This window comes from Heyndrickxia camelliae (assembly GCF_002844575.1).
GTDB classification, from domain to species: Bacteria; Bacillota; Bacilli; order Bacillales; family Bacillaceae_C; genus Margalitia; species Margalitia camelliae.
This window is the reverse complement of the sequence record NZ_PIQO01000009.1, coordinates 1-57,671: the sequence shown is the minus strand read 5'-3', so window position 1 is coordinate 57,671 and position 57,671 is coordinate 1. Positions and strand designations below refer to the sequence as shown.

55 protein-coding genes and 2 pseudogenes (1 of these 57 running past the window's edge) are annotated in these 57,671 nt (G+C 37.8%); 12 read left to right on the top strand and 45 right to left on the bottom strand.

Annotation, left to right across the window (positions count from 1 at the left end; genetic code table 11):
* Nucleotides 1–1,178, bottom strand: partial view of a S8 family peptidase gene (locus CWO92_RS12830; protein ID WP_101354613.1) — the beginning only. The gene continues 3,172 nt to the left of window position 1, outside the view; the window shows 1,178 of its 4,350 coding nt (coding positions 1–1,178); its start codon is at nucleotides 1,176–1,178; its stop codon lies off the left edge, out of view.
* 567 nt (nucleotides 1,179–1,745) lie between these two features.
* Between CWO92_RS12830 and CWO92_RS12825 the strand changes: the two genes are divergently transcribed.
* Nucleotides 1,746–3,236, top strand: a complete 1,491-nt coding sequence (locus CWO92_RS12825) for an MDR family MFS transporter (RefSeq protein WP_101354612.1) — start codon at nucleotides 1,746–1,748, stop codon at nucleotides 3,234–3,236.
* Nucleotides 3,237–3,444: 208 nt separating this feature from the next.
* Here the strand turns inward: CWO92_RS12825 and CWO92_RS12820 are convergent, their stop codons facing one another.
* From CWO92_RS12820 to CWO92_RS12715, 23 genes are all read right to left on the bottom strand, one after another.
* Nucleotides 3,445–3,681: a hypothetical protein gene (locus tag CWO92_RS12820; protein WP_101354611.1), complete on the bottom strand. Its 237-nt coding sequence runs from the start codon at nucleotides 3,679–3,681 to the stop codon at nucleotides 3,445–3,447.
* Between the two features lie 51 nt (nucleotides 3,682–3,732).
* Nucleotides 3,733–4,023, bottom strand: a complete 291-nt coding sequence (locus tag CWO92_RS25845; protein ID WP_207767798.1) for a hypothetical protein — start codon at nucleotides 4,021–4,023, stop codon at nucleotides 3,733–3,735.
* Between the two features lie 276 nt (nucleotides 4,024–4,299).
* Nucleotides 4,300–4,896 carry an ROK family protein gene (locus tag CWO92_RS12810; RefSeq protein ID WP_101354609.1) on the bottom strand — a complete coding sequence of 199 codons (597 nt, stop codon included), beginning with the start codon at nucleotides 4,894–4,896 and terminating at the stop codon, nucleotides 4,300–4,302.
* On the bottom strand, nucleotides 4,896–5,039 hold the full coding sequence (locus CWO92_RS25440) for a hypothetical protein (protein WP_158175568.1): 144 nt from the start codon (nucleotides 5,037–5,039) through the stop codon (nucleotides 4,896–4,898). Before CWO92_RS25440 ends, CWO92_RS12810 begins: the two co-directional genes overlap by 1 nt.
* A gap of 133 nt (nucleotides 5,040–5,172) precedes the next feature.
* Nucleotides 5,173–6,450 (bottom strand): Gfo/Idh/MocA family protein, encoded by a 1,278-nt coding sequence (locus tag CWO92_RS12805; protein WP_101354608.1) that lies wholly within the window; start codon nucleotides 6,448–6,450, stop codon nucleotides 5,173–5,175.
* Between the two features lie 780 nt (nucleotides 6,451–7,230).
* Nucleotides 7,231–8,208 (bottom strand): 2-hydroxyacid dehydrogenase, encoded by a 978-nt coding sequence (locus CWO92_RS12800; protein ID WP_101354607.1) that lies wholly within the window; start codon nucleotides 8,206–8,208, stop codon nucleotides 7,231–7,233.
* A 209-nt stretch (nucleotides 8,209–8,417) separates the two neighbouring features.
* Nucleotides 8,418–9,602 carry a methionine gamma-lyase gene (gene megL / locus CWO92_RS12795; protein ID WP_437177549.1) on the bottom strand — a complete coding sequence of 395 codons (1,185 nt, stop codon included), beginning with the start codon at nucleotides 9,600–9,602 and terminating at the stop codon, nucleotides 8,418–8,420.
* A 459-nt stretch (nucleotides 9,603–10,061) separates the two neighbouring features.
* Entirely contained in the window at nucleotides 10,062–11,045 is a 984-nt protein-coding gene (locus CWO92_RS12790) for an aldo/keto reductase (protein ID WP_101354605.1), read from the bottom strand.
* Nucleotides 11,046–11,111: 66 nt separating this feature from the next.
* A complete protein-coding gene (gene mmsB, locus CWO92_RS12785) occupies nucleotides 11,112–12,302 on the bottom strand; it encodes a multiple monosaccharide ABC transporter permease (RefSeq protein ID WP_101354604.1) in 1,191 nt (396 codons plus the stop codon).
* A gap of 4 nt (nucleotides 12,303–12,306) precedes the next feature.
* Nucleotides 12,307–13,836, bottom strand: coding sequence for a multiple monosaccharide ABC transporter ATP-binding protein (mmsA, locus tag CWO92_RS12780; RefSeq protein ID WP_101354603.1), 1,530 nt, complete (start codon nucleotides 13,834–13,836; stop codon nucleotides 12,307–12,309).
* Nucleotides 13,837–14,081: 245 nt separating this feature from the next.
* Complete coding sequence (chvE, locus tag CWO92_RS12775; RefSeq protein ID WP_101354602.1) at nucleotides 14,082–15,155, bottom strand: multiple monosaccharide ABC transporter substrate-binding protein; 1,074 nt, start codon at nucleotides 15,153–15,155, stop codon at nucleotides 14,082–14,084.
* A 211-nt stretch (nucleotides 15,156–15,366) separates the two neighbouring features.
* A complete protein-coding gene (gene araA, locus CWO92_RS12770; protein WP_101354601.1) occupies nucleotides 15,367–16,857 on the bottom strand; it encodes an L-arabinose isomerase in 1,491 nt (496 codons plus the stop codon).
* A complete protein-coding gene (locus CWO92_RS12765; protein ID WP_101354600.1) occupies nucleotides 16,854–18,560 on the bottom strand; it encodes a ribulokinase in 1,707 nt (568 codons plus the stop codon). Before CWO92_RS12765 ends, araA begins: the two co-directional genes overlap by 4 nt.
* 17 nt (nucleotides 18,561–18,577) lie before the next feature.
* A complete protein-coding gene (gene araD / locus CWO92_RS12760; protein ID WP_101354599.1) occupies nucleotides 18,578–19,270 on the bottom strand; it encodes an L-ribulose-5-phosphate 4-epimerase in 693 nt (230 codons plus the stop codon).
* A 242-nt stretch (nucleotides 19,271–19,512) separates the two neighbouring features.
* Nucleotides 19,513–20,592 (bottom strand): GntR family transcriptional regulator, encoded by a 1,080-nt coding sequence (locus CWO92_RS12755; RefSeq protein WP_101354598.1) that lies wholly within the window; start codon nucleotides 20,590–20,592, stop codon nucleotides 19,513–19,515.
* A 178-nt stretch (nucleotides 20,593–20,770) separates the two neighbouring features.
* Complete coding sequence (locus CWO92_RS12750) at nucleotides 20,771–21,565, bottom strand: carbohydrate ABC transporter permease (protein WP_101354727.1); 795 nt, start codon at nucleotides 21,563–21,565, stop codon at nucleotides 20,771–20,773.
* Between the two features lie 16 nt (nucleotides 21,566–21,581).
* Nucleotides 21,582–22,487 carry a carbohydrate ABC transporter permease gene (locus CWO92_RS12745; RefSeq protein ID WP_437177548.1) on the bottom strand — a complete coding sequence of 302 codons (906 nt, stop codon included), beginning with the start codon at nucleotides 22,485–22,487 and terminating at the stop codon, nucleotides 21,582–21,584.
* 438 nt (nucleotides 22,488–22,925) lie between these two features.
* Nucleotides 22,926–24,170 carry an ABC transporter substrate-binding protein gene (locus tag CWO92_RS12740; RefSeq protein WP_101354726.1) on the bottom strand — a complete coding sequence of 415 codons (1,245 nt, stop codon included), beginning with the start codon at nucleotides 24,168–24,170 and terminating at the stop codon, nucleotides 22,926–22,928.
* Between the two features lie 434 nt (nucleotides 24,171–24,604).
* Nucleotides 24,605–25,171, bottom strand: coding sequence for a DUF4097 family beta strand repeat-containing protein (locus tag CWO92_RS12735; protein WP_101354596.1), 567 nt, complete (start codon nucleotides 25,169–25,171; stop codon nucleotides 24,605–24,607).
* Nucleotides 25,153–25,461 carry a DUF4097 family beta strand repeat-containing protein gene (locus CWO92_RS12730; protein ID WP_101354595.1) on the bottom strand — a complete coding sequence of 103 codons (309 nt, stop codon included), beginning with the start codon at nucleotides 25,459–25,461 and terminating at the stop codon, nucleotides 25,153–25,155. Before CWO92_RS12730 ends, CWO92_RS12735 begins: the two co-directional genes overlap by 19 nt.
* A 139-nt stretch (nucleotides 25,462–25,600) precedes the next feature.
* Nucleotides 25,601–27,130, bottom strand: coding sequence for a response regulator (locus CWO92_RS12725; RefSeq protein ID WP_101354594.1), 1,530 nt, complete (start codon nucleotides 27,128–27,130; stop codon nucleotides 25,601–25,603).
* On the bottom strand, nucleotides 27,121–28,572 hold the full coding sequence (locus CWO92_RS12720) for a sensor histidine kinase (RefSeq protein WP_101354593.1): 1,452 nt from the start codon (nucleotides 28,570–28,572) through the stop codon (nucleotides 27,121–27,123). The genes CWO92_RS12725 and CWO92_RS12720 overlap by 10 nt, the downstream gene beginning before the upstream one ends.
* Nucleotides 28,569–29,573 carry a sugar-binding protein gene (locus tag CWO92_RS12715; RefSeq protein ID WP_233269748.1) on the bottom strand — a complete coding sequence of 335 codons (1,005 nt, stop codon included), beginning with the start codon at nucleotides 29,571–29,573 and terminating at the stop codon, nucleotides 28,569–28,571. The genes CWO92_RS12720 and CWO92_RS12715 overlap by 4 nt, the downstream gene beginning before the upstream one ends.
* Before the next feature lie 32 nt (nucleotides 29,574–29,605).
* On the opposite strand from CWO92_RS12715, the gene CWO92_RS12710 reads away from it, so the two are divergent.
* Both CWO92_RS12710 and CWO92_RS12705 read left to right on the top strand, forming a co-directional pair.
* On the top strand, nucleotides 29,606–30,010 hold the full coding sequence (locus CWO92_RS12710; RefSeq protein ID WP_199256860.1) for an ArsR/SmtB family transcription factor: 405 nt from the start codon (nucleotides 29,606–29,608) through the stop codon (nucleotides 30,008–30,010).
* Nucleotides 30,003–30,476 carry an SRPBCC family protein gene (locus CWO92_RS12705; protein ID WP_101354592.1) on the top strand — a complete coding sequence of 158 codons (474 nt, stop codon included), beginning with the start codon at nucleotides 30,003–30,005 and terminating at the stop codon, nucleotides 30,474–30,476. The genes CWO92_RS12710 and CWO92_RS12705 overlap by 8 nt, the downstream gene beginning before the upstream one ends.
* 282 nt (nucleotides 30,477–30,758) lie before the next feature.
* On the opposite strand, the gene manA is transcribed toward CWO92_RS12705, so the two are convergent.
* From manA to CWO92_RS12685, 4 genes are all read right to left on the bottom strand, one after another.
* Nucleotides 30,759–31,706 (bottom strand): mannose-6-phosphate isomerase, class I, encoded by a 948-nt coding sequence (gene manA, locus CWO92_RS12700; protein ID WP_101354591.1) that lies wholly within the window; start codon nucleotides 31,704–31,706, stop codon nucleotides 30,759–30,761.
* A gap of 25 nt (nucleotides 31,707–31,731) precedes the next feature.
* A complete protein-coding gene (locus CWO92_RS12695) occupies nucleotides 31,732–32,592 on the bottom strand; it encodes an ROK family protein (protein WP_101354590.1) in 861 nt (286 codons plus the stop codon).
* Nucleotides 32,593–32,622: 30 nt separating this feature from the next.
* Nucleotides 32,623–33,009, bottom strand: coding sequence for an SMU1112c/YaeR family gloxylase I-like metalloprotein (gene gloA2 / locus CWO92_RS12690; RefSeq protein WP_101354589.1), 387 nt, complete (start codon nucleotides 33,007–33,009; stop codon nucleotides 32,623–32,625).
* A gap of 204 nt (nucleotides 33,010–33,213) precedes the next feature.
* Nucleotides 33,214–34,068: a CvfB family protein gene (locus tag CWO92_RS12685; RefSeq protein WP_101354588.1), complete on the bottom strand. Its 855-nt coding sequence runs from the start codon at nucleotides 34,066–34,068 to the stop codon at nucleotides 33,214–33,216.
* A gap of 221 nt (nucleotides 34,069–34,289) precedes the next feature.
* Between CWO92_RS12685 and CWO92_RS12680 the strand changes: the two genes are divergently transcribed.
* Complete coding sequence (locus CWO92_RS12680; protein ID WP_101354587.1) at nucleotides 34,290–34,508, top strand: hypothetical protein; 219 nt, start codon at nucleotides 34,290–34,292, stop codon at nucleotides 34,506–34,508.
* A gap of 6 nt (nucleotides 34,509–34,514) precedes the next feature.
* Entirely contained in the window at nucleotides 34,515–34,649 is a 135-nt protein-coding gene (locus CWO92_RS26040; RefSeq protein ID WP_233269749.1) for a DUF6254 family protein, read from the top strand.
* 149 nt (nucleotides 34,650–34,798) lie between these two features.
* On the opposite strand, the gene CWO92_RS12675 is transcribed toward CWO92_RS26040, so the two are convergent.
* The 5 genes and pseudogenes from CWO92_RS12675 to CWO92_RS12655 form a co-directional block, all read right to left on the bottom strand.
* Nucleotides 34,799–37,462, bottom strand: coding sequence for a DUF5689 domain-containing protein (locus tag CWO92_RS12675; protein WP_101354586.1), 2,664 nt, complete (start codon nucleotides 37,460–37,462; stop codon nucleotides 34,799–34,801).
* Between the two features lie 466 nt (nucleotides 37,463–37,928).
* On the bottom strand, nucleotides 37,929–38,111 hold the full coding sequence (locus tag CWO92_RS12670) for a cold-shock protein (protein WP_055738261.1): 183 nt from the start codon (nucleotides 38,109–38,111) through the stop codon (nucleotides 37,929–37,931).
* Between the two features lie 222 nt (nucleotides 38,112–38,333).
* A pseudogene (locus CWO92_RS26695) lies at nucleotides 38,334–38,411 on the bottom strand (YjcZ family sporulation protein); the annotation flags it as partial.
* Between the two features lie 98 nt (nucleotides 38,412–38,509).
* Entirely contained in the window at nucleotides 38,510–38,599 is a 90-nt protein-coding gene (locus CWO92_RS12660; protein WP_101354584.1) for a YjcZ family sporulation protein, read from the bottom strand.
* 392 nt (nucleotides 38,600–38,991) lie between these two features.
* Nucleotides 38,992–40,128 carry an acyl-CoA dehydrogenase family protein gene (locus CWO92_RS12655; protein WP_101354583.1) on the bottom strand — a complete coding sequence of 379 codons (1,137 nt, stop codon included), beginning with the start codon at nucleotides 40,126–40,128 and terminating at the stop codon, nucleotides 38,992–38,994.
* Nucleotides 40,129–40,356: 228 nt separating this feature from the next.
* On the opposite strand from CWO92_RS12655, the gene CWO92_RS25435 reads away from it, so the two are divergent.
* On the top strand, nucleotides 40,357–40,563 hold the full coding sequence (locus CWO92_RS25435; protein ID WP_165786681.1) for a hypothetical protein: 207 nt from the start codon (nucleotides 40,357–40,359) through the stop codon (nucleotides 40,561–40,563).
* 292 nt (nucleotides 40,564–40,855) lie between these two features.
* Here CWO92_RS25435 and CWO92_RS12645 read toward each other — a convergent pair whose 3' ends face one another.
* Nucleotides 40,856–42,196, bottom strand: a complete 1,341-nt coding sequence (locus tag CWO92_RS12645; protein WP_101354581.1) for an amidohydrolase family protein — start codon at nucleotides 42,194–42,196, stop codon at nucleotides 40,856–40,858.
* Between the two features lie 121 nt (nucleotides 42,197–42,317).
* Here CWO92_RS12645 and CWO92_RS12640 point away from each other — a divergent pair, with 121 nt between their 5' ends.
* Nucleotides 42,318–43,217 (top strand): helix-turn-helix domain-containing protein, encoded by a 900-nt coding sequence (locus CWO92_RS12640; protein ID WP_101354580.1) that lies wholly within the window; start codon nucleotides 42,318–42,320, stop codon nucleotides 43,215–43,217.
* 1,516 nt (nucleotides 43,218–44,733) lie between these two features.
* Here CWO92_RS12640 and CWO92_RS12630 read toward each other — a convergent pair.
* From CWO92_RS12630 to CWO92_RS12620, 3 genes are all read right to left on the bottom strand, one after another.
* Nucleotides 44,734–45,579 (bottom strand): M55 family metallopeptidase, encoded by an 846-nt coding sequence (locus tag CWO92_RS12630; protein WP_101354578.1) that lies wholly within the window; start codon nucleotides 45,577–45,579, stop codon nucleotides 44,734–44,736.
* A 120-nt stretch (nucleotides 45,580–45,699) separates the two neighbouring features.
* A complete protein-coding gene (locus tag CWO92_RS12625) occupies nucleotides 45,700–46,761 on the bottom strand; it encodes a M42 family metallopeptidase (protein WP_101354577.1) in 1,062 nt (353 codons plus the stop codon).
* A 15-nt stretch (nucleotides 46,762–46,776) separates the two neighbouring features.
* Nucleotides 46,777–47,223: an Lrp/AsnC family transcriptional regulator gene (locus CWO92_RS12620; protein WP_101354576.1), complete on the bottom strand. Its 447-nt coding sequence runs from the start codon at nucleotides 47,221–47,223 to the stop codon at nucleotides 46,777–46,779.
* A gap of 177 nt (nucleotides 47,224–47,400) precedes the next feature.
* Here CWO92_RS12620 and CWO92_RS12615 point away from each other — a divergent pair, with 177 nt between their 5' ends.
* Nucleotides 47,401–48,546: an amidohydrolase gene (locus tag CWO92_RS12615; protein WP_101354575.1), complete on the top strand. Its 1,146-nt coding sequence runs from the start codon at nucleotides 47,401–47,403 to the stop codon at nucleotides 48,544–48,546.
* Nucleotides 48,547–48,629: 83 nt separating this feature from the next.
* Here CWO92_RS12615 and CWO92_RS12610 read toward each other — a convergent pair whose 3' ends face one another.
* A complete protein-coding gene (locus CWO92_RS12610) occupies nucleotides 48,630–48,842 on the bottom strand; it encodes a hypothetical protein (protein WP_101354574.1) in 213 nt (70 codons plus the stop codon).
* Nucleotides 48,843–49,081: 239 nt separating this feature from the next.
* On the opposite strand from CWO92_RS12610, the gene CWO92_RS12605 reads away from it, so the two are divergent.
* On the top strand, nucleotides 49,082–50,041 hold the full coding sequence (locus CWO92_RS12605) for a nucleoside hydrolase (protein WP_101354573.1): 960 nt from the start codon (nucleotides 49,082–49,084) through the stop codon (nucleotides 50,039–50,041).
* A gap of 140 nt (nucleotides 50,042–50,181) precedes the next feature.
* Here the strand turns inward: CWO92_RS12605 and CWO92_RS12600 are convergent, their stop codons facing one another.
* Both CWO92_RS12600 and CWO92_RS12595 read right to left on the bottom strand, forming a co-directional pair.
* On the bottom strand, nucleotides 50,182–50,817 hold the full coding sequence (locus CWO92_RS12600; RefSeq protein WP_101354572.1) for a VOC family protein: 636 nt from the start codon (nucleotides 50,815–50,817) through the stop codon (nucleotides 50,182–50,184).
* Nucleotides 50,818–50,834: 17 nt separating this feature from the next.
* Nucleotides 50,835–51,218, bottom strand: a complete 384-nt coding sequence (locus CWO92_RS12595) for a VOC family protein (RefSeq protein ID WP_101354571.1) — start codon at nucleotides 51,216–51,218, stop codon at nucleotides 50,835–50,837.
* A gap of 290 nt (nucleotides 51,219–51,508) precedes the next feature.
* Here CWO92_RS12595 and CWO92_RS12590 point away from each other — a divergent pair, with 290 nt between their 5' ends.
* Nucleotides 51,509–52,108 carry an NADPH-dependent FMN reductase gene (locus tag CWO92_RS12590; protein WP_101354570.1) on the top strand — a complete coding sequence of 200 codons (600 nt, stop codon included), beginning with the start codon at nucleotides 51,509–51,511 and terminating at the stop codon, nucleotides 52,106–52,108.
* A gap of 74 nt (nucleotides 52,109–52,182) precedes the next feature.
* Here CWO92_RS12590 and CWO92_RS12585 read toward each other — a convergent pair whose 3' ends face one another.
* From CWO92_RS12585 to CWO92_RS12570, 4 genes and pseudogenes are all read right to left on the bottom strand, one after another.
* Nucleotides 52,183–52,710 (bottom strand): hypothetical protein, encoded by a 528-nt coding sequence (locus CWO92_RS12585; protein ID WP_101354569.1) that lies wholly within the window; start codon nucleotides 52,708–52,710, stop codon nucleotides 52,183–52,185.
* 12 nt (nucleotides 52,711–52,722) lie between these two features.
* Complete coding sequence (locus tag CWO92_RS12580) at nucleotides 52,723–53,229, bottom strand: hypothetical protein (protein ID WP_101354723.1); 507 nt, start codon at nucleotides 53,227–53,229, stop codon at nucleotides 52,723–52,725.
* A 158-nt stretch (nucleotides 53,230–53,387) separates the two neighbouring features.
* Nucleotides 53,388–54,202 (bottom strand): annotated as a pseudogene (locus CWO92_RS12575) (P-loop NTPase family protein).
* A gap of 23 nt (nucleotides 54,203–54,225) precedes the next feature.
* Complete coding sequence (locus CWO92_RS12570) at nucleotides 54,226–54,798, bottom strand: HAD-IA family hydrolase (RefSeq protein WP_101354568.1); 573 nt, start codon at nucleotides 54,796–54,798, stop codon at nucleotides 54,226–54,228.
* A 216-nt stretch (nucleotides 54,799–55,014) separates the two neighbouring features.
* On the opposite strand from CWO92_RS12570, the gene CWO92_RS12565 reads away from it, so the two are divergent.
* Nucleotides 55,015–55,455, top strand: coding sequence for a YtoQ family protein (locus tag CWO92_RS12565; protein ID WP_101354567.1), 441 nt, complete (start codon nucleotides 55,015–55,017; stop codon nucleotides 55,453–55,455).
* Nucleotides 55,456–55,684: 229 nt separating this feature from the next.
* Nucleotides 55,685–56,308: a nuclease-related domain-containing protein gene (locus CWO92_RS12560; RefSeq protein WP_321207760.1), complete on the top strand. Its 624-nt coding sequence runs from the start codon at nucleotides 55,685–55,687 to the stop codon at nucleotides 56,306–56,308.
* A 607-nt stretch (nucleotides 56,309–56,915) separates the two neighbouring features.
* On the opposite strand, the gene CWO92_RS12555 is transcribed toward CWO92_RS12560, so the two are convergent.
* On the bottom strand, nucleotides 56,916–57,395 hold the full coding sequence (locus CWO92_RS12555; RefSeq protein WP_321207761.1) for an SDR family NAD(P)-dependent oxidoreductase: 480 nt from the start codon (nucleotides 57,393–57,395) through the stop codon (nucleotides 56,916–56,918).
* Nucleotides 57,396–57,671: the final 276 nt, after the last annotated feature.

The following is a 57,671-nucleotide window of genomic DNA, read 5'->3' as shown; positions in this document are numbered from 1 at the left end:
TTGAATAGATCGGTATTTCCTGCTGAAAACTCAGGGAAAATTTCTGCTGCACGCCAGTTTCGCACCATATCACGATACCATTCATCTAATCCAGCTCCGCCGCCCCATGAGTTATTTACTACATCTGGTGCTTTCTCAGGGTGCGGATTACCAGAAGCATCCTTTGGAGCAATAATCCATTCCCCTGCTCTAAGCAGATCTGCATCTGTTCCTCCAGTAGCTGTGAAAGCCTTTACAGCAATCCATTTTGCTCCAGGTGCTACACCAATTTGATTGGAACCATTTGGCTCAGAGCCAACCATTGTTCCCATTGTATGGGTACCATGCCCTTGGTCATCATACGGAGTAGCACGGCCTGCAGTTGCATCGAACCAGTTCATTTCATTATTAGGTGTATTGGGATGTGCTGGGTCATAACCGCGATATTTTTCCTTTAATGCAGGGTGATCCCATTGAACCCCTGTATCGATATTCGCTACAACTGTTCCCGTACCATCGATGCCCATATCCCAGACTTGAGGAGCACCTACTCTCTCTATATTCCATTCAATGCTGCTTGTTTTGGCCTTTGGCATATCGGCTGTTTTTCCAACTGTAGCAGACTTCGTTTTAGCCCCTGCTTTGGTTGCTGTTCCTGCATCAAAAAGCTGACGAGTTTCATTTGGAAGAATTTTTTCAACTCCTTCAAAATGAGTAAGCTTTTCCGCGACCTCCTTCGTCGCTGTAACAGCGATACCATTTACGATGTAAAAGGATTCAAAATCCTTTACGTTACCAGCCTTTTTCTCTTTTTCTAAATAGCTAAGTACTTCATGCTGCGTTTCCATCGCGGTAGATCTTAGTTCGGAAACAACTGCTGATCTTTTGGCAAGTTTAGCTTGCTGAGCAGTTAATTTTCCTTTTACCGCTTTCTCACTAGCCGTTTTTGCCGCTTTTTTTGCATCTGCTTGTTCCTTAAACTTGATTAGGAATGTTACCTTTTCATCTGCCTTTGTGAATTGCTTTAGCAGCCGATCACTAAGCTTGACACTGGTGACATTCTTTCCGTCGGAAACCGAGGTATACGGTTTTCCATTCACTGCTGCGGCACTAGAAAAACTTGGCGTGAGCAGTGAAGCGGATAATAAGACTGTTGCTAGGACACTAGTTGTCTTTTTGAGACTTTTCTTTCTCAACATCTTTTTTCCTCCCCTCTATTTTTGAAAAAAGTTCAAAAAAATGACAACCCCAACCCTCCTTTTCTCTTTCTCCATGATGAAGGTCATCGTTGTCTCTTTAAATGTATAAGTTTTGACAAAAAAAATGTGTCAATCGAAGTCGATTTATGTCAGACTTTTCATAAATGGTAAATATGATGTAGTCCCAAATAAATTTATTGGACTATAGAACTATTCCTCTAATATGCAAATCAACCACCCTTTTCCATTTTAGTGAGTGTTCATCCAAATTCCCTTCCAAACGTCATCTAGGGCTAAAACTCCATTTATCGTGAAAAATTATTACCGTTGACAAAAAATACTGTTTTGTACCTATATTCAAAATATTCAAATTACTGTATTGTGTCCCCTTTAGTGGAAAAGTCCCCCATTTTATATACCAACCTTCATGAATAAATAGAGCTATTTTCATCCTTCACTATGTATAAGCTAATACAATTGTCACAGCTTTCCAAAAAAGTATTTGACATGTAGGATAAAATAAAAAGATACTTATAATCATAAAGATTTGACTTAGGGAGGATTAGGATGCAAACAACAAATATACGTTCGGTAACGATTGCCCTATTCGTTGCTACTTTTTTAACTGCAATTGAAGGTACGATTGTTAGTACAGCGATGCCAACGATTGTCAGTGATTTAAAAGGGATCGAGCTCATGAACTGGGTATTCGCTATATACTTGCTTACTTCTGCGGTTACAGTCCCTATTTTTGGGAAGTTGTCCGACTTGTTTGGTAGGAAGTTAATATTTATTGCTGGTACGGTTGTGTTTTTAATTGGATCAGGTCTCTGTGGTTTGTCGCAATCGATGGAACAGCTTATTTTATTCCGTGCGATTCAAGGAATCGGCGCCGGTGCTGTAATGCCTGTTACGACCACAATTATTGGAGATATTTATCCTCATGAAAAACGGGCTAAGGTCCTGGGCTTCATGGGTGCAGCATGGGGAATTGCAGGAGTTATTGGTCCATTAATTGGAGGATTTTTCGTAGATCAACTATCTTGGCACTGGATTTTTTATATTAATGTGCCATTTGGCCTGTTGTCTATTTTGATGGTCAGTGTTTCTTTAAAAGAAAAACTAGAAAAAACAAAAAAAAGCGTAGATTTTGCAGGCTCCCTTACTTTTACCATTGGGATGCTTGCACTGTTATTTGCCTTACAGCGAGGCGGGGAAACGCATAACTGGACATCCCCAACCATTATCGGGATATTTGTCGTTGCCGTTTTATTTATTGGAATGTTTCTTTTTATCGAATCAAAAGTGAAAGAGCCACTTATTCCGCTGGAGCTTTTCCGAATTCGTTCTATTTCTGTTGCCAATGCCGTTGCATTACTAGCCAGTGCGGTTCTTATTGGTTTAACTGTATATATACCAATGTGGGTACAAGGAGTTCTTGGACACGGGGCAACCATTTCCGGTTTAATACTTGCGCCGCTATCGATAACATGGATGATAGGTTCTTTCTTAGGTGGCCGACTCCTCGTAAAATATGGGGAACGGGTGACAGTAGCTATCGGTACTCTCATTATTCTTTTATCGAGTATTTGGTTAGCAACGTTTACTATTCATACAGCCGAATTGATGTTTTATCTTATGTCCGCTCTTGCAGGACTCGGATTTGGGATGGTCATGACCATTACGACTGTTGCTGTGCAATCATCTGTTGATTGGTCATTGCGAGGAGCTGCCACCGCTTCCAATACTTTTTTCCGGACACTGGGACAATCCGTTGGTGTGGCCTTATTAGGAACGTATTTTAACTCCGTAATATCAAGAAAACTACAAATTGGTAACACCAATCCGGATGTCAATGTGGTCAATCTTAACAAATTGATAAACCCTAATACCGGTCAAGCAGTTCCTGAGGCTGCTCAAGCTCCATTGCGCGAAGTAATCGTATCAGGGCTTCACCACTTATACATTGTGATGGTAACAATTGCAATAATCGGTTTACTTGCATCAATGTTTTTGCCTAAAATAAAAGCAGTTTCAGCGAAGCATGCGGAAAAATAAATATAAGGTCAGTCCAATTGGGATTGGCCTTTTTATTTTATTCTGATGTGGATTATCTAAAGTTTGAAGAGGTTATCTATTTTTGCTGATAAATCTACTTTTGTGGGAGGTAATCCTCTAATTTTTGATGTTAATCTTTTATTTTGGAGATTGCTCTGTATAATTCGAAGATATTCCCCATAAATTCCTCTATTTAATTAAAAATAACTTACCCGGATAACCATCTACGTAAGCTTATATAAAAGCCGTTTCCCGCAAATGCTGCAAACAGCTTATCGGTTTCATCCCTACTATCAGTTTTTTTCCATCTGTATATGCGTCTAATTAGTTCCTTGATCAAACGCTCACGCCAAAGTACTAACCGAGGATAGTATTCCTGATTATTTGCTAGATTTACTCTTTCTGAAGGGTCATGTTCAAGATTAATTAGCTGCTTCACACCCATTTGTAAAAACCAGATATATTTTTCCCTTCCATTGTTACGTAATGGTGAGAATCATTCCCGTGGGAGTGGCTCTCCATGAATATACTTACGCCAGTCGACATTTGAAGATTCGGGACACAATGGTAATACGCTTTTTCCATTTACACTTTGAGGAATCTCAATATTTGCCGCACTCCACAATGTCGGCATGATGTCCCTAAGTTCTACTACCTCATCCACTAGGTGATTCTTTTTCAACCCAAGACAATTCCCGGATATCTTATCAGCACCTATACTTTTTGGAATTACGACTTTATTTGGAGCTCCTTCTGCTAATTTGGAGACGGAACAGTGGGATTTCAACATGCATTCTGCAAGAAAAACCTAAAATTCTTCTATCCTTATGATTATTCAGCCGAATCTTGCAATAATTCCGCCACTTTTATATATAATTCAGCCAAATCTGATAATAATTCAGCCAAACTAGAGAATAAGTATACTCATATTCATACTGTCCGCCACACAAGGACAATCTCCCCATTTGTCCATTTGTGGTGCCTGGCACCACCTGTAAGGCGCAGTGCAGTGCACCTTGCAGACCTGCGTCTCCTTGATAACGGCTAGGTTTTAATCGGTTGCTCATGCCTTTTTGAATAGGTTATCGGATATGCGTTCTAGTTCTTTTTGAATTAGTTTAAAAAATAGCGGCTGATTGTTGATGATGCCGCCGCCAAGAACCACGACATGCGGGTCTAATACGATAAAAAGCTGATGCAATCCGCGGGCAATACATTTTGCAGCTTGTTGAACTATAGCAGTTGCTCCAGGATCCAACCTCTCATTTAATTCCATTAGTCGCTTAGTTGTAACGGTTCGATCTTTAAAAACTCTCCTCGCTTCCGCTTCCATTGCAGGGCCAGATGCAATGGATTCTAAAGTCTTCACTTCATCTTCATCCTCCATCACGGAAAATCCAATTTCCCCTGCTAAACCAACACCACGAATAAAACTCCCTTCATGTAAAATACATACCGAAATACCTGTACTAACGGTGACATATGCAAAGGTCTCTTTTTCTAGCAGTTCTGCTTTCCATTCACCAAATGCTGCCATGTACACATCATTGTCCATGATAATCCTAGCGTTTGGAAAAATAGATAGAAGCCGGTTCGCCAGCGGAAATTTTTTCCATTGCAGGTTATTTTGAAAAACCGCTATCCCATTGACAGGATCCACTACCCCGGTACTCCGAGTGCAATTACAGCTACCTTCTCAATCGAACCTTTTCCTTTATGTATTACATCTAAAAAGGCGTTATACAAGCTTTCAAACATTGACTCCGCATCATGACATGCACTTTTGACTTCGGTACGGATCATTCCTTCCTCCTTTCATCAAATACTCCTGCAGCAATTTTTGTCCCCCCAATGTCTGCTATGAGCACATTTGACAAACCAACCACTTCTTTAACAAAAGACTCAAACAGCTTAAATTACAGTGTGAGGTAAAAAGTTAATTAGAACCAACCCTAGATTGAATAATCTCCTTATAGTAGTCTTCCAGTTCAATAGATTTACCCTTTTGCAGACGTGATTCTTCTGCAGCAAATGCCATTAAATGACTTTGCAATGATACAGTAGCAGATGAAAGACTTTCACCATCTTTATAATTTTTCACTTCATGTAAGAAATTTTTTACGATTGCAGTATCTCCTCCTCCATGGCCGCCAACCGTCTCATGGAATTTCATAATCGTTTCCTGTTTGGTCAGAAAGTCAAAGATAGAAATTTCATTATCCTCCATATTGCCAATAATTTCGCCTTTTGTTCCCATTAATTGTACCCTTCTGGTCTGGGTTCTAGTAAAACCGCACATGCTAAAATTTGCCGTAACTCCGCCTTCAAATTCCATATTGACCACTTGATGGTCGACCACATTATTATCGGAACGATATACACATTTTCCGTATGGAGTGGTTTTTAACGCCTGAATAATTCCTTCTTTAGTATAGTCCTCCGTAAATTTACGAGCCCAGCCTTTCCCTTCACCTAAATAATATCTGCCAGCATGGAACGGACACACATCTTCGGCCGGACAACCATCCAAACATCTTTCGGGAGCCCCTTCTGGTGCATTTTTTTCATTAAAATGCATTAAAGATCCATATGAGCTTACGCGCAAGCAAGGCTTATCAATGATATACGAAAGAATGTCCAAGTCATGACAGGACTTTTGCAGTATCATTGGACTTGATTTCTCTTTGTTATTCCAGTTACCCCTGACAAAGCTATGAGACATATGCATAATTTCTACATTTTCACTTAATTGTACCGAGGCGACCTCGCCGATTGTCCCATTTTTTATTACCTCTCTAATTTTTGACCAAAAATCGGTATAGCGAAGGACATGGCAAATAGTCAACAATCTCTTCTCCTCTATCGCAACCCTCTCCATTTCAATACATTCTAATGGATCCGGCGACATCGGTTTCTCTAGTAAAACATGATAGCCGGCTTTTAATGCAGTGATGGTAGGATGAAAATGATAACGGTCCAGTGTACAAATTACTGCTACATCTGCTCGTTTTGGGCCATTTAGTAGTTCCTCCCATGATTCAAAACAATTCTCCTTTGATAGTTGGTGCTTTGCAGCAAAATCATTGCGGCGCTCTTTATTTGGCTCAGCAACTGCAATGATTTCAAATTCATGTGGATTTTCTAATGCATATGGAGCATATCCTCGTGCACCTCTATCCCCTGCTCCAATTAATACCGCTGTAATTTTTGCCATTTATCCCACTCCTCATATCATCATGTCTTAAAAGTCTCGCCAACGAATGAAAAAATATAACTTTTCGTTTATACAGCTTCCTTTTTACTTACCTGTGAATCTATTTACAAAGTTTCTATTAATCTGTTTCCTTTTAGTGAAATACCGCTCTAGGTTAGAAGGTATTGGTTAAAGCGTTAAGCCTTCTTCTAACATCTCTAAAACTCGCTCTCTTCCATTCACCTATCTTTAGCTGCAATTCCCTTAAATCCCAGTAGTGCTTCTATAAAACTTCTATTCTAAAGGGCTCAATTTGACCTTGCTTTCCAGGATAAAAAGAAACGCATAAACAATCAATCAGCATTTTGAATACTAAAAATGCAAAAGCCCTTAATCTTCAACTTATATAGTTGGAAACTCAGCACATGATTTCTCCAGAAGACATGCTAAACACTGGTTGGAACCCCCGTATTAAAAAGCAGCAATACGATCTTCAAAGATAGGGAATAATCGAATAGTGCGTTAATGAGATTTATAGCAAAAGGTGTATGCGATTACATTTTTTTATATTTGTAAGTGTATGATCAATTCTTTGATCCACACCCTTTTCTAAACACGAGATACTATTTTCGTTTCCGTTAATAACTTAAACTTTTTCCTTTATAAGATAATTATTTTTAACTCTCAAAATTCGATTTCTTCAACAGATTCATGCTCATTTAAATTAGTTTAAAATATACATATACTTTACGTTTCGCTGTCAATGGATTTTTTTCCTAAGAAATGGCATTCTAAGTTCTTCTACTTTGCCCTTCCATTCACCGCGGTTATAGGGGCTCCCCCATTTAAAACATGAATGATATTTTCAGCAGCTAAGTCCGCCATTTTTAATCTTGTTTTTTCACTCGCACTTCCGATATGCGGCAGGGTCACAACATTTGGCAGGGTTAAAAGCGGTGAATCTAAGAGCATCGGTTCAACTTCAAATACGTCTAGACCTGCTGCCCATATCTCTCCCGTTTTTAAAGCATTAAAAAGGGCAGATTCATCCACAATTCCTCCACGTGCCGTGTTAATAAGGATTGCAGATTGTTTCATTAAAGATAATTCTTTTTTGCCAATGAGATGGTGCACTGCTGGACTATACGGGATTAGTAAACTTACATAGTCTGATTGTTGAAGAAGCTCTTCTAGCCCCATGTACCTTATGCCCATTTCTTCTTCAATTTCTGGTTTACGGGATCGATTATAATAAGCGACATTCATATCAAAACCTTTTGCCCTTTTTACTAGAGCCTGTCCAATTCTCCCCATTCCAATGATGCCTAATGTAGCACCATGGATATCCTGTCCCGTTAATTGCATCGGCGACCATGTTTTCCATTCTCCATTTCGCAAATAATCGGAAGCCTCTATAACCCTTCTTGCAGTTGCCATTAATAGTGCGAAAGTAAGATCCGCCGTTGTTTCTGTTAGAACACCTGGAGTGTTGGTGACTACAATGCCTTTCTCTGTTGCGGTATCAATGTCAATATTATTATAGCCGACGGCCATATTAGCAATTACTTTTAACCTTGGCGCATTCTCGATTACTTCCCGATCAATAGTCTCTGTTAGCAGACAAAACAATCCATCAATTTCTTTGACTTCTTCCATTAGGATCTCTCTTGGAACTGGCTGGTCCTCTTTATCCCACATTTTCACCTCAAATTCATCAGCCAGTTTTGTATAGATAGCTTGTGGCAGTTTTCTTGTTATGTATATTTTTTTCTTTTCCACAATTTCTCACCCCAAAAATCGGATAATTTAGTCTTTTCAGCAAGTATACCCCCAATTCCTGATTGTGGGAACTGGTAAAATCACGTCTTTACGAACATTTTTCGATTAGTTTTGTATGAACTTGCAAAGGGACCGAAACTAAAAGTGAACAGAACGATTAGGTCTTTGAAACTTTTACCCTAACAAAAAAGACAGGATTCCATCCTGCCTCAAAAGTCCAACGCCTGATTCAAATCCTCCCAAATGTCCTCCCATGCCTCGAGCCCGACAGATAAGCGAATTAATGTATCAGATATACCCATTTTCAAACGATCTTCTTCCGGGACCACTGCATGTGTCATCGTTGCCGGATGTTGAATCAGCGTCTCCGAGTCTCCTAAACTGACAGCGATTTTAATCAACTTGCAGCGGTTTAGAAAGTCTTGCGCATCCCGCTTTGTTCCCTCTACTTCAAAGCTTATCATTCCACCCGGATACCTCATCTGTTTTTTCGCCAATTCATATTGAGGAAAAGATTCATCTCCAGGATAAAGCAGCGTTTTTACCATTGGATGATCTTTTAGTTTATCTGCAATCTTCTTAGCATTATCACAGTGGCGATCGATTCGTACTGGCAGTGTTTTCAAACCGCGCAACAGCAACCATGCATCAAAAGGACTCATGACTCCTCCAATATCCTTAAGCGTAGTCATCGCCATTTTATCCATCTCTGATTTTTTGCCAATGACAAGACCAGCAATAACATCGCCGTGACCGCCAATATATTTTGTCGCACTGTGAATGACATAATCGCAACCTAAAGCAAGTGGTTGCTGAAGATACGGTGAACAAAATGTATTATCCACGACCACTGGAATGTTTTTTTCCTTAGCAATGCGAACTACCATTTCAAGGTCCACTAATTTCATAGTTGGATTAATGGGAGTTTCAATATAAATGCATGTTGTGTTGTCTCTTATATAACCTCTTACTTCCTCCTCATTTTCAAAAGCAACAAGATCATGATTGATTCCAAAATTCTTTTCCATTAACTGAAGAAGCCCAAATGTACACCCGTAAATTCCTTCCGAACAGAGAATATGGTCACCTGTCTTAGTCAAGTGAAAAAGGGTCGCAGAAACGGCTGCCATTCCAGAAGAAAATGCCAGCGCAGCTTCTCCTCCTTCAAGGATTGCAATTCTGTCTTGCAAGACGCGAACCGTTGGATTCCCTAATCTTGAATAGATATAACCTTCCGTTTCACCAGCAAACCTTTCCTCCCCAACCTCCGCGCTCGGAAATGTGAATGTAGACGTTTGAAAAAGCGGCGGAACAAGACTGCCTTGAAAATCTAATGACTCATACCCAGCGTGAATAACCTCAGTTTCAAATTGCTTTTTATCTTTCAAACTAATAACCTCCTAAAATAATTACTATAACTTCATGATATGGGAAATTCCTCAAAATTGAAAGCGTTTACATAATATTGATTAATTATGCCTAATGATAACAATTAAGCAGTTTTTTCAAGCTTATGGTTTTGTTTATTCCTTAACAACAGCATTTGCTTCTGATATGTTTTCTATTTGTATGAAGATATGCCGTTGCTTATCACCATTTTTCTATTTTAGAAAGTAAACAAACATTTTTATATTCCTTTCTTCAGCTTGATTCTAAATAAACACCAATCTCTTCTGAATGCCCTGGAAATATGTATTTTGTTTTTAATAAATAGATGCTTGTAGTAAAAACACTTCGATTTCCTCTTAATGAATCCATCATTCCTTCAATGCATTACCTCACTTTGCTACCAGCCGCTTCTTACATATAAAAATAGCCTCCATCACGTTTAGGTGGAGGCAGGTGTTCATTATTTAATATGCCCCCCTAACATGCGAATGCACCTCTTCTTGATAAAAGTTTGCTAACCATTCCATCTCTTTTGGACTAAATGAAGATACCCCTATCGCCTTTACATTTTCAATCACTTGGTTAACGGATTTAAAACCAGGTATTACTGTAGTAACAGCGTCATGATCGAGAATCCAACGCAATGCCGCCTGTGTCATACTACCTCTGTTATTTACAATCCATCCAATTTTGTTACTTAATTCCAGACCTTTGTTAAAATCTAATCCGCCAAAAGTTTCTCCCACATTAAACTGCTCACCATTTCTATTAAAGTTCCGATGGTCGTTCGTTTCAAATACAGTATTCGATTGAAATTTGCCTGTTAATAAACCGCTTGCTAAAGGAACACGAGCAAGGATACCCACGCCCTTGTCCTTCGCCATAGGTAACAAATGTTGAAGAGGCTTTTGGCGAAACAAATTAAATATGACTTGTAATGCTCTAACATTAGGCTCCTCTAAGCAATATAATCCCTCTTCTACTGTTTCTACACTAACGCCATAGTACCGAATCTTTCCTTCTTCTTGAAGTTTATCTAAAACATCAAATATATTTGTATTCATTAATATTTTTAAAGGTGGACAATGTATTTGATAAAGGTCTATCCTTTCTCTCCCGAGTCGCTTAAGGCTTGCTTCACAGTATGCCTTAATCTTTTGCTCAGAATATGTATGAGGATCATAAATATCCCCTGCCCTGCAAAACTTGGTTGCTATATATATTTCATCTGCCTTCCCTTTCGTTGCTTTAGCTAAAAGTTCTTCACTATGCCCGTTTCCATATACATCTGCAGTATCAAAGAAGTTCACGCCCAACTCCATAGCCTTATCCAACCCGAACAATGCCTCTTGATCATTGGTTTTTCCCCAATCTCCGCCAATCGCCCATGTACCAAAACTCAATTCGCTAATCTCTAAATCTGTTTTTCCTAGATTACGATATTTCATGCTTTTCACTCCTGATTAGCATAATAGAAAAAGGCCGCCAATTAATTAGGAAGCCTTTCAATATCTTTATGCAGATTTATTCTTATTATAAATATCAAACGCAACTGCCAATAGTAAAACTAAACCTTTTATCGCTTGCTGCCAATCAATACCCAGACCAAGTAATGACATACCATTATTCATTACACCCATTACAAGACCACCAATAATGGCACCTCCGACTGTACCAATACCCCCATAAGCTGATGCCCCACCTATAAAGCATGCTGCAATCGCATCTAATTCAAAGAGATTTCCTGCCTTCGGTGTCGCTGCATTTAAACGCGCTGCAAAGACAAGGCCAGATAGCGCGGAAAGTACACCCATATTAACAAAAACCCAAAAAGTTACTCGTTTTGTTTTAACACCCGAAAGGCTTGCTGCTTTTTCATTTCCTCCAATAGCGTAAATATGTCTCCCCATAGTCGTTTTCTTCATCACAAATGAATAAGCAAGGATTAGAAACAATAGAATAATCAATATATTTGGTATTCCATCATATTGGGCCAACACGTAGGTAAATACATTTATGATGACAACCATTACTATTAGTTTTGCAATAAACGTAGTTTTTGAAGATACTTCAAAATTATATTTATGTAAACTACTGCGATGTTTAACCTCATTAAATATATATAGGATGGAGAAAATTACCCCAATTACAATGGCAAAAATATTTAAGTTTGATCCACTAAATATGTCAGGAATAAACCCTGAACTCATTCCTTGATAAAATTTTGGAAATGGTGCTATTGATTGGCCTTTTAGCACTAACATTGTTAAGCCTCTGAACAGGAGCATACCTGCAAGAGTAACGATAAAGGCAGGTATTTTTACATATGCTACCCAAAACCCTTGCCAAGCACCTATAAGTGCTCCGAGCAAAAGAGAGAGAATGATTGCCAGAAATGATGGGATATGTAAGTTCACAATTAAAATAGCTGATATTGCACCTACAAAAGCAGCGATAGATCCTACAGATAAATCAATGTGTCCCGTGATGATAACTAGCACCATTCCAACAGCCAAAACAAGTATATAACTGTTTTGCAATATTAAATTCGTGATATTTAATGGCCGCAATAAAATGCCGTCCGTTAGTATTTGAAACAAGATGGCAATTAATACTAACGCAGTAAACATTCCATACTGTCTAATATTACTTTTCAATACAAAGGTCACTTTACTTACTTTATTTCCTTCCATTCCCGGTTGCATTATTCTACCTCCTGCTCTTTGTCATATACTTCATTATTTCTTCCTGTGTAGCATTTTCCTTCTCTATTTCACCCGTTATACTTCCTTCATTCATAATATAAATTCGATCACATATTCCTATAATTTCCGGCAACTCTGAGGATATTACTAATATGCCTTTTCCCTCTGATGCTAATTGGTTAATAATAGTATAGATTTCATATTTAGCTCCCACATCAATACCGCGAGTTGGTTCATCCAAAATTAATATTTCCGGATCGGAAAAAATCCACTTACTTAAAACTACTTTTTGCTGATTCCCGCCACTTAGATTATTAGTATTTTGTAAAATATCAGGTGCTTTGATATTCATCTTTTGACGGAATGATTCCGCTTCAATAATCTCTTGCCTATCGTTAATGACACTTCTTTTTGATATTTTTTTTAAGTTTGCTAATGTGATATTCCTTTTTATATCATCAATTAAAATGAGTCCATAATTTTTGCGATCCTCCGTTACATAAGCAATTCCTTCCGAAATAGCCTTTTCTACACTCTTTAACTTGATTTCTTTACCATCCTTTACCATTCTTCCAGTTATTTTTCTTCCATAAGATTTTCCAAATATACTCATAGCCAATTCGGTACGTCCTGCCCCCATTAGACCTGCAATGCCCACTATTTCCCCTTTTCGAATAGTAATATTGACGTCATGAATTACCTTTTTATCAGTTAAAGTTGGGTGGTAGACATTCCAATCCTTAATTTCAAAAATGGTATTACCGATATTTGGTTCCCGCGAAGGATAACGATTGGTTAAGTCCCTGCCAACCATTCCTTTAATAATACGATCCTCTGTTACATCTCCCGCTTTCATGTCTAAAGTTTCGATTGTTTTTCCATCTCTTAAAATAGTAATAGAATCGGCAACCCTCGATATTTCATTTAATTTATGAGAGATGATAATAGAGGTCATCCCTTGTAAACGAAATTCTTGTAATAAATTTAATAGATTTTCACTGTCATGCTCATTTAATGCAGCAGTGGGTTCATCCAAAATAAGGAGCTTTACTTCTTTTGCTAAAGCCTTTGCTATCTCTACCAGTTGCTGTTTCCCTACACCTAGATTTCGAATTAATGTATCAGGAGATTCATACAATCCTACTTTTTCTAATAGGCTTTTTGTTTTCACTTTCGTTTGATTCCAATCAATGATTCCTCTTTTCGCCTGCTCATTTCCTAAAAATATATTTTCAGCTATGGATAAATCAGGGATAAGTGCAAGCTCTTGATGAATTATAACTATACCTAAGCTCTCACTTTGCTTTATATCCTTAAAGGAGCATATTTTATCCTTAAATAAGATATCGCCTTGATAGGTTCCATAAGGATATACACCGCTTAATACTTTCATTAAGGTGGATTTTCCCGCGCCGTTTTCACCACAAAGTGCGTGGATTTCCCCTTCCTTCACCTTTAGGTTCACATTTTCTAACGCCTTTACACCAGGGAATTCCTTCGTGATTTTCCTCATTTCTAGAATATTTTTTGACATGTAATCACCACGCCTTTTTAAAATGTAAAAGTAGTGAAACTTCAAACAGTGGAGATTTCCCACTATTAAAAAATGAATCTTAAACTCAACTTGTATTCGATACTTTTTGCCTTTTTTACAAAAAACCCCCACCTATCCTTATTTTTTCCCTATTAGTTTTGAAGTGGGGATCTTACTTACGTTCATTCGGTTAAGACTTGGCAGAGATTAATCTCCAACACCAAATCGTTATTACTTTGGCTTATCTATTTATTTAATTCAGCTTCTTTGTAATAACCACTATCAACTAAAACATCTTTATAATTCTCTTTATCTACAGATACCGGTTGTAATAAATATGCAGGAACTACCTTTTCACCATTATCATAAGTTTTGGTATCATTTACGTCCGCCTTTTTCCCTTTTAGCACTGAATTTGCCATCTTAACTGCCTGTTTCGCTAATTCTCGTGTATCTTTAAATACGGTTTGTGTTTGTTCACCAGCAATAATGGATTTAACAGATGCTAGTTCGGCATCTTGACCAGTTACAATTGGCATTGGTTTTGAAGCAGTACCATATCCAACTCCTTTAAGTGATGAAAGCACTCCAATACTGATGCCATCATATGGAGATAATACTGCATCTACCTTTTCTGTCGTATAGTTGGCACTTAATAGATTATCCATTCTAGCTTGTGCGGTAGCGCCGTCCCATCTTAAAGTTGCAGCTTGTTCAAACTTTGTTTGTTTACTGCGAACAACTAATTTACCAGAGTCAATATATGGTTTAAGCACAGACATAGCACCATCAAAGAAAAAGTACGCGTTGTTATCATCAGGAGAACCAGCAAATATCTCAATATTAAACGGTCCTTTTCCATCTTTTAAACCAAGCTTATCTTCAATATATGAACCTTGAATAACACCAACCTTAAAGTTATCGAAAGTAGCATAATAATCTACATATTTACTCTTTTTAATTAAGCGATCATATGCAATTACTTTTATGTTTTGCTTATGCGCTTCTTCTAGTACGTTTGTTAAAGCTTCACCATCTATTGGTGCGATAACTAAAACATCTACCCCTTTAGTAATCATATTTTCAATTTGTGATACTTGGTTCTCAACCACATCCTCCCCATATTGCAAATCTGTCTTATATCCTAATTTCTTGAATTCTTTTACCATGTAATTTCCATCATTAATCCATCTTTCCGATGATTTAGTAGGCATAGATATTCCTACAAACCCACTTTTCCCACCACTAGTTTTACTTCCGCAAGCTGTTAGCGCAATGATCATAGTTAAAAGAAGCATAAAGGATATAAACCTCTTCATTAATATTTCCCCCTCAAAAATTTTCAATTTATACTTAATATCTATGAAATTATCATAGATACCATAGCCATTCCCTACCGAGCAGTATGCGCTTACAATAAGGGATGCAGGATATAATATTATAAATTTGTACGTACAACCGCAATAAGGAGTTGCTGATTTCACATAATACTCCCAATGTTTTTGCAAAACTTATCTACTATACCTATTTTTATCGAAGACTCCAAGCAAGGTCACTTATTTTTATTTGATTTCTTAATTGCAAGGGATTCGTATGTTCATTAATTACTACACATTCCATACCTATCATTTCTGCCCAATCTATTAATTGTTCTGTCCTAACGGATAATGAAAATACAGTATGATGTGCACCACCTGCTATAATCCATGATTCTGTGGAATCCGTTAAATTTGGTGAAGGCTTCCACAATACACGAGCAACAGGAAGATTTGGCATGTCCATCATCGGTCTTATCGCTTCAATCTCATTCACAATTAATCGAAATCTCTTTCCAAGATCAATAATTGAAGCTACAATTGCAGTACCATTCTTTCCATCAAACACAAGGCGAGCTGGATCTTCCTTGCCTCCAATGGATAAAGGATGTACCTGTAATTTTGGACGCGTTGCAGCAATGCTTGGACATACCTCTAACATATGGGAACCTAGAATAAACTCATTATTTGGTTCAAAATGATAGGTATAGTCCTCCATAAAGCTTGTTGCTTCACCATTTGCCATTACTTTCATTACTCTTAATAATGCGGCTGTTTTCCAGTCACCCTCCCCGCCAAATCCATAGCCTTCAGCCATAAGTCGTTGAACCGCAAGACCTGGCAATTGCTTTAATCCATGTAAATCTTCAAATGTTGTAGTAAACGCCGTATAACCTCCATTTTTCAGGAAGGATTTTAATCCAATTTCCATACGTGCCTGTTCTCGAATAGATTGCTTAACATAGTGTTCGTTTTCTGGGTTGTATGGGATTTCGTATAGTTCAAAGTATTGGTCCAATAATTCATCAATAGCTTGTTTGGGGACAGAATTCACATACTCTACAAGATCCCCAACACCATATCCATCCACGGTCCATCCTAATTGTATTTGTGCTTCTATCTTATCCCCTTCTGTGACCGCTACAGACCTCATATTATCCCCAAAACGTGCAATTTTTAGATGTTTCCCTTCACTATAACCTATAGCAGTATGCATCCATTTTGCTAATCGTTCCCGGACATTTGGAGATTCCCAGTATCCCGCTACAACTTTTCGCGGAATATTCATTCTTGCTCCGATAAATCCAAATTCCCGGTCACCATGTGCGGATTGATTTAAGTTCATAAAATCCATATCAATACTTTCCCACGGTATATCCCGATTATATTGAGTATGTAGATGAACCAATGGTTTTTTTAGCTCAGATAATCCAGCAATCCACATTTTAGCAGGGGAGAAAGTATGCATCCATGTAATAATTCCAGCACAATACTCATGTGAATTGGCATCCAATACTAATTGATAGATTTCATCAGCTGTTGTTAAAACGGACTTAAAAACGATTGGTGAAGTAAGCGTCCTGTCTTCGTTTAGCCCCTGAACCATTTGCTTAGAATGTTCCTCTACTTTTTGGAGTGTTTCCATTCCATATAGATGTTGGCTACCTGTAACAAACCAAAATTCGTATGCTTTATTTTCAATCATCTTGCTGCCTCCTTTTGTTTGCCTTTGTTTTTTTCCGTTAGACCTTGTTTGATATGTTTTAGTTTCTTCATTACATTGTTAGGGCCTCTACCGAAATAATCATGCAAAATCACATATTCCCGATATAATTGTTCATACACTTCCACATTTTCAGGAATAGGTCTATATGTTTCCTCACGAATTCTTCCCATTTTTTTGGCTGCTTCCACTATAGAATCATAACCGCCTTTTTCCCGTCCGGCTGCAACTGCACCGAACATTGCCGCACCAACCGCTGGTGTATGTTTGGAATCGGCAACTTTTATTTCAAGATTCGTTACATCAGCATATATTTGCATTAATAATTTGTTTTTTTGAGGTAGACCCCCACAGGCGTAAAGTTCATTGACCGTTACACCGTTACTGTTGAAAGCGTCTACAATTTTCTTTGTGCCAAATGCTGTCGATTCGAGTAACGCCCTGTATATTTCCTCTGGCTTGGTTTGCAATGTATACCCGATAATTAGACCTGTTAAATCGGTATCAACTAAAACGGAGCGGTTTCCATTCCACCAGTCAAGCGCTAGCAACCCTGTCTCACCGGGAAGAAATGAACTAGCTCTTTTTTCCAGCCATGCATGAATATCTACTTGTTCTTTAACTGCCGCTTCTTTTACATAACTTGGGATCCCTTGCTCTACGAACCAAGCAAAAATATCTCCAACCGCTGACTGTCCTGCTTCGTATCCATAATACCCAGGTATAATACCGTCTTCTACCACTCCACACATGCCTTCCACTTGTTTTTCTTCTGTACCTAAAAGCATATGGCATATAGATGTACCCATGGCCATTACTAATTTTCCAGGTTCTACAACTCCTACTCCTGGTACTGCTGCATGGGCATCTACATTCCCCACCGCTACAGCTATTCCAGGCAAAAGCCCCATAACTTCAGCCATTTCTGGAGTTAAAGAACCTGCTTTGGTTCCTAACGGGACAATCTCCCCTCGTAATTTGGTTTCAACTAGGAATTCCAATCGCGGGTCGAGGGATTTAAAAAATTCTCTGCTTGGATAACCATCTTTTTTATGCCAAAGCGCTTTATAACCTGCTGTACAACTATTCCGTATTATATTTCCAGTCATTTTAAATACGACCCAATCGGTTGCTTCCAGAAAACGATCTGTTTGCTCATAAATTTTTGGAGATTCGTTAAGTATTTGCCAAATCTTCGCTATCATCCATTCGGATGAAATTCTGCCCCCGTATCTCCCAAGAAATGATTCGCCATTTTCCTCTGCAGCTTTGTTAATAAGATTAGCCTCTTCCTGTGCAGCATGGTGTTTCCATAATTTCACCCAACTATGGGGGTCACTCATTAACTCTCGTTTAAAACATAAAGGTTCACCATTAGCATCTACAGGCAGCATTGTACAAGCAGTAAAATCAATACCTATGCCCACAACATTTGATGGGTCTATACCTGAAGTTTTTATAATAGATGGAACAGACTGTTTAAGAACTTCCATATAATCATTCGGATGTTGCAAAGCCCAATCGTATCCCAACTGTAAATTTGATACAGGTAATGTTTCATCGATTACAGAGTGAGGATATGAAGTTACATGTTCAGCTATTTCAGCACCGTCAGATAATCTAACTAATACAGCACGTCCTGATTCCGTTCCGTAATCTACTCCTATAGAATATTTATCTATCATTTTTAAACTCTCCCAAGCTATTGATTTTGGCCATAGTAAGCAGCTTCTCCATGTTTGCGTAAAAAGTGCTTATCCAGCAAGCTTCTTTCTATATTTTTTATATTTGGATTTAATGAGTACGTTCTTAATGCCATTTTCGCAACTTCTTCTAATACAACAGCATTATGTACCGCATTTTCGGGAGATTTCCCCCACGCAAAAGGACCATGGCTATTTACTAATATGCCTGGAATCTTCAGCGGATCTCTATCGCCAATCTCCTCGATAATAACGGTACCCGTTTCCTTTTCATACGATTGTTCAATTTCAAATGTAGTCATTTTCCTTGTGCAAGGGATATCACCATAAAAATAATCCGCATGTGTAGTTCCAAGTACCGGTATACTTTTTCCTGCCTGTGCCCAACTGGTAGCCCATTCAGAATGAGTGTGAACTATCCCACTTATTTGTGGAAATCTTTTATATAGTTCCAAGTGTGTTGGCGTATCGGAAGATGGTTTCAAATTCCCTTCCACAATATTTCCATCTAGGTCTAAAACTACTAAATCCTTTATGTTTAAAGTCTCGTATGGAACACCACTTGGCTTAATAACAATCAATCCCGAGTTACGATCAAATCCACTCACATTTCCCCAAGTAAAAGTCACAAGTCCATATTTTACTAAATCTTTATTTGCCTGAAGCACCTCTGCTTTTAGTTGACCTAACACATCGCACACCCCCTTCTCTCTTCAACTAAATATGATGTATTTACATTATATAATTGTACGTACAAGTTTACCACATCTTTTTCTAAAAATTTTCAACATTTTTTATATTAAAAGTTCCAATCACCTATTAGCAAAAAAATATTCTTATTAATAAAATAAAAAAGCCGTTTTTTTCGGCTTTAGTAATTAGCTTTATATTATGCTTTAAAAATTGGAATTTGTACGTACAGGAGTGATTTATTTTAGTAAGGTGCCGTTGAGTTTCTAATAATTAATTGAGGTTGATATATGACCGGTTGTTCCTGAACAGTGATTTTTTCGTTTTCTATTGCATCTACTATCATTTTCGCTGCTTGGATTCCCATTTCCATTTGCGGATGGGTTAGTGTCGTCAATTTCACTTCTGATGCAACAGAAAGCTGGGAATCATCAAACCCTACGATGGAAACATCTTCAGGAACTTTTAATGAGTTCTCCCTAATAGTATCCAAAACTGCAATGGCAATTTCATCATTATAACAGAAAAATGCTGTCGGCCTATCTTTCAGATGAAGTAAACGACTAGCCTCTAATTGCGGTTTCGTATTTTTTTCTTCTGTGTTATACGATATAATCATTCCCGGCTGAATATGTACATTGTACTCTCTATGGGCTCTAATAAATCCCTTCATCCGATTCATTCCTTGCATATCATCGGACTTGAAGATGCCAGCTATTTGTTTATGTCCCAATTTTATTAAATGCTCAGCAGCCAAAAATCCTCCAAGTTCATCATCAACTGTAATACTTGCAGGCTGTAATTCTGAATAAAAAGCATTTATCATTACATATGGAATATTATTTTTTTCTAAACTAAAGTACGTATTTAAATTAGGATTATACAGTGCACTCTTAGTGGGTTCTACAATCAATCCATCAAGTTTTTTGCTCAATATATTCTCCAGACATTTTTTTTCTCGGTCTGTATTATTATTTGTACTGGCCAAAAGCAAATTATAGCCTTTTTCACTTAAATATGATTCTATTCCTCTAATTATGGATGGAAATATATAATCTGATATAGATGTGGTGATAATACCAATTGTTCTATCAATTTGTTTTTTTCGATGACTTTGGTCTTTACAAAAAGTTCCTCGTCCTTGTTCCCGATACAGCCATCCCTCATTCACCAGCTCACCCAAAGCCTGTCTAATTGTATGCCTGCTGACTTCAAACTCCTCCACAAGTTCATTTTCTGATTTAATCTTTTGATTTGGTTTAATTTGGCCTTCTTGTATCCAAGATTTGATCTGTTCTTTTACTTGTTTATATTTTACGACCATTTTGCCTCCACCTTTGTAAACATGTACGTTCATTTATTTTATCATACATTTCCATTGTTGGAATGGGTCAAAATAGTCTGCTTCCATATAGTCCTATCGAGGAAATGTGGCTAGTCATGCTCTTACAGATGGACTACTAAAAAAAAAACAGCTAGCCATTTCGCTAACTGTTTCCTTTCTATCCTTTCACAGAACCTGCTAACAATCCCTTCACAAAATATTTGCCTAGGAAAATATACACTAACAAGGTTGGGAGTGCTGCAAGCAAGGCACCAGCCATTTGCACATTCCACTGAACAATTTGACTTCCGGACAAGTTCTGCAATGCTACCATTATCGGTTGTTGGTCAGAAGTAGTAATGGTTACTGCAAAAAGAAACTCATTCCATATATTCGTAAACTGCCAAATAGCAACAACAACAAATCCTGATAAAGATAACGGAATCATAATGTAATAGAATATTCTTAAGAACCCTGCTCCGTCTATTTTCGCTGATTCAATCATTGAAAATGGGATATTGGCATAAAAGTTTCGGAACATCAGGGTCGTGATTGGAATCCCGTATACAACGTGCACTAAGATTAAGCCAGGAATAGTGTTATATAAACCAATATTCCGTAAAAATTGAATCAACGGAATCAATATACTTTGATAAGGAATAAACATTCCGAACAATATCGCAGTGAATAAGATTTCCGACCCTTTAAATCTCCACTTCGATAGAACATAGCCATTAAGCGCTCCTAATAAAGCAGATAAAAAGGTTGCCGGAATCACTAGATAAAGGGAATTCAAAAAATTAGGCGCCAGTTTTTCAAAAGCAACTTGATAACTGCTAAAGTCAAGCGCCGTTGGGAGCTTCCACATGTCACTCAAGGTAACTTGATCAAGCGGCTTAACGCTTGTCACTAGTATGACGTAAACTGGCATGAGAAAAAGCAAGCAAAGAACGATTAGGATTAAATATAACATTGGTTTTGATAATCGCCTAAGAGCCACTTGAATCCCCCCTCCGACTTATAATTAAATAAGGAACAATGAAGATTGCAACTGTGAGAAGCATGATAATTGCAATAGCAGCCCCATTGGCGTAAAAGTTGCCGCGGAAAGTAGTTTCAAACATATAAACTCCAGGAACATCGGTAACGAAATTTGCACCAGGTCCTGTCATGGAATAAATTAGGTCAAAGATTTTCAATGAAATATGGGCCATAATGATAATGACACTAACGGTAATAGGACGTAATAATGGAATAATGACCTTCCAATATACTTGAAATTCTGTTGCACCATCCATTCGAGCAGCTTCTTTCAACTCGTCTGAAATACCACGAAGCCCTGCTAAATACATTGCTAAAGAAAAACCGGTCATTTGCCAAACAGCTGCAATGACAACTGCGATTATCGCCACCGGAGCACCCACTTCAATTTGGCCGAGCTTTACTCCTGCTAGAATATGCGTATCTGTATACCACAGTGGTTCGATTCCAAATTTTTTTAAAAACAAATTTACCCCAGTGGATGGGTTTAAAATCCATTGCCAAACGACGCCCGTAACAACGAAAGATAATGCCATCGGGAAGAATAAGATGTTTCGAAAAATCGCTTCTCCGCGAATTTTTTGATCTAGGAAAATCGAAAGAACAAGACCTAAAATCAGGACTATTCCAATAAATAGAATCGTAAAGACCACGGTGTTTCGGACATCCGATAGGAATCTGAAGTCATGAAATAAGAATAAGAAGTTCTTTAGTCCAACAAATGAAAAATCAGGAACAAGTGTATTCCAATTACTTAAGGATACGTAACCAGTCCAACCGATAAATCCGTATACAAAAATGGCTATTAATATAACCGATGGTAATAAAAATAGTAAGGCTAATGTAAAATCCATTGAAAATCTTTTTTTACGCTTCAGTTTCGTTTTGATGACAGGAGAGGCATTACTCTCGACAACAATAGGTGAATCCATACTCTACCCCCTTAAACAAATGCGCAGACGACTTGCCCAGCAGCGTACGCTGTCATATTCTTCGACTGAGATAAAGGAAAATGTGAAACGGTAGTTCACGAGCTATTGAAATTGCACTACCATTTTCACCTGGTAAATTTACCTAATGTTTGACTTATCACAGGAAGGAGAAGGAGACATCCGCTAGCCGTTTGGTGTCAAAGCCAGACGCAAAGCTCTTTATTATCCACAGGATTAAATGTTATAATTTCCTATCCAATGAAAAAGAGGGAGAGTTTCCTCATCCTCTTTTTCCAAACGTCATTTGATACACATTTTTTCTGCTTTTATCATCTATCAACTATTTGATTTGCCAATTTTTTATTTCAAATCAGCAGATGCATTTTTCAAGCTGCTGATAAATGCATTAACATCTTTTTGTGTAACGAAAATATTCACTGCTTGGTTTACCTTAGTAAGGAATCCTTCAGGTGCAGCTGAACCGTGTGCTAAGCTTGGAGCAAGCTGAGCTGTTTTGAAGTCTTCCATAGTTGCTTTGCCATAATCATCATATTTTGAAGGGTCGGCATCTACACGAGCTGGAATCGAACCTTTTAATGGGTTGAAAGCATCTTGACCGTCAACAGATCCAAGTAGGCTTAAGAATTTTTTCACATCCGCCACATTGTCAACGCCTTTAGGCAAGCCAAATGTATCAGAAATAATCATAAACATCCCTTGAGATTCAGGTGTGGTTGTATATCCAAAATCTTTGTTTAATGATAATTTTAAATCATTAACAAAATAGCCTTTTGCCCAGTCACCCATAACATTCATTGCAGCTTCCCCTTTTGCTACAAGCTGGGAAGCATCTTGCCAGTTGCGTGAACTATGATCTTTGTTCACATAGCCCATCATCTTTTTAAAGATTTCTGCTGATTCCTTCACCTTTGCATCATCTAAAGCAATTTCACCAGTCCATAGCTTTTTATAGTCATCAGGTCCAAGTTTTGCAACAAGGATATTTTCAAATATCATCGTTGCTGCCCATGGTTCCTTATCCCCTAAAGCAAGCGGAGTAATGCCTTTCTTCTGCAAAGCGTCTGCAACCTTGAAGAAATCATCGAATGTTTTAGGCGGTTGTAAGCCGTTATCGTCAAAGATTTTTTTGTTGTACCATAAAACATTTCCTCTGTGAATATCAACCGAAACAGAATAGATATTTCCATCTTTACTTACCATATCAATTAGTGATTGTGGAAATTTATCATTCCAGCCTTCTTCTTTATACAAGTCATTTAGAGGTTCCATTTTGCCAGCTGCTACCCAACTTGCATTCAATTCTGCCCCTGCATGAACCTGGAATGTAGATGGTGGATCATTTCCCTGCATTCTACTTGCCAGAACTGCTTTGGCATTGGTACCCGCACCACCTGCTACTGCAGCATTTTTCACCGTAACATCAGGATATTTATCACCGAATAATTTCAATAATGCTTTTAGACCATCTTCCTCACCGGCACCTGTCCACCAGCTGAAGATCTCAAGCTCTTCTTTTTTGCTCTTTTTGCCGCCATCGCTGCTTGATTTTGAACTACAAGCAGCAAGTGCAAAAACAAGCATCATTGCTATTGCAACGAGAAGTCCTTTCTTTTTCACTTATATACCCCCTTTGGTTTTGTAAGCGTTATCTTACTCTTTTAATTTATCAAACTATTCCGCGTTAAACATTTGTAAGCGCCTTCATTATTTTGCGATTATCTGTATTTTTTTGTGGTGATTGATTGGGAGTTTAGTAAAAGATTGTATAATCGGTACTAATTATAGGAGAGATTGCAGTCTTTAGATGGGCTAGCTCCGCGTTTGGCAAGTATTCCGAACTTTGATGAGGGCTCACAACTTTTTAATACACTCCTTACTTTCCTTCTTTCAAAATTTCCTTCTAACTACAGGTGTTCCGTTCTACGTCTATGGAGGAACAATCCATTTTGTTTGGCAAATTCTCAAAACTTGCGTGTACAAAAAAAAGATGACCCATTAATAAGATCATCCATCCTACATTAATATATATTTACCTTCCCACTAGATGCTGTAACATTTACTTTATACGTACCTGATCCGTATGTTCCACTAATACTATGGCCATTAGAAGTTCTGCTTTCCAGTGGTAGCTCACACGAAATCATTCCGCTGCTCACCTTTCCATTTAGAGTAAAGCTGGAGTTTTCTGGAAAATCAAGACTGACGGTACCAGAGTTTATTTTTACATCGATTGAATCCTTTAATTGGTCAATTTGTCCTTTAAATCTTCCAGACGATAACTTAGCACTTAACTGTCCTTGAAAATGATTCATCTCTACATTTCCTGAACTCATCTTAATGGAGGCTATTCCTGCAGTCACATAATCAAACTGCGCATTTCCAGAAGAGCCTACATGGTGAAAAGAGTCCACGTTCAAATTTTTCAAATCTACCATTCCCGATGTCATATCGAGTGATAATTCATCTAGTTTCATTGGGTGACTTTTGGATGGTCCAGATAAATGCATTCTGCCGGAACCAATATTAACCGCCATTTTGTCATGAAAATCCTCGGGTATATAAATTTTTACTTTTTTCTGTTCCAAAAATTAATGCCCTGAAACAGACTGCGTTCTAAGGATACTTTTATCGTATCCCCATTTTTTGTAACCTTCAGCTTCCCTCTTCCCTTATACTCTGCTTTCACATCTTCTCTATCATCAGGAATAACGGTAACATCTGTAGCTGATGCATCAATATCAATCAGTTCAATATGTTTTATCGATGCCGATTGAGTATTTTTATTCCCAAAAGGAAGCCAAGATACCCGTTGCAAACTCATGCCAAGGATATAAAGACAAACAAGAACCGCTAAAAACGCAAGTAATTTTTGCATAAAAGTCTCTTCCCCTTTAATATTCTCCTATTTATTAGGATAAAGGGTTCAACACGCTCCCACAATGTACCGCAGTATTAATTCCGTCTAAGACCTCAGACTTATACGCTCAGCTACATACATAAAACCACCGCTACTATTACTTTGATGAGGTTTGCTTACTCCGATAAGCAGTTGGAGCAACACCGGTCTTCTTTTTAAATACACGGCTGAAATAGTTGGGATCTTTATATCCGATACTAAAGCAAATCTCCTTTAAACTTTTATTTGTATTCAGGATTTCTTCCTTAGCCTGTTCAATCCGCAGATTTGTTACATAATCAATAAAGTTCATACCATATTTTCCTTTAAAGAGCTTGCTAAAATGAAATGGGCTGAGACCAACATATTCCGCTACTTCCTCTAATGTAATAGATTGATGAAAATGCTCCATAATGTAATCTTTTGCTTTTAATAAATATCCCTTTGTGTGACTGGTTCTCCACGCTTGGACAAGCTCCGCAGATTCCAGTACATATTGTCTTGTCGCCAGTATAATTTGATCATATGGTTCCTTATGAGGGAAAGTGTAAGAACTTGTGTGGATTCCTAATTCATACATAGCACGCGATACAATGATCCATAATTCCTCCAGCATTCTAATTGCTTTTAATTCCGATTGGGACTCTAGTTCGCTGACATAGAGTTCAAATACCTCCAGTACATGTTGGCGATCACCGAGTTTTATAAATTCAATCAGTTCTTTCTCTTTTTCAAAGGATAGTTTTGCTTCCTTACTAGTTTCTGTTGGAAAGGCATACGCCATTTCATAGTGAAGACTTCTCTGCTCCAGTGCCAGTAATGCTTCATGATAAGAATTCGGCAGATCTTCTATGGTTTGAAAGGGTAACCCCATTCCTGCAAAAATGGAAAGATTAGAATCCCGCATCATCGAAACAACATTTCTAACCAGTTTAATAGCTTGCGATTTCATGCGGTTTTTCTCTTGAATAGAATTAAATAAAATAAGTACCGGAATTTTATTCTCAACGACTGGCCCCATTACACATTCGCTTTTGTTTTTTAACCATTCCTTCAGTCTTTGATACACTTGCTGCTTTGCTTCCTTTGATAGATGACTCTGTATAGAAAAAATAACGATAGTACCTGATTTCACTTCAATACCAAGTAGCTCACTCCATGCTTCAAAACTTATATGGTCATTTAATATCGAGGAAAGCCATTCCGTCTCAATAACAGAAAGGGCGCGATTTAAATTATCCTGTAGCGATTGTTTCTCCTCCTGAAGCTGCCTTTCTTCCTTAATCTCGCGAATAACTCTTGATAATGCTGCCAGCACTTCTGATTGCTTACTTGGTTTTAATAAATATTCCTTCACCCCTTGCTGCATCACTTCTTTTGCATACTCGAAGGTATTAAAAGCGGAAACCATGATAAATTTGATTTGTTTATGACTTTTTCTAATCTCCCTAACAGCCTCGACACCATCAATACCGGGCATTTTAATATCCATCATCATAATATCCGGTGCAAGCTCATCTGCTAGTTGAATGGCCATTCGACCATTTGTCGCTTCGCCAACTATATTGATATCAGGCATTTCCCTTTGAATCATTTTCGATAATGCCTTTCTTTCCAGCATTTCATCATCCACAATCACTAGACGCATGACCTATCCCCCTTAATTTTCAAACGAAAAGTGGTCCCTCTCCCTAGCTCTGATTCAATTTCGACAACATCCTTCTCCTGATAAAAGAGTTGCAGTCGTTTAATTACATTGATGACACCTATCCCCGTTGAATGTCCTGATCGTTTATGTTGCTCGTTCTTATGCAAGTCCTCACCATTTACATAGTTTAAAAGTCTTGTTTTTGTCTCAGGACCCATCCCTAAACCATCATCCACCACTTCTATAAAAATCTGCTCTGCTTTTTTAAAGATGGATAATGTGATGCTGCCGCCTTCCTCCTTAGACTCTACTCCATGTATAAAAGCATTTTCGATGATGGGCTGAAGGGTAAGCCTTGGAATAGGCACTTGCATGCAGCTTTCATCAATATAAGTGTAAAAAGATATGCGGTCTCCAAAACGAGTTTGTTGTATGTAGAAGTAATCTTTTACTACATTGATTTCATCTTTTAAAGTAGAAGGTTTATCAATATTTTCCAGATTATATCGCAATAAGGAAGATACTGATTCTATTAATCTTGTAGTTTCTGGGGCCCCTTCAAGATATGCCATTTTTGCTATGTTATTTAAGGTATTAAACAGGAAATGCGGGTTAATTTGATTTTGAAGGTTTTTCAGTTCCAGCTCCTTCAATAGCTTATCTAGCTCTGACTTATCTTTAATTTCATTTACTAATTCAATAATATTTTTCCGCATTTGGTTAAAGGTCTCAGTTAATAGCTTCAATTCATCCTTACTTGTTACCTTAATGTCCTCTCCGGATAAATGCCCTGCTGAGATTTCTTTGGCGGCAAGAGAGAGACGCTTTATCGGATTTGTAATTCCTCCTGAAATGCGAATAGCCAAAATCGTACAGAGAATGAACACTGCGCTTAAAAATAGCACAGCGGTTAAACGATAGTAATAATTGCGCTTTGATAATTGATTATAGAAATGTTGATAAGATGTTAATTCTTGATTAATTAAGGACATCGTCGTTTCTAGTATATATGACGATGTATCCGTGGCTTCATTAAAATAGGAGGAATACTGATTAATATCATTGTTTTGAAAGGCACTGACAGCAATATAGCTATCATCTAGAAAGCTTTCCAGCATATTTTCATAGTTTGTTAAATCCACATAATTCGATTTATCCTCGACTTCACTATCCAGTCTTTTTTTATTTGCTCTCAACTTTTTATTCGTTGCATTAAACTCATGTAAATAAGCAGGATCTTTTTCCACAATACAAGCATTCATTTTCTCGACAAGCGTGTTAGTTTGCTGAGATATTTCATTTAGCAATAAGAATCTCTGAAAGCTGCGGTCATATTCCCGCATTATTTGTTCGCTGCTGCTGTATAAATAGAAGGCTACAGCATTAACGAGAACAACAAGGATAATAAAATATAGGATTAGTTTTGTTCGAATACGTATCATGATGGAGACCTCTTTTGCTGTTCAATCGTGGCAATAGGCAAATCACTGCGATGAATGACTCTAGTGTCTGTATAATTTATTTCGGGTACTCGTTTTCCTTCTTCAATAGTCACCATCATTTCCACTGAATGGTAACCCATTTCATAAGGTTCCTGCATCACGGTAGCATTTATAATTCCCTTTTTCATATCATTGATTGTATCCTCAATGGTATCAAATGCGATGATGTACATGGAGTTTTGTCTATTTAGGTGTACGACTGTTTGAGCAATTCCAATACCGTCTAATGCACTTGTTCCGAAAAAAGCATTTGTCTCAGGGTGCTCCGTTAGAATTTTATTTGCCTTCTCAGCAGCTCTTATTCTCGTAATCTTTGATTCCTCTATTGCAATAATTTTCACTCTCTTTTCCCTTCGAATCGCATCTTTGAATCCTTGGACACGCAGTTGTTGGTGGCTTGCCTGAAAACTTCCTGTGATGATTGCAACATTTACCTTTCCTTTTGTGTCCTCCAGAAGAGCTTTTCCTGCGATAAATCCAGAATAATAATTATCAGAACCAATATAGGCTCGTCTATTACTGGACGGTGCATCTGTATCCACTGTTATCACAGGGATTCCTTTATTTTCGAGGCTATCAATAACTGGGGAAAATTGCTGATCATTGTAGCCTTGCGTTAAAATCCCATCTACCCTAGATGCACCGGCTATTTTCAGTTCTTTTAAGTGCTCATCAATATTGGATTGCTTCGGTCCTTTATATTCAAGCAATACATGGTGCTTTTTGGCAGCGTCCTTAGCTCCTTTTTCCACTAATCTCCAATAGTCATTATCCATTTCCTCCGGGACGAGGACAAAGTGATATTTATAGGATGGAATGATACCCGAATTGTTTTTTTTGCTCACTTCATTCATTTTAAAAGCATATACAACAGCAGCAGTAAATAGTCCTACAAAGAGAATGAAACCGATTACATAGAAAACTCTTGTCAATCGAATCACAAACCTGCCCCCTTACTTATGATTATCTTATCATGGGGAAGAATAGAAATGGTATTAATATTATCGGAAGATTTAAAAATCAATTGACACGTAACCAATTGGTTGCTTATTATCAAAACATGGATAAAGTTTTTAAAGCACTTGCGGATAAAAGCCGCAGATTATTATTAGATCAGCTTTTTAAAGAAAATGGACAAACCTTAAGTGAACTCTGTGGCCATTTGGATATGACACGCCAAGCTGTTTCCAAACATTTAGCTGTTTTAGAAGAGGCAAATCTTGTTATCATTATTCGAAACGGAAGAAAGAAACTCCACTATCTAAATGCGGCACCTATTGGTGAAATTTATGACCGTTGGATCGGCAAATACGAACATCATCATGTTAGAGCTCTAAATGAAGTAAAAAGAAAACTGGAGGAAGAAAACGATGATTAAACCATCCTTTGTTTATGTAACCTACATTGCAAGCACACCTGAAAAAGTTTGGAAAGCCTTGACATCAGAGGAGTTTACGGGAAAATACTTTTTTGGAAGAAGAGTACAATCCGATTGGAAAGAAGGTTCTGATGTTATCTTCCTTCGGGAGAGAGATGAATTGGATGTATACGGAAAAGTCCTTATCAGTGAACCGTACAAACGATTATCCTATACATGGTTTCATGCAGATGAAAAGCCACAGCGTGAAGAACCGTCCATCGTAACCTTCGAGCTCCAGCAATTAGAAAATACAGTTAAACTAACCCTGAAACATGAAAATTGTGCGGAAGGAGATTTGGTAGATAAAGAAAATACATTTGAAGGACTAAACAACGGTTGGCCTGCAATTCTAAGCAATATGAAAAGCCTCCTTGAAACAGGCAAAGTACTGCGGTGCCTGGCACCATCCGTGGACATTACGTGAAAATGTCCTCCACACGTGGACAGTGGTGTTTTATTCAGAAATATAATCCTAATTTACAGAAATGGGAAAAGTAATAGGGAAGTAGTAAATATAGAGGAGAAAAAGTAAGTGGCAGATTTAATTGGAAGTTAGAACGCAGGTCCAACTAAATTAAAGCAGTTATTAAAAAGAGAAATTTTGTAAAGCCGCTTTTGCTGTGAGTATGCTAATCTATTATACAAGTTAATAAAAAATAGGGTACGAAAAATTGCGATTTCGTACCCTATTGCACTCTTAAATTTTTTATGGATGTGAAACGATGAAACTTACATTTCCTTCAAGCGTAAATTCTCCTGTTCCTGCAGGCAAAATAAAATGATCTCCTTTATGAACCGGATAGGCTTGCCCATCCACAACCATCGATCCATCTCCGTCTAATACACTAAACAATTGAAAGGCTTTATCCTGGGTAAAGGTCGCTTGTCCATGTATATCCCATTTATAAACGGAAAAGTACTCTTCTTTTGCAAACGAAGTAATATCTGCCCCCGGCACACTTGCCGTCTCAATATGAAGATTTGCATCAGTATGTGGAACTGTTGACACATCAATCGCTTTTTCTAAATGCAATTCTCGCTTATTGCCCTTATCATCGGTGCGATCATAATCATACACACGATAGGTCGTATCTGAGCTTTGTTGAGTCTCCAGAACAAGCGTCCCTTCACATAAAGCATGGATGGTCCCACTTGGTACGTAGAAAAAATCACCGGGTTTTACCGGAACACGACGAAGCAGTTTACTCCATTCCTCATCCTCTATCATGTTGTTAAGTTCTTCTTTCGTTCGTGCATTATGCCCATAAATAAGCTCTGCGCCTTCTTTGCAATCAATAATGTACCAGCATTCGGTTTTTCCAAGCTCACCGTTTTCATATTCATTTGCATACTCATCATTCGGATGCACTTGAACAGATAAATCTGTATTTGCATCAAGAATTTTCGTTAATAATGGGAATACCTTTGTTTGGTAGCCCCCAAACAACTCACGGTTCTGATCCCATAATTCTATCAATGTTTTCCCTGCAAAGGCGCCATTTTTAACGACTGATGGTCCATTCGGATGAGCAGAAATTGCCCAGCATTCACCAGTATGATTAGACGGGATCTCATATCCGAACTGATCTTTAAGCGCCTTTCCTCCCCATATTCTTTCTTGAAAAACTGGTTCTAAAAATAATGGTTGTACCATGTTGCATTCCTTCTTTCCTTATACTTCATACTTCCGATTGCTTTGCTAAAATAAGTGCTCCAGTTATTCCTGCATTATCCCCAAGACTAGGCGGTACAATGTATTCTTCTAATGGAGGAAGATCTACATATCCATTAATGAGACTCGCAACCTTCTCCCGTATTAACGGAAATACTTGCTGCTGTTTCATCACGCCGCCGCCTAGGATAATTTTTTCGGGAGAAAGCACTAAAATATATTGCATTAATGCTTGTGCAATATAGTATGCTTCTATCTCCCAAACCTTAGAATCATGCGCCAATTCTACGCCTTTTTTACCCCATCGTTCTTCAATGGCTGGACCGGCTGCCAATCCTTCTAAACAATCCTTATGATATGGACATTTCCCTATGTACGTGTCATTTTCATGTCTTCTTACTAAAATATGGCCCATTTCCGGATGGGAATATCCTTGCAACAGATTTCCTTGGACTACGGCACCCGCTCCAATCCCAGTTCCAACCGTAATATATAAGCAACTTTCCAGCCCTTTTGCTGCGCCTAATGTTACTTCCCCTAATGCCGCAACATTGACATCCGTGTTAAAGCCTATTGGAATATGTAGTTCCATTTGTAAAGCTTGTAAAAACGGATAATTGGTCCAAGCGGTTTTTGGAGTGGACGTAATATAACCATATGTATCACTTTTCACATTAATATCAATTGGTCCAAATGAACCTACTCCTAGGGCTTGAATCTTATGATGTTGAAAAAACTCTATTACTTTCGGGATTGTTTCCTCGGGTGTAAGAGTTGGAAGTTGAACCCTTTCTAAGATATTTCCATGCACATCCCCGACAGCGCATACAAATTTAGTGCCTCCCGCTTCAATTCCTCCATAGTACATATCTGTTTCCCCCTTTTCTCCCAGTTATGTTTATACCTCATATATCTCAAGTGGCAAATTATCAGGGTCTCTGAAAAAAGTAAATGTTTTTCTCGTAATCGGATCTACTCGAATATCCTCACACATAATTCCCTTACTTTCCAGTTCCCGTTTTGCTTGTTCCACCGAATCTACTTCAAAAGCCAAATGTCTTAAACCAGTTGCTTCAGGCTGTGTTTGCCTAGCCGGTGGGTTAGGAAATGAAAATAGCTCAATCTGATAATGCTCGTTTATTGCTAAATCCAGCTTATAGGATCCGCGGTCTTTTCTGAAGACTTCGTTCAAAATAGTAAATCCTAATTTATTAACGTAAAAGTCTTTGGAATTCTCATAATTGGAGCAAATAATCGCTACATGATGAATCCGTTTGAATAGCAAGACATCCACCTCATTTTAGATTATTGTACCATAGAACGTTTTCATGGATAAAAATTTCTTATAAATAGAACGGGATCTTCTCTTAATGGACAGAAATTACTGCAAGCACACCGAAATAATGGTTATTTATCGTTGAACAACGCAACGCAGGATTAAATAAATATCCAACAAAAAAATGTGAAGCATGATACTCCACATTTTGCTTTACTTAAAATAACTCCAGCCATCTTCTTGATATATCTTTCCTTCTTTCATCAGCTTTCCTAGTGCCCTTTTGAAAGAGGCTTTACTCATATGGAACCGTGCGTCAATATCCTCTGGAGCACTTTTATCCCAATAAGGCATCTTTCCGCCGCGGCTTTCCATATAGCGATAAATAATATCCGAGTCATCCTCCATCGCTTCATGGCCCCTTTTTAGCAGAGAAACATTAATGGATCCATCCGGTTTGACGTCGACAATCCGTCCCTCTACCTTTTGACCTAGGCGTGGCTCTTGCTTTCGCTGTGATTCATGAATAAAACCAATATAGTTTTCATCGGTTAGGATAAAAGATCCTATTTTTAACAAGCGATAGGTTCTCCCAGCAATATCTTTATTAAAATCTTTACGAGTGGCCGGGATCGCAATTGCACGCATGATATCTTCCGTCGCTAGCTTTCCAAATAAACGATTATGCTTATCTGTTTTTAGTGTGCAATATAACTTATCACCTTTTGCTGGCCATAAAGTTAATAAGGCAGGGAGGTCATCCTTTGATATAAGAATATCCTTGCTAATTCCGATGTTTACAAACACCCCCAGATCTTCCCTCACTTCGACCACTTCTACCCAATCATACGTACCTATTTTAATGGTTGGAATGGTCATCGTTGCACTTAATCTTCCTTGATGATCTTGATAAAGAAACACAGTTTGTGGCTCGTCTGGATCAAAGGACTCCAATATTTCACTATTATGAAGAAGAACATCCTCTTCTCCATTTGATAAAAAATACCCAAATGGTGCCTCTCGCTCCACATGCAGCTGAGCAATGGTTCCTGGCTGTAGACCTGTCATATAATAAAAATCCTTTCTATCTTATTCATTTTAGTTTTTAGTCATTTCATCGGTAACTATTCACCTATTTTATCCTTTCTATTGTACACTAAGGCTGTTTTCAAATACATTGTTCTTTGTCTAAAATCCCACAGTTTCAAGATAATCACACGAATAAACGAATTATTTAAGCGAAGAATATGGATGAACTTCTAAAATGATTGAAAGAATAGGGTGAAAATATGGACCGTGACCGCGATTATCATGACAGAGATCCTCATTTAGATGCTCCTTATGAGGGAATAGTAAATGATTCTACCGGGGGACCGACAATGGGACTGAAGTTTGATTTGTCATATAAGAACCCCTTTCATGTCACTTCTCTTCGAAAAGATGAAGAAATGGAGAGATTTTCTAAATACTTTGATGGAAAAATGGATAATAATACAGATGGAGGGTGAATAGACATGACACAATCTAAAGGACAAAAGGAACGCCAATGGAAAGTAAGAAAACAATCACAAAATCCGCATGGAAAGATAACATCACTAGAAGAAATTGCGGATGAGATGACTCCAAACACTAAAAAGCCCTTAAAATAAAAAGGATCTAACCAAAATTACAAAAGCCACCACTGTAAAAGAATTATTACAGATGTTAATCAAATATTTGATCAACCATTGATTGTGGAAATTTAATACAATTTCAGATAACAAAAAAGCCGAACAGCTTTAGTTCGGCTTTCCATTTATTACATTGCCTCTTCCAATTGTTCAACCCCTACAGTAGCACTAATTAATAGATTAGCAAAATCCGCATCGATTTTTTTACCGTTTTGCGCTCTCACTTCATTTGCAAAAGCATGTAGCATGTTTTGTTTTGTTTTTGGATTGTTTGCTTTTTGAATATTTTTCACTTTTGTTTGTAGACTGTTATAAATACCGTGATTTGTAATTTTACCGTGATCATATCCAATCTCTAGCAATTGACCAAGATGGTCGGTATCCATAATTACTTGAATGTCAAAATCTCTTGTACTTACATTTCCAGCAATATCCTCCGCTGTTACAGAAAGAGTATGCTGTCCTAAAGAAAGCTGAAGTGGTTCAATCTCAATCGGATTTTGAACCTCCATACCATCAAGTGTAATCTTTACACTTTTTACTCCTGTACCCTCATCTGTGACATTGATGTTCTCTACAATTTTATCTGTAAGATAGAATGTATCTTTATTAAGATCATGAATGACAGGTGGTGTTTTATCCGCTTGCTCGAAGGCGTTTAGGCTTAACGGCTTTAATTGATACGTGCCTTTAAAAATAGAAGAAATACCGGAAATGTTTACAATATCCCCATTTTTATATTGAGAAGTAAATTGATTATACGTAAGTCCGGTTCTTTCATCTACTCGTACTCTAGTTGCTTTTCCATCCTTTGTAACATCGAATTCAAATGCTTTGTTTAAGGCTGTCAGGTTTTGGATCTCAACATCTTCTAATTTAACCAATTTTCCTTGATTGTCCTCGTTAAGCTCATTAACCGTGATAGGATTAGGCAATTCACCAGTACCCGTTTTTTCAATAGCAACTGGATCTGATAATTCCAATTCAGTATTGTAAACGGAGAGCGGGGCAGTAATTTTCACTGTATCTCCCGGTTTAAATTCTCCATCATTCAAAAAAACGTAGATTCCCGCAGTATCATCTTGCAAGTAGAATCCTTTACCACCAAATACTCCCGGTGTCGAGGTTACAACACCTTCCACTGTTACCACTGTTCCAGATCCTGCTTTTCTGGCATCCGCTACAGAGATTTTTTCTGGTAAGTTGGGTTTATCCTCAGGAAGTGGCTCGGCAGATACATTGCCAATTTTCACCGATTCTGTTAGTACATTATTTTTTGCAGAACGCAAGCGAAGACTTGCATCTCCTGTTGTTCCCGGCTTTATCTTGACTGTTAAATCTTTGCTAGCATGGCCCATTGCATCTGCCGTAACAGAAAAATCAGCACTGTACCCGTAGCTAGTCGGCCATGAACCATCAGCATTTTGAACCATTGCTACCTGAGTTCCTCCTGATAGATAGATTCCCAGATTTAACCCGCTAACTGTCTGACCTGGTGTTAGATTATCTAAATTAACACGAATCTGAAATTCTTCCGCATTTGGTAAAGTAGCTTGATGAACAAATGAATATGTCGGATTTACCGGTGCTGTTTTAGTAGATCCATATGATCCTGCAGCAAAAGTAGATGAGTCATACCATTTGTATCCACCTGATGGCTGAGACCATGGTTCCGGCTCTGGTTCAGTTGTATTTTGCGGCTGTTCCCAATCATATAATTTTGTTACCGGACTAAGTTCTAATCCAGATACTTGATCAAAACTAGTATAGTTCTCTTGATTTGCTAACCAGTTAATGGTGTTAATAAGGAATGTACTATCGTCTCCTTCATCTTTAAATCCATCATAGGTTGTTTTCTTTTTCCCATTATCTTCACGCACATATTTCGGAGAAGAATCTTCTACTGGCGAAGAATCTCCTAAGAAAGCTGCTTTTCCTTTACCTACCTTAGAAATAGCTGCAAAGGCACCTTCTTCTATTCCACCGTTGTTGTAAACGCCTTGATCTACCGCACTACCCCATTTTGGTGGGTTTTTCGGCATATATATTAAACCTTTTGCCTTCGTAGGATCTAAGATTGCTAGAGTCGATCCAGCATGCATTTCAACTGTTTCCACATCTTGGGTAATACCAAAAGATTGATCCGGAGCAACAACCGTTTCTCCTCCAGTAATATCTCCCAATGCATTAGTACGGAAACGAATGCCAAAATGATCAGCTAACCAATCGGAGCTTTCTACACCTTGCATTGCTTGCGAGGATGCTTCTTCCTTTGTCATCCCTTTCGTAGGATCACTATATGCCCCACGCCTAAATCCATTGAAAACTTCCCCTGAATCCCAACGATTTAGATTACGGTCCGAATTATAATGGTCTCCGATAAAAAAGATGCTACCTCCATTTTGCACATATTGAAGCATGGCATCTTGTTCCGACTTTTTAAATGGAATATTTGATTCTCCGAGTACGAATACATTGTAATCCTTTAAATCATCATACGTAATTGGAGTAGTTTTTCTTAGTTCTTTAACGTAATATCCTTCTTGTGCAATCGCATTTCCAAAATCTGAAAATGCTCCATCAATAACCCAGTCAGCAGCACCCGCTGTTTCACCGTGAGTATTATCAAATAATACCTTTTTCCCATTTGCGGGACTTGCTGGATTAATAAATGGCGCTGGATCATTAGCTCCTTCTGCTTTTGCAGTATGCAAACCAGAAAGGGATGGAATGGTTCCAGCAATAACAATAATTGTTAATACTTTTACAAACAAACTTTTTAATCTCCCCATAATTGCCTCCCCTAAAAATAGTAATATGCCACACTTCTTATAATGATTTAATAGAAATGTGACATACTCATAAAAATAGTATCATCACTCTGTCCTTCATTATATAGGTCTATTCACCTGAAAAAGTTAATAAAGGATTAAGATTGCGTAAACATTAAATGTTGATATTCCAAAGGTTCAAAGGGTTTTATTAAATTTTCTATATATTACAAAAGACCTATTTCGTAATTAACTATTTAATTGGTTCATTGACAAACAGCATTCTTTTTTGATCAAAAAACTTTGTTCCATCTCCTTGCCTACTCTCCAACGGGGCGAGATTACTCTATTATTGTTCCCTGTCTTTCTTACTATCCTTGCATCCGGGTACGAACTCCCACTGTTGTGGCTCCCGGTTCCTTCACGAATTTTACATCGTACAAATAAAAAACAGCTACGAAATAAAGTAGCTGCAAATTATTATTTCCTATTCAATTACTGGTAAAATTTTGGTTCCCTTTTCCATTTCAGAATTACATAATGGACATTTTGGAGTATCCTCAAGAGAAAATGCTTCCCTCATCCATCCGAAGCAGTCATCATTTGTGCATGACCAAATGGATGTCTCCACTTCAGGTACTGGTTCCTTCTGGCCTCTAAAATATGCCATAATAGATCGCATCCCTTCAACGTGTTACCATTAGTATATCATTATTTAGAACAAAGAGATACCAATGGATGGAAAAGGAGAGATTATTTCCATCTCCTTTTATGTACATACTCTATTATCTTATGCGAGACGTCCTGTTTTTACTCCAATTTTTTTTAAAATAGGAAAAGAACCTACTCCTCATGGAATAGGCTCTATTCTTTTGTTAAAAACCTCCATTTCCTATAACCAAGCAGCACCAACAATGATAAGGAGAATGAACAAGACAACGATTAACGCAAATCCTGCACCAAATCCTCCTCTAACTGGTGCACCATAGCCATAACCACCGCAGCATCCAAATCCAGGGTTTCCGTAAAACATTCACATACACTCCTTTTATAATTTTTCACATTTCATCAATATACGTAAGCGGAACCGACAATGATCAATAATATAAATAGTACAACGATTAGCGCGAATCCGCCGCCAAAACCAACTGCACTCATTTATAACACCTCCTACTGTGTTATCACTAATAGAATATGGGATATCCGCTAAAGTGGGTGGGTATTTGACCATTTTTTATGAAAATAATAAACTAGCCGTGTCCCTAGATGGTAAACTGCCTACCGGGTGAAGGTTATATGGATGTTGCATTCGCAACTCTTCATAAAGCCACAAAAAAAGCGCATGATCCTTCGACCATACACTTTTAGCTCAATCCGTTATTTTTTTCTAATATCCCACTAAAGATCCAGGCGGACTAAGGTATGTTAATTACTCTTCATTCATGGAACACACATCTTTTTTAGCCGCTAACAGGACCTAGGTCCGCAAACATCCAGATTATACCCATTTAATAACAAATAGCGGAACTAGTGTCCCTCAAAAAGTAACCCTACACTCGTTTCCCTAATTGCATTAATGTCATATCGTCCATCGGAGGATTGTGAAGTCCTGCTCTAACATCACGATAATACCTTTGCAATGGACTTTTTTCAGACAAACTTCTTGCTCCAACAATTCTCATCGCCAGGTCTACAATCTCTACTGCTAGATTCGTCACAGTTAACTTTACTGCCCCGAGCTCAGGATTCATGTTTTTCCTTGTTTCCTCGTTACCTTCATCCCACATTTTTGCAACAGAATAAAGAAAATGTCTCGATTGCATAAGTTTTAATTCGATTTCACCAAACTTTTGTTGAATCGCAGGCAATTCAAAGATTGGATGATTTAGACTGTTAGGAGTATAACTTTTCGCAAAAGCTGCTGCCTCACGCTTGGCTGCTTCGGCAATGCCTAAGTAGCACGCAGGAATATGCAAAAGCCAGCCATTTGCTGATTTACTTCTTGGTCCGACCTTCTCTGTTAGAAAATGATTTGGAATTTCTACATTTTCCAATACTAAATCATGGCTTCCAGATGCACTCATCGCCACACTATCCCATGTTTCATCTATGGAAAGACCGGGAGTATTACGAGGAATAAGAAAATAAGCAACTTCATCTACATCTTTAATAGTTGCAGACACAATAAAAAAGTCGAGTACAGGAGACATAGTTGTAAAGGATTTTCTGCCATTTATCACCCATGCGTCCCCTTTTTGTTCAGCAGTTGTGGTTGGTCTTCCTCCTCGAGTTGGACTTCCTGTTTGTGGTTCAGTTGCACAAACATTTAGTAATGCCCCTTTTTGAACTTCTTCGCAAACATAAGAAAAAAGCTGTTCATCCCAATTGCGTTTATCTGCTAAATTCATCATATTTCCCATATGCCAGCCAATTGACAAAGCCGTAGCACCGTCGCCAATAGCAATAGTTTCCTGAAAGCGAACAAAATCGTACAGGGATATTTCCGCTCCTCCAAATTCTTTAGGGGATGTCAGCCTGGTGTATCCGATTCTCTTTAAATCATCTATATTTTCAAAAGGAAATTGGCCTTCCTTATCATTTTTAGCCGCACGATCATTAAATGGCTGAACGAAATCTTCAAGAACATGCAATCGTTCATCAAATGTATGTAAACTTAACAAATCCATCTTTTGTCCCTCCCAATATTAAATCCTACGTATAGTTTAACTAAAAAATTTTTTAATTACTAGTAAATAACTCGGAATTATTAAATGAAACCTTCTGAAAGACGATTCGTAAATAAGTAAATGAAGGGTGATTATCTGCATTCATGTATAATTTCATCAACTTAATTGATTAAAACACCCAAGCCCCTTGGAGCAAATGTTAAAATAAAAATAAAAAGGTTTTGGCAAATGATTATTATTTGGTTTTTATTAATAATTGCACCCTTTTCCTTGTTCATTCATGAATTCGGGCATTCACTAGGTGCTTATCTTGTTAAATCGGATAAAATACAATTATTTATTGGTGCAGGAAAACGGATATTTCTATTTCATGCGGGTAAAATATCCATTCATCTTCATACTTTTTACATGCTTGGAGGACATACGGCCAGCTAGAGGAACCCTTTCTATACAAAATCAGAACAAATCATCATTTCTCTATTTGGTCCGTTATTAAATGGCGTGATTGGATTCCTTAGTACGTTTTTATTTTCTGGCAGTAATTCTAGTGTGCTCCTTTTCTTTAATTTCTTTAATATCTGGTTGTGTATCATTAATCTAATTCCTTACCGAATTGGTGAAAAGCAATCAGATGGCTATGTAGTTTTGAAAACTTTATTCGGGAGAGATCAAAAAGAATCCATGTAATCAGTATAAGCGCACCATTCATACTGTGCGCTTTTCATTTCTATTTTTCCACTGTTTCCCATTCCTTTTCAAATTCATTTAACTGATTAGCTACATACGCTTTACTAGGTACATGCCTCAGTATTTCTTCTTGGCTATACACTTTTCCACCCTTTATGACAAAATGGATGTCCTGTGTATGTTGAATTTTTTCAAGTGGGTTGTTATTTAAGAGAACAAGGTCAGCAATATTTCCCTCTTTGATGGATCCAACATTTTCTAGTTGTATAGATTTAGCCGCCTGAACAGTTGCTGCTTGCAAGGCTTCCATTTCTGAAAATCCAATTTCAACAAACAATTCCAATTCGCGGTGTAGAGACATTCCGGGAAATGTCCAAATCAGCGCAGGCGTATCCGTTCCTGTTACTACCAGACCTCCTAAATCAAAATAGGTTTTGGCAACAACTTTTGTAAAGTGATTCAACTTAGCAAATTGCTGCTTTAGCTGTTTATGTTGTACAGACATGTTAAGCCAATGCTCGATCAGTATATTCTCCTTTTCGAGTGACTCCCTTACCTTATTTTTCGTATCCCAAATATGAGGATATTGATCCACTTGGTCAAAAATAACAAGGGTTGGACAGAGCTTTACTTTATACGCAATCATTCGTTGACAAAGTTCATTAATCTTCCGTTCGTCTGGTTGTTCCCAATTGAGATGACTCCATGGAGTCTGATCTGCCATTGGGTACCATCCTTGATAAAGGGCTTGAGCAAATCCAGATGCATGTTCCAACCAAGTAACTCCCATCTGCGCAGCATCTAAAGCATGTAAATCTTTGGAATGAATTAAGTCACAGCTTACTTCTAAATCATATTTTTTCGCCTCATCTACTACTGCTTCCATCACTTCTCTATTCACCCAACCGTATAATTTTATAAACTTTGCTCCAACACCAACCTGCCTTCTCACTTCTTTTCTTGCCTCTTCCGGATTATCGGTGACGAAATTCCCAAAACTAGTTGGCCCCAATTGACCAGGGGTTCCGTCAATCATTCGGTCTGCTGAGTATACACGTGGTGTTGGTGCATCCATAGGTGCATGAATTAAGTTTTTAATCATAAAAACATTTCCCGCTGTATTACGGACTGTTGTGACCCCGGATGCCAGAAAATGCGGCGCAAATTGTTCCTTAATATGACAATGCATATCAATTAGCCCTGGAATAATGTATTTACCTTTTGCACCAATGACCGGAATCTCTTCTGGCAACACCTCATTTAAAGGAAAAATTCTCTTTATTTTGCTGTCTTGAATTTCGATAGATCCCGTAAAAAAATTACTTTGTTCTACATCAATAATCGTTCCATTTGCCACAATATAATGTCTTTGCTCACTCATTTTTTATCCCCCTTAAATTTTTTCGTTATAATACGAGTATGCAAATCTTTGATAACTTCATTTTATATAGAATAATTACTAAATTTTTTAAAATTTTCATATAGTGGAACGGGGAATATGAATGGCATCTTACGGTGAAACATTGCGGCAAATCCGTGTACAAAAGGGATGGACTATGAAGGAACTTGCCGATGGAATTTGTTCAGTTTCTTTTTTATCCAAATTTGAACGAGGGGATTCCGAAATCACCATCGGACTGTTTAATAGAATTTTGGACAAATTAATGCTCAGTTTCGATGAGTTTTTATATATACATAATGACTATATGCCTGATCAGCTTGAACATTTTTTTAATAATGTCGGTATAGCGTATTCTAATCAAAACTCTGCTCAGCTAAAGCATTTAAAGAAACAGGAAATGGAAAAATGGAAGAAATACAGAATTGATACCTATTATTGTAATGTTTTGATGCTTCAAGTTTATGAACGAATTGTCGAAGAAAAAGCAATCGATGAAGATGTTGATAAAAAGGATATTAAAATTTTATCCGATTATTTATTTCGGGTTGAGATTTGGGGTTATTATGAATTAAAACTTTATAGCGCTGCAATGCTGTTTCTTGAACCTGGCATGGTCGTTCAGCTATCTAGAACAGCTTATGAAAAAAGTATCCGTTATCGAAATTTAAAAAAGGTGAACGAAGCAATTATATCTGTCATTATAAATACCCTTGTCTATTTAATAGGACCCGTAAATCGCTTTCATGAAGATTTGAAGTATCAAAAGGAAATCATTGAGTTCTTTTCCTATTTGGAAACGATAGCACTCCCCGAGAGTCATTTGTTTGAACGGGTGGAATTACTTCATTTAAAGGGTGCATATGAGTTAAAAATAGGAAACAGAGAAGAAGGAATTGCCAAAATACATCATGCATCTCAAATCCTTTCCGATTTAGGTTCTTTTGGAATAGCAAATAGAATTGAGAATTATCTACAACAAATTTTGGATTTTACTAAATGACAATACTGCAGACAGGATGGGATCGGTGGTCAGCATCAGAGATCGTCTTTTACAAGGTGTCTGTTAGACATGCTGGGGATTCTGCTCATGTATGGTGTCTTTTATAGAGAGACTATTAGACATTTCGGGGGGCCTGCTCGGGTCTGGTATCCTTTATAAATGGGCTATTGGACATTTTGGAGCTCATGCTCATGTGAATTGTCCTTTACAAGGGCTCTATTGGACATTTTGGGGCGCATGCTTGGGTCTAGTGTCTTTTATAGTAGCTCTATTAGACACTTTGGGGCATATGCTCATGTGAATTGTCCTTTACAAGGGCTCTATTGAACATTTTAAGGCGCATGCTCATGTGAATTGTCCTTTACAAGGGCTCTATTGGACATTTTCGGGCGCATGCTCGTGTCTAGTGTCCTTTACAAAGACTCTATTAGACACTTTGGGGCATATGCTCGTGTGAATTGTCCTTTACAAGGGCTCTATTGGACATTTTGGAGCTCATGCTCATGTGAATTGTCCTTTACAAGGGCTCTATTGAACATTTTAAGGCGCATGCTCGTGTGAATTGTCCTTTACAATGGCTCTATTGGACATTTTGAGGCGCATGCTCCGGTCTAGTGTCCTTTATAGAAGCCCTATTAGACACTTTGGGGCGCATGATCGTGTCTAGTGTCCTTTACAAAGACTCTATTAGACACTTTGGAGCGCATGCTCATGTGAATTGTCCTTTACAAGGGCTCTATTGGACATTTTCGGGCGCATGCTCGTGTCTAGTGTCCTTTACAAAGACTCTATTAGACACTTTGGGGCATATGCTCGTGTGAATTGTCCTTTACAAGGGCTCTATTGGACATTTTGGAGCTCATGCTCATGTGAATTGTCCTTTACAAGGGCTCTATTGAACATTTTAAGGCGCATGCTCGTGTGAATTGTCCTTTACAATGGCTCTATTGGACATTTTGAGGCGCATGCTCCGGTCTAGTGTCCTTTATAGAAGCCCTATTAGACACTTTGGGGCGCATGATCGTGTCTAGTGTCCTTTACAAAGACTCTATTAGACACTTTGGAGCTCATGCTCATGTGAATTGTCCTTTACAAGGGCTCTATTGGACATTTTCGGGCGCATGCTCATGTCTAGTGTCCTTTATAGTAGCTCTATTAGACATTTCGGGCCGACAAATCGTGTCTGGTGTCCTTTACAAGACTCTATTAGACACTCCGAGGCACCTTCTCGTGTATGCTGTCCTTTACAGAAGTTTATTGCACACTTAGGAATCCAACTCGTATGCGTTGTCTTTTCCAAAGGTTCCAAAGAACTTTTTTCCTGTTACACGATACGTCTTTTTCTTTCTATATTGATTAGTAGAACGTTCATTCATCCTTGTGAATTGCCCCGTGTTTTTGAAAATGGAATAGTCGCAGAAGAATATATAATACAGCATAAAACGCAGCAGGATTCTTATGAAACCCGCTACGTTTCCTTTTTTTAAATAACGCACCGTCATGTAATTTTTACTAGCTATGCATTTACATTTCCCAATACACCATTCGTTGCGGTAATCGCAATTATGACACAGCCCCACATATGCTTGTATGCGGTAACCATATCATCACATGTAAAACGAATAGTTTTCGGATCTACTGCTTTAACTGTTGGTAAAGTAGTCGTCATTTTTGCCTGCTGTGGACCTTTGAATTGAATCTCGAAGGTGACCGGACCGGAAATTTCTAGTGGTTTAATGTTTTTTGCCTTTTGAATAGCAACTTCAGCTTTTTCCCGAATTTGTTCTGCAACAACCGTTGGATGAACGAGCTCAGCTGCAAAGCGGTCTATTGCTCTTTTTACTACAACCGCTTCTACTTCCGGAAGAGTTTCCTTCACTTCTTTTACATAGGCATCATCACCGCTAATGAAGACAGCTGGAACACCGAATGCACCTGCAACAAACGCATTCATTTCCGTTTCACCAACTACTTTCCCATTTATCTTCATTTCATTAACACAAATTCCAGCCAATGTATGGCTAATTACAGCATCAGATCCGCCTTCACGGCCATGATGTCCGACAAACATAATTGCATCAAAGCTTTCATCTAGTCCCTCTAGCTGGCACATCACACGATTACTTCCAGAAACTAGTCTCGCTCGAGGATCTAAGTCTTCAATCAAAATATTGGACATATTTCCGTGCCCATCTGCGACCACAACCTCTGTTGCCCCACCATTAAAAGCACCTTCCACAACTGCATTCACTTCCGAGGTCATAAGCTTTCTAAACCGTTGATACTCGCTAGGTGTCTTCAATTGTTGATTGGTTGCAACTCCAGATATCCCTTCAATATCAGCTGAAATAAATACTTTCATGTTAAACAGCTCCCCCTCTAAAAATAATGTTCTCCGCTTAAGTTCTATCAAGCTAAGCTACATATACGCACAAGGCTATTAATATCCACAATCACTGCAATGCTGCCTACCCATTAAATATTACCATTCAAAACTAGTATGTTCCGTCAAATTCAATACAAATGCCTTTGCTAGCTCCTTTGTCGCTTCTAAATCGGCAACACTTACAAGCTCAATCGGAGAATGCGCATATCTCGATGGTATAGATAGTACACCAGTTGGTACTCCATTATTGGCTAATGCGACTGCACCGCCATCTGTTCCGATTCCAGGAAAAATCTCGAGTTGATAGGCAATCCCATTTTCCTTTGCAAGGTTTACTAAATGGTTCTTCATCGTTTTATGTACGATCAAACTGAAGTCCATTACTTTAATTCCTGTTCCTTTTCCTAAAAACAATGTCTTGTCCATTGTCTCCTCGGGTGTATCACTGACAGCAGTTGTATCAATAGCAATGGCCGCATCGACATCTAATGTTTTGATTGCTGTTTCCGCCCCTCTTAAACCAACTTCCTCTTGAACGGAGAATAGGAGAGTCACTTCTCCCGCAAATGTTTCCTTTTGCAATTCATTGATTAATTGCAGTAATACGGCACATCCTGCCCGGTCGTCGAGTGATTTCGTCATAATCATTTCTTTTCCCTTTGGGCCCAAAACTTTCATTTCCGTTGCCCATGTTACTGGAGCACCTACTTCGATTCCCATCTCTTCCACTTCTGCCTTTGAGGATGCTCCAATATCGATGTATAAATGCGAATGTTTACGAACTTTTGATGGGTCATCAAACTTTACAAAATGAGCCGACATGGTCCCAATTACACCGTAGATTTCTCCGGAATTTCCTAAAACTTTCACTTGTTGTGCCAATAGAATACGGTCGTCGTGACCGCCTAATTTTTCAAATCGCAAGAGCCCGTTCTCTTCTACTTTTTTCACGATAAACCCAACTTCATCCATATGGGCAGTCAGCAAAACCTTGGGTCCCGGCAGACTTCCCTTTTTAACGGCAATCACATTTCCTATTCCATCAATACGAACCTCATCAACAAGATCCTTTACATAATCACGAATGTAATATGAAACATTATGCTCATATCCGCAAGGACCGCTTAAGGACGTTAATTTTTCTACAATTTCTAACATGTGCATTCTCCTCTATCAAATATATTCAAACGTATTTTTATAAACTTGTAGTTGAACCATTGATTTATACTCTTTAATACATGGGATCTGATCGAGTCTATAAAGGATATTCGTGATTTCTTCCTGATTTTGCACAGTGATTTGGGCAAGTAAAGGATATTCTCCCGATGTCATAGTGATGAAGCGGATTTCACGGATATTTTTTAACTCCTCTATAGCTGCCTGCAGCATCCCATTCTGAATTTTCATTTGAATAATAGCTTCCGCCTTTAACCCCAGTGCAATTGGATTCACTACTCCTACGACACTTAAAATATCGTTTTCTATTAAATTTTTATACCTTGACCGAACTGTTTTTTCCGTAACACTCAATCGAGAGGATAATTCGGTAAAAGACATACGTCCATCCCCAGAAAGTAATTTAATCATTGCCCTGTCTAATTCATCAATTTCATATTTCATAGATTCCCTTCTTCCGATAATAATTTCCCTTTTAAACAACATAAATCAGTAATAATTCTTAAATCTATAACTCTTTTTCAATACTAAGAATATACTTTATTATCTAAAAATGATATATTTAGAGTAATTATATAGTTGAAATTTTCGGAAATCAACTATTAACTAGGGGGATTGAACATGTTAGCTATTGTAAATGCAAAAATTTTTGATGGGACTGGGAATGTTATCGAAAATGGACAGATCATTATTGAAAACGGTGCATTTGTGAAAATCGGGACCTCTCTCTCCATTCCAAATGATTATAAAATCATCGATGTCGGTGGAAACATCGTTACCCCAGGGCTGATTGATGTACATACTCATCTTGGTGTCCATGAAGAAGGGATTGGCAAAGCTGGTCAAGATGTAAATGAAACCAGCTCTGAAGTAACAGCTCAGATTCGTTCCCTTGATGGAATTAATCCGTTCGAGCCTGGATTTGAGGTTGCAAGAAAATCAGGTATAACGACCGTGCAAATTATGCCGGGAAGTGCAAATGTAATCGGCGGAGAGATGGTGGTGGTGAAAACGGTGGGAACTATAGTAGATCAAATGGTTCTCAGAGAGCCATCAGGGATGAAAGCAGCAACCGGTGAAAATCCTAAAAATGTCCATGGTGGGAAAGGAAAAATGCCGACAACGAGAATGGGTGTGGCTGCTAGATTACGTGAAAAGTTCATCGAAGCGGAGCATTATCAAAAACAGTATGAAAATGGTCAAGTCGCACGCAATCTTGGTTTGGAAAATCTTTGCAAAGTATTAAATAAGGAAATCCCACTCCGCGTTCACGCTCACCGAGCGGATGACATTGCCACTGTTTTAAGACTGAAGCGTGAATTAGATATTGAAATTACAATCGAGCATTGTACAGAGGGACATTTAATCGCTGATTTTATTGCCGAGCATGATGTAAGAGTTTCAGTTGGCCCCACCATGTCTTCTAAATCCAAAGTAGAGTTGGCAGGTAAAACTTGGAATACTCTTATTGCGCTTACGAATGCGGGTGTTCCCGTATCTATTACCACAGACCATCCCGTTGTAGGAATTGAGCATCTAATGACAAGTGCGATTATGGCCGTGAAAAACGGATTATCAGAAACAGATGCTTTAAAAGCCATCACCATCAACGCTGCAAAACATTTGGGTGTTGAAGAACGGGTGGGCAGTATCGAAATAGGAAAAGATGCGGATTTCGTTGTTTGGAATGGCGATCCATTTGATTTGCGATCCTCTGTACTAGAAACCTATATTCAAGGAGAATGTGTGTCTACTAAAGGTTCATAATTGTATTTGAAATTATTAAAGTTTACACATAAAAAACGTTAAGATTCCTTATCTCAACGTTTTTTATGGTCCCCTATTTGCTTTTAAGCATTTCTTTTCATTATCTTCCCCACACCAAATACAATTAAAAGAAGGAGTAGAAGAGAAAAAACTGTAGCCAATATACTGCCTTCCCCAAATAAAGCGGTCAATACGTCTGCAAAAGAGGGTACTCCCATTGTGTAAAGCAAGGGTAATATTAAAATTGGTGTAAAGAGACACATTACAAATAATAAAAATTTCTTCCCTTTGATCATCACAATTACCTCCTCTACAATATTTTACCGTAATATTCAGACAAATACATTTTTACCATTAATTTTTTTGTTATATTTCTCCAAACCGAATAACACTTCCGGGTTATCCGTACTTAAAAAAAAAATGATCATCTTTAGGCTAAGATCATTACTGCAGGAGTATCATAAGATATAAAAAGAGTTTTTAAAGAGGATTGGATCATAAGGAAGAAAAAAGTTCCCCAAAGGAGGGAGTTAGGTTGTACAATGTTTTGATGTTTGTGGATTCAGGGGTAGATGATTCCTTTGCGCTTATGTATGCTCTTATGCATCCTAATCTGAATATCGTCGGAGTTGTAAGCGGTTATGGAAATATTACAAAAGAGGAGTCCATTGCTAACACTGCATATTTATTGAGTTTAGCCGGCAGAGAGGATATTCCTATTATTGCTGGTTCGTCGGGTCCATTATCAGGAGAGATTGCTCAATATTATCCTGAAATTCATGGAAAAGGCGGACTCGGTCCAATCCAACTCCCATCACACATAGGAAATTGTGAAGTCTATACTATTCACAAAATCATGGATATTGTTACAGATTATCCTAACGATCTAATTATTGTAGGAGTTGGGAGACAAACAGACGTGGCATTGCCGCTGATTATTCATGGCTCCAATGCTTATAAGAATGTGAATGCCTTTTATATTATGGGCGGCGCATTTCTCGGACCTGGTAATATAACACCGGAGGCAGAAGCTAATTTTTATTCCGATCCCATTGCAGCGAACCATGTGTTGGAAAAGGCAAAAAATATTTATTTGCATCCATTAAACATAACAAGCAGAGCTCTCATTCCACCTGAGGTTATTAACCTTATAGTAGAAAAAGGAAAATCTCCATTTAATTTGTTACTGAAACCGGCATATGATTATTACCTGAATGCCTACAAAAAAAACGTACCTGGAATTAAAGCCGCTCCGATGCATGATGTTATGGCGGTTAGCGCCATTGTGAACCCTAATCTCGTCACTTATGTACCGCGGAGAGTGACGGTAGAACAATTCGGTTCAGCTCGTGGGAAAAGCATTGCTGATTTCAGGCCGAGACCGAGTGAAGAGCCCAAGGAAACTCTTGATTGGATTGGGATGGACGCGGATATTCCTGCATTTATTGAAGATTTTACTTTGATTTTTATGAGGGGACTTATCAATAATAAATAGCGGGAAGTACAGAATGAATAAGCACCATTTGTACTTCCTTTTTTATATTTAAAAAACATGTTTGCTGATATATTTCCCTTTTTTCACCTTTGCCCTCGACTTCTGGTACAGGAGCAACACATAATCTTTGAAAAAGCTTCCTACTGAACTATCTTCCCAATTCCCTTTATCCAAACAGTTACTGGAAAAATTTCTGCATCCTTGTTAGAAAAATACCAACGGCGACCTCTTTTTACCACGATAACCAAGCCTTCCTCATTGCCAACTGATGCAAATGACTCGTCCGCTTCCTTCCAACAGGGAATTCCTATATTATTCAATTCTTGAACGAATGGAAGGACCTGATCTCGAACGATACCTATCTCACTAACATTTAATAAATCTTCCGATGAAAATTCTCCTTCTGTTTTATTAGGTAAATGATGGCGTGCTATCAATTCCACAATATTACCTGCTGGGTCCTCAAAATAAACGGATTCAGCATTCCAAGTTTCAAAATACACCTCATCCTTTCCGTCTTCCCTATTTAACTTAACCCCTCGATCTTGAAGCCACTTTTTTGCCTGTTGAAATTTATTATTAGGGATGTTCATTGCAAAGTGATAAAAGGGATGATTTTTATTAGCTGTCTCTTTAAAAGACAAAAGCGTTTCACCGACTTTGAATGTCAAACATTGCGGTGTATCCTCCGTAATATTTAAACCCAACATATCTTTATAAAAGTTTCTCAAATCAGCTATTTTATTTGTATCCAAAAGTAATTTTTCGATTATCATTGACGATCCCCCCATTCTTACTCCACATAATTAGACACTTCTATTAAATTTTGGTCAGGGTCTCTAAAGTAAACGGAATAGATTTTCCCTAGAGCTCCGTTTCGGTGGACTGGCCCCTCTAATATAGAAATATGATTTTGGGTTAAATGTTCTACCACTTCTTGAATGGATGATTCTGTAATAAAGCAGACATCAGCTGATCCAGGTGTTGGAAGCGATGCTTTTGGTTCGAATTCCATCCCATACTGATGCACATTTATTTTTTGATTACCGAATTGCAATGCTTTTCTGCCCTCCCCAAAGGGTATGACCGTCATACCTAACACTTTTTCGTGAAAATCACATGTAATTTGGATATCCTTTACGGTTAAAACAAAATGATCCAATTTACTAATCTTCATCTTTTCCCCTCCCATCATCATCTCATCTGCTTATTATGATACTAGGAATCCCTTTCCACTTCCTCGTTCTTATGGCTAAAAAGCAACTTAGACTAAAGTCTTATAATATTTAAGTTCTTCCAATAAAAACAAGAAAAGCGTAAAAAAAAACCCTACTAAATATGAAAAAATAATTATTGGATTAAAAATTTATGGAGCTTTACATTCCTAACTTTACATATTATAATAAATAACGAAGTTAAACTTACTAACTTTTGTATAGTGGTTTTTCGGAAGGAGAAGTAATAATAATGGGTTTCTTAAGCAACTTATTCGGAAAACAACCTGAGGAGGAAGAAATGATGTCAAATTCACCATTAAATATAGGAATTATTCTAGGCAGTACTCGTCAAGGACGCGTAAGTCCACAAGTAGGAGATTGGGTAAAAGCAATTGCGGATAAACGTGGGGATGCAAACTATGAAATCGTTGATCTTACAGATTATAAATTACCACTTTTAGGGGAAGGCACTGGTGAAGAAGCTGGTGTATTAGCTTGGAAAGAAAAAGTAGCAAACCTAGACGGATATGTATTCATTGCTCAAGAATACAATCATAGCATCACTGGTGCTCTAAAAAATGCACTAGATTCTGCTTATCAAGAATGGAACAATAAAGCAGCAGGTATCGTAAGCTACGGTTCAACTGGAGGAGCACGTGCGGCTGAACATTTACGCGGTATTTTAGCCGAATTACAAGTGGCAAGCGTTCGTACTCATCCTACATTATCCCTATTCACTGATTTTGAAAACTTCAGTAATTTTAAACCAGCTGATATGCATGCTGATAATGTAAATGCTATGCTTGACCAAGTAATTGCTTGGAGCGGCGCTTTGAAAACATTAAGATAAGAGGCAATATGTTACCGGAACTTGATTGAGACTATACTTAATAAAGAAATCTATAAGAAAAAGGATTGATGGGCTCAAGCATCAGTCCTTTTTCTATTATTTGGCAAGGTAACAGCTTCTTGTACCTTCTGCTGCAATGTATGAAACGTTTCCTTTCCAAAAAACGCATCCGCACGCTGTTTTATTTCTTTTAACCACTCATCGTTTTCAGCTAGTATTTCTCTTAGCCTCTGTACAATATTCAAAGCTTCCGGATCGCTAATTTGTTGAGATACCCGCTCTAGTAAAACCTTCATATCTACCGAAAATCTTTCCGCAAAGCTATGACATTTCACCATATTTAACCGAAGGGGTTCAGCATATTCGTTGGTAAACGCTCTTCTGATACAACCTCTCACACCCGCATATCCATAAGAAACCTCAGAGGCAGCTCGGTAAAAGAGAATCATTCCGTCTGCATGGCTTGAATTTGGATGTAAGCGTAGCTCTGTCGTTAAAGACATTAACTTTCGTACCATTGGCCTAGCCGCCTCCATCGTATTCCACCAATCAAGCAGTCTTTGCCTTTCAATTTTATTCATGGATTGTGGTTGACCCAGCATGATTTTTCCTCCTTAAAGACGCGGGATTGCTTGAACATTTTCGATTCTAGCATGAATCTCATCCCACTGGTCACTCAAGAGTTCTTGACCTAATCTATTTGCTTCTCTAATCATTTGCCCTATTTGTCTATTTAATTGTCTGCTTAAATTCACTAAGTAAGACATATCAAGCGGGGCCTCTCTCACAGCCAATTCAAAATTTGGACTTAATTGCTGTTCACTAATTGTTAATGTGTCTAAATCGAAGACAAGCATTTCTAATGCAAGGGAAAAGTTTTCCCCTTCTCTCATTCGTTTAATGGTGCCCTGTACCGCATCAAATCCATATCCTACATCTGCTACGGAAGCATGATACGGATTCAAACCAGGTTTGGTTCTCAAGGAAGGTGTGGACCGAAATCCTGTCGTAATTGAGCAAACCACTTCTTTTGCAGCCATTCCTCTTTCTAACACAGCGTCTATCGCATCAAGATATGCGTTCCAATGATAATCAGTTTGATTTCTAAAAGAATATGTCATCCTTTTATTCTCCTTACATTCTCTTTCATTTATGAAAACAAAATCATATCCATATCCATTATATTTTTTTAAAGCAAAATTTATATTTTGTACAAAATGAAAACAATTAAAATAAAAAAAGTGCTCTCCAAAGAAGGCACTCATTTCCATGTTATTTTTTATTTCAGCTTCTCCATTAACAAGGTCTTATATTTTTCCTTTTTACATTGAGAATTATTGACCTTCTCCTTGTTCATTTTTAATAAATCAAAAATGTCGTTTTCAATAGCCCTCCTTTTTTTCAGTACCTTCAACGTACCATCTATACCTTGGTACCCCATTTCTTTTCCATATCCTTGGTTGGTGTAGTATTCAATGAAACCAGAAGACCATTCTTTTGGCCTTTCCATTATGGCTTTCTTAAAGGAAAATTCCAGATCATCTTGTACGATATAAAACAATTGAGGGTTTAATGGCTCTATGATGCTTGCTAATTCCATCACATAATCTAACACTATTTCTTTCTGTGCACCATATTTAACCATTGCTACCGTTATGGGATTCTGTATGAAGCAGCACTCAAAAATATACGTTTTATTTTCTTGCATAGCTTTTTCTGCGAATTCTGCCCACTTGTCCGTGATTAATTGGATATTCCGTTCTAAAGGCAGTTCATACACATCATGTTTAAAAATAGAGTTTAATAATTCATCAGAAAACATGGAATTTTGATAGGCTAATAAATAGTTTCCCCTTTTATTCTTAACTCTTTCTATTAATAACTCTTTTAGCTCTCCGCTAGCGGATAACAATCTGGTAAATTCCTCTTCATGAAAACAAGCTACGCCATCATAATCTGCAGGGTGATTTAAATTCCCTCTAAATATAACTCCGTTGGGATGTGTCTTTCTTTAAGAATCTCCTGAATAAGTGCGGCTGCGGTTGATTTTCCAAACCCAGGTAAGCCTTCTACTAGGATTAATTTTGTATTCATCAAAAACCCCCTATATTAGATAATTATTTTATAAATTCTCCCACAGTCTTGAAGAAATCGGAGTAATTCGCTAAGTAATAATCGGCAACAACATGTTGATTTTGAAAACTGCATGTTTTTATTCCTAGTTCCTTGGCTGGAATAAGATCAAGCTCTCTGTCTCCAATAGCTAAATCAATATGATGTTTCTCATGCAAATATTGATAAGCAGCCGAATTAGGCTTTCTGGGAAAACCATCATCTATCGTGACAATTTCATTAAAATATTTCTCCCAGCCATAATGTTCTAATATAGACATTACCCCCTTTCTATCCTTGTGGGTCATAATGACATTTTTGTCGGCAAACTTTAAAACTTCCTCTACCTTCTCAAAAGGTTGGATATCATTTGGGGATAAATTATTTTCCAAAGCAGCGATTTCCCTTAGCTGATTCTCACTAAGATTATAAAAATGAATTGCGTGTGAAAAAGAAACTTTTAATGTTTCATAGATTTCCTTTTCATCCGACTCGCCTCCCATAACCCGGGAAAAAATGCTGGAATAAGCAGGATATGTATCGAATAATGTGCCATCAAAGTCCCATAAAATATTCAAAGTAAAGACCCTCTTTCATCGTTTATATGTACCTATTTGCTAAGATACTCCTTAACTCCTTCATCATCTTATACCATTTACTTTGAAACAGGACATTTTAATTTCCCATTATTAGTTTCTTCCCCTCGATAATAGTTCGACAAGAGTTAATTTTACGACTATTACATCCAGCTTTTTGGTAAAATAAAGACAAGTATGATTATTGGAGGGGATATGATGGAACTGATTGTATATTTAGCTGGCCAAATTCACGATAATTGGAGAGAAGAGGTGGAGCAAAAGGCAAAAGAAAGAAATCTTCCCTTAGTATTTGTAGGACCGCAAACAAACCATGAGCGATCTGATAATATTGGGGAAGAAATTCTCGGGATACAGCCTGGAAAAGTATACAAAGATGATGCCGCCTCAGATATTAACAATTTCAGAACACAAGTATTGATGAAGAAATCCGATATTGTAATAGCATTATTCGGCGATAAGTATAAACAATGGAATACAGCGATGGATGTCAGCACTGCAATCACCTTAAATAAGCCAACTATTATTATCCGAAATGAATCATTAATTCATCCTCTGAAGGAGCTTTCCAATAGAGCAAATGTTACAGTTGAAACAATTGATCAAGCATTGGACGTTGTAAGCTATATTTTTGAATAGAGATACTCTAGGGGCGTTTAGCCCCTGCCCCTGCCACTCCCATTTCATTTTACTTTAATCTTTAGCAATATTAAGACTATAGAAAGGATGTAACAAAATCATGCTTTATAAACCCCGAGCGAAATCCACAGAACTATTGATATACGAAATCTTAAATAATCGAATGCATTTATCGGATAAGGCAAGAAATCACTATTTTCATCTAAAAAAAGGGTATGAGGGAGAGGTTATGTTTGATTTACTGACAGAGAAACTTCGGTGCGATTGCTTAATCATTAATGACTTACTTCTCCAAATCAATAACACTACGTTTCAGAATGATGCGCTGATATTAACACCTGAAACAATATATCTTTTCGAAATTAAAAACTTTGAAGGGGATTTTTATTTCGAAAAAGATAAACTTTTTATGAAGAAAAAATCTGAAGTTAATAATCCAATAATTCAATTGAAACGAAATGAATCATTATTACGCCAACTTCTCCAAAACATTGGATTTAATATACCTATTGCCGCATCGGTTGTTTTTATTAACCCCGAGTTTACCTTATACCAAGCCCCTCTTAACATACCGTTTATATTCCCAACTCAGCTCAAACGCTATTTGAATCAACTGGATAGAAATTCCCTTAATTTAAATCAAAAACAAAAGATTCTAGCTGATAAATTAATTTCTTTACACATAGAGGACTCTCCCTATATGCAGCGTCCACCCTATGAATATGATCAATTAAAAAAGGGTATTACCTGTAAACAATGTAGTTCATTTTGCATATCCGTACATGGGATGAGCATACTATGCGCAGTATGGATACAAAGAGTCGATTGCAGATGGAGTAATACGCAGTGTTGAGGAGTATAAACTTCTTTTTCCTAGTCGAAAAATCACTACCAATGTGATATATGAGTGGTGCAAAATAATAGATTCTAAAAAGAGAATAATGAGGGTATTAGAAAAACATTATTCGATGCTACGAAATCGTAGATGGTCCTATTTTTATTAAAGAAATACACATATACTACTTGTTCCTGCTATAAAAATCGATCTAAAGGTCAAAGGCCAATACCTTTTTATTGGCCTTTGTACCATTCTGGAAGGACAAGGGGTGGCTTTTTTCCCTTCCTCTTGGCTTTTTGAACCATTCTAAAGGACAAATGCTTTCCCTTTTTTCCTCCTTTTGTCTTTTTGAAACATTCTAAAGGACAAGGGCCTTCTCTTTTTTCCTCTTCTTGCCCTTTAACACCATTCTATACGAAAGGTCCATCTCTTTTTCTTTCCCCTATCCTTTTGAATAATTTCAAATAGTTTGAAGGTTACAATGTGGTTTACAGTATTAACTTGAGCTTTAGACAGATATAATAAACTTCACAAAAATAAAAACGGAGCACTATAACATTTAATTACTCCCAGTTGCGATCCTAAATACCTCAAAACTCAATGACGCTACAATGCTTTAAAATTAAAGGAACATTCCGCCCGATACTTCGATACGTTGAGCATTAACCCAGCGATTCTCGTCTGAAATAAGTGAAGCAATCATTGGACCAACATCATCGGCTTGACCGACACGACCAAGAGCTGTCATCTCCGCAATATGTTTGTTTACCTCGGGATTATCGCGAACTACACCACCGCTGAAATCGGTCGCGATAGCCCCAGGAGCTACAACGTTGGCTGTGATTCCGCGAGGTCCAAGCTCTTTCGCCATATAGCGAGTCAGTACCTCGATTGCACCTTTCATAGACGCATATGGACCGCTTTCTGGTACAGCGAAGCGTGTAAGACCTGTTGAGATGTTTACAATCCGTCCGCCATCATTGATTAGCGGTAAGAGTTTCTGTGTTAAGAAGAAGACCCCTTTGAAATGAACTTGATAAAGATTATCCAGCTCTTCCTCGGTTGTTTTCTCTCTTTCCAAATAGTATAGGTAAGCCGGCAAAGATCTTTTAGCTCCGAACGATATACGGAGCCGGACGGAACAGCTGCTCCTTTTGTTTAAAAAGGCCGACAATCCTATAGATTATCAGCTAAATCACGTTTTTTAACGAAGTCATTTTCAATTTTTTAGGAAAATCCACTTTAGCACTTCTATGATAAATAAAGAAAATATAAGACTTAGAACATTAATGGTATGTGATGAACGGTTTTTTTGTTTGAATATTTCTTACTGAACTAAAGCACCCATTAGTTGAAGAAGAGCTTCAACTCGATTGAA

Bases quoted from the DNA above. Each gene is read 5' to 3' on its own strand.
- CWO92_RS12825 (WP_101354612.1), top strand. From the start codon at position 1,746: ATGCAAACAACAAATATACGTTCGGTAACGATTGCCCTATTCGTTGCT.
- CWO92_RS12820 (WP_101354611.1), bottom strand. From the start codon at position 3,681: ATGGGTGTGAAGCAGCTAATTAATCTTGAACATGACCCTTCAGAAAGA.
- CWO92_RS25440 (WP_158175568.1), bottom strand. From the start codon at position 5,039: ATGATCCGTACCGAAGTCAAAAGTGCATGTCATGATGCGGAGTCAATG.
- CWO92_RS12805 (WP_101354608.1), bottom strand. From the start codon at position 6,450: ATGGCAAAAATTACAGCGGTATTAATTGGAGCAGGGGATAGAGGTGCA.
- CWO92_RS12790 (WP_101354605.1), bottom strand. From the start codon at position 11,045: ATGAAATATCGTAATCTAGGAAAAACAGATTTAGAGATTAGCGAATTG.
- mmsB (WP_101354604.1), bottom strand. From the start codon at position 12,302: ATGCAACCGGGAATGGAAGGAAATAAAGTAAGTAAAGTGACCTTTGTA.
- mmsA (WP_101354603.1), bottom strand. From the start codon at position 13,836: ATGTCAAAAAATATTCTAGAAATGAGGAAAATCACGAAGGAATTCCCT.
- chvE (WP_101354602.1), bottom strand. From the start codon at position 15,155: ATGAAGAGGTTTATATCCTTTATGCTTCTTTTAACTATGATCATTGCG.
- araA (WP_101354601.1), bottom strand. From the start codon at position 16,857: ATGATTGAAAATAAAGCATACGAATTTTGGTTTGTTACAGGTAGCCAA.
- CWO92_RS12765 (WP_101354600.1), bottom strand. From the start codon at position 18,560: ATGATAGATAAATATTCTATAGGAGTAGATTACGGAACGGAATCAGGA.
- CWO92_RS12755 (WP_101354598.1), bottom strand. From the start codon at position 20,592: ATGGTCGTAAAATATAAACAAGTAAAAGAACAGATCAAATCTTGGATA.
- CWO92_RS12750 (WP_101354727.1), bottom strand. From the start codon at position 21,565: ATGTTATATTTAATCCTAATCGTTCTTTGCTTGCTTTTTCTCATGCCA.
- CWO92_RS12745 (WP_437177548.1), bottom strand. From the start codon at position 22,487: ATGGATTTTACATTAGCCTTACTATTTTTATTACCATCGGTTATATTA.
- CWO92_RS12740 (WP_101354726.1), bottom strand. From the start codon at position 24,170: ATGATGCTTGTTTTTGCACTTGCTGCTTGTAGTTCAAAATCAAGCAGC.
- CWO92_RS12730 (WP_101354595.1), bottom strand. From the start codon at position 25,461: ATGCAAAAATTACTTGCGTTTTTAGCGGTTCTTGTTTGTCTTTATATC.
- CWO92_RS12725 (WP_101354594.1), bottom strand. From the start codon at position 27,130: ATGCGTCTAGTGATTGTGGATGATGAAATGCTGGAAAGAAAGGCATTA.
- CWO92_RS12720 (WP_101354593.1), bottom strand. From the start codon at position 28,572: ATGATACGTATTCGAACAAAACTAATCCTATATTTTATTATCCTTGTT.
- CWO92_RS12710 (WP_199256860.1), top strand. From the start codon at position 29,606: ATGGGGAAGAATAGAAATGGTATTAATATTATCGGAAGATTTAAAAAT.
- CWO92_RS12705 (WP_101354592.1), top strand. From the start codon at position 30,003: ATGATTAAACCATCCTTTGTTTATGTAACCTACATTGCAAGCACACCT.
- manA (WP_101354591.1), bottom strand. From the start codon at position 31,706: ATGGTACAACCATTATTTTTAGAACCAGTTTTTCAAGAAAGAATATGG.
- CWO92_RS12695 (WP_101354590.1), bottom strand. From the start codon at position 32,592: ATGTACTATGGAGGAATTGAAGCGGGAGGCACTAAATTTGTATGCGCT.
- CWO92_RS12685 (WP_101354588.1), bottom strand. From the start codon at position 34,068: ATGACAGGTCTACAGCCAGGAACCATTGCTCAGCTGCATGTGGAGCGA.
- CWO92_RS12680 (WP_101354587.1), top strand. From the start codon at position 34,290: ATGGACCGTGACCGCGATTATCATGACAGAGATCCTCATTTAGATGCT.
- CWO92_RS26040 (WP_233269749.1), top strand. From the start codon at position 34,515: ATGACACAATCTAAAGGACAAAAGGAACGCCAATGGAAAGTAAGAAAA.
- CWO92_RS12675 (WP_101354586.1), bottom strand. From the start codon at position 37,462: ATGGGGAGATTAAAAAGTTTGTTTGTAAAAGTATTAACAATTATTGTT.
- CWO92_RS12670 (WP_055738261.1), bottom strand. From the start codon at position 38,111: ATGGCATATTTTAGAGGCCAGAAGGAACCAGTACCTGAAGTGGAGACA.
- CWO92_RS12660 (WP_101354584.1), bottom strand. From the start codon at position 38,599: ATGAGTGCAGTTGGTTTTGGCGGCGGATTCGCGCTAATCGTTGTACTA.
- CWO92_RS12655 (WP_101354583.1), bottom strand. From the start codon at position 40,128: ATGGATTTGTTAAGTTTACATACATTTGATGAACGATTGCATGTTCTT.
- CWO92_RS25435 (WP_165786681.1), top strand. From the start codon at position 40,357: ATGATTATTATTTGGTTTTTATTAATAATTGCACCCTTTTCCTTGTTC.
- CWO92_RS12645 (WP_101354581.1), bottom strand. From the start codon at position 42,196: ATGAGTGAGCAAAGACATTATATTGTGGCAAATGGAACGATTATTGAT.
- CWO92_RS12640 (WP_101354580.1), top strand. From the start codon at position 42,318: ATGGCATCTTACGGTGAAACATTGCGGCAAATCCGTGTACAAAAGGGA.
- CWO92_RS12630 (WP_101354578.1), bottom strand. From the start codon at position 45,579: ATGAAAGTATTTATTTCAGCTGATATTGAAGGGATATCTGGAGTTGCA.
- CWO92_RS12625 (WP_101354577.1), bottom strand. From the start codon at position 46,761: ATGTTAGAAATTGTAGAAAAATTAACGTCCTTAAGCGGTCCTTGCGGA.
- CWO92_RS12620 (WP_101354576.1), bottom strand. From the start codon at position 47,223: ATGAAATATGAAATTGATGAATTAGACAGGGCAATGATTAAATTACTT.
- CWO92_RS12615 (WP_101354575.1), top strand. From the start codon at position 47,401: ATGTTAGCTATTGTAAATGCAAAAATTTTTGATGGGACTGGGAATGTT.
- CWO92_RS12610 (WP_101354574.1), bottom strand. From the start codon at position 48,842: ATGATCAAAGGGAAGAAATTTTTATTATTTGTAATGTGTCTCTTTACA.
- CWO92_RS12600 (WP_101354572.1), bottom strand. From the start codon at position 50,817: ATGATAATCGAAAAATTACTTTTGGATACAAATAAAATAGCTGATTTG.
- CWO92_RS12595 (WP_101354571.1), bottom strand. From the start codon at position 51,218: ATGAAGATTAGTAAATTGGATCATTTTGTTTTAACCGTAAAGGATATC.
- CWO92_RS12590 (WP_101354570.1), top strand. From the start codon at position 51,509: ATGGGTTTCTTAAGCAACTTATTCGGAAAACAACCTGAGGAGGAAGAA.
- CWO92_RS12585 (WP_101354569.1), bottom strand. From the start codon at position 52,710: ATGCTGGGTCAACCACAATCCATGAATAAAATTGAAAGGCAAAGACTG.
- CWO92_RS12580 (WP_101354723.1), bottom strand. From the start codon at position 53,229: ATGACATATTCTTTTAGAAATCAAACTGATTATCATTGGAACGCATAT.
- CWO92_RS12565 (WP_101354567.1), top strand. From the start codon at position 55,015: ATGGAACTGATTGTATATTTAGCTGGCCAAATTCACGATAATTGGAGA.
- CWO92_RS12560 (WP_321207760.1), top strand. From the start codon at position 55,685: ATGTTTGATTTACTGACAGAGAAACTTCGGTGCGATTGCTTAATCATT.